Annotated in this window: 52 protein-coding genes (1 of these 52 running past the window's edge); 31 read left to right on the forward strand and 21 right to left on the reverse strand. The window is 75.4% G+C overall.

All coding sequences use genetic code 11. The features are described 5' to 3' along the window. The 4 genes from KOV94_RS17170 to KOV94_RS17185 all read left to right on the forward strand — a co-directional run. The coding region (locus KOV94_RS17170) for a M16 family metallopeptidase (protein ID WP_218052719.1) at positions 1-1,249 on the forward strand (1,249 nt) is incomplete at its 5' end. 91 nt (positions 1,250-1,340) lie between these two features. After that, entirely contained in the window at positions 1,341-2,165 is an 825-nt protein-coding gene (locus KOV94_RS17175) for a hypothetical protein (protein ID WP_218052720.1), read from the forward strand. An 11-nt stretch (positions 2,166-2,176) separates the two neighbouring features. Further along, positions 2,177-2,929: a 4-hydroxy-tetrahydrodipicolinate reductase gene (gene dapB / locus KOV94_RS17180; protein ID WP_218052721.1), complete on the forward strand. Its 753-nt coding sequence runs from the start codon at positions 2,177-2,179 to the stop codon at positions 2,927-2,929. 53 nt (positions 2,930-2,982) lie between these two features. Continuing rightward, positions 2,983-3,396, forward strand: a complete 414-nt coding sequence (locus KOV94_RS17185) for a hypothetical protein (RefSeq protein ID WP_124344068.1) — start codon at positions 2,983-2,985, stop codon at positions 3,394-3,396. A gap of 160 nt (positions 3,397-3,556) precedes the next feature. Here the strand turns inward: KOV94_RS17185 and KOV94_RS17190 are convergent, their stop codons facing one another. The 4 genes from KOV94_RS17190 to KOV94_RS17205 all read right to left on the reverse strand — a co-directional run bounded on the left by KOV94_RS17190 (position 3,557) and on the right by KOV94_RS17205 (position 6,880). After that, entirely contained in the window at positions 3,557-4,108 is a 552-nt protein-coding gene (locus KOV94_RS17190; protein ID WP_124344067.1) for a GNAT family N-acetyltransferase, read from the reverse strand. 206 nt (positions 4,109-4,314) lie between these two features. After that, entirely contained in the window at positions 4,315-4,635 is a 321-nt protein-coding gene (locus tag KOV94_RS17195; RefSeq protein WP_124344063.1) for an AzlD domain-containing protein, read from the reverse strand. After that, positions 4,632-5,354: an AzlC family ABC transporter permease gene (locus tag KOV94_RS17200; protein WP_124344062.1), complete on the reverse strand. Its 723-nt coding sequence runs from the start codon at positions 5,352-5,354 to the stop codon at positions 4,632-4,634. Before KOV94_RS17200 ends, KOV94_RS17195 begins: the two co-directional genes overlap by 4 nt. A 47-nt stretch (positions 5,355-5,401) precedes the next feature. Next, positions 5,402-6,880 (reverse strand): NAD-dependent succinate-semialdehyde dehydrogenase, encoded by a 1,479-nt coding sequence (locus KOV94_RS17205; protein WP_218052722.1) that lies wholly within the window; start codon positions 6,878-6,880, stop codon positions 5,402-5,404. Positions 6,881-7,040: 160 nt separating this feature from the next. Between KOV94_RS17205 and KOV94_RS17210 the strand changes: the two genes are divergently transcribed. Genes KOV94_RS17210 through KOV94_RS17220 form a run of 3 tightly spaced genes read left to right on the forward strand, consistent with a single transcriptional unit; the run spans position 7,041 to position 10,216 of the window. Continuing rightward, entirely contained in the window at positions 7,041-7,538 is a 498-nt protein-coding gene (locus KOV94_RS17210; protein WP_218052723.1) for a dihydrofolate reductase, read from the forward strand. Between the two features lie 60 nt (positions 7,539-7,598). After that, positions 7,599-8,516: a 4-hydroxy-tetrahydrodipicolinate synthase gene (gene dapA, locus KOV94_RS17215; RefSeq protein ID WP_124344059.1), complete on the forward strand. Its 918-nt coding sequence runs from the start codon at positions 7,599-7,601 to the stop codon at positions 8,514-8,516. Between the two features lie 14 nt (positions 8,517-8,530). Beyond that, positions 8,531-10,216 (forward strand): ribonuclease J, encoded by a 1,686-nt coding sequence (locus KOV94_RS17220; protein WP_124344058.1) that lies wholly within the window; start codon positions 8,531-8,533, stop codon positions 10,214-10,216. Here the strand turns inward: KOV94_RS17220 and KOV94_RS17225 are convergent. Next, positions 10,191-11,138 carry a DMT family transporter gene (locus KOV94_RS17225; RefSeq protein WP_124344057.1) on the reverse strand — a complete coding sequence of 316 codons (948 nt, stop codon included), beginning with the start codon at positions 11,136-11,138 and terminating at the stop codon, positions 10,191-10,193. The two genes, KOV94_RS17220 and KOV94_RS17225, sit on opposite strands and share 26 nt — an antisense overlap. A gap of 70 nt (positions 11,139-11,208) precedes the next feature. After that, positions 11,209-12,153, reverse strand: coding sequence for a GlxA family transcriptional regulator (locus KOV94_RS21365; protein WP_218052724.1), 945 nt, complete (start codon positions 12,151-12,153; stop codon positions 11,209-11,211). Positions 12,154-12,238: 85 nt separating this feature from the next. Here KOV94_RS21365 and KOV94_RS17235 point away from each other — a divergent pair, with 85 nt between their 5' ends. Next, positions 12,239-13,105, forward strand: coding sequence for an MBL fold metallo-hydrolase (locus KOV94_RS17235; protein ID WP_218052725.1), 867 nt, complete (start codon positions 12,239-12,241; stop codon positions 13,103-13,105). A 116-nt stretch (positions 13,106-13,221) separates the two neighbouring features. Here KOV94_RS17235 and KOV94_RS17240 read toward each other — a convergent pair whose 3' ends face one another. Both KOV94_RS17240 and KOV94_RS17245 read right to left on the reverse strand, forming a co-directional pair. Then, positions 13,222-14,361, reverse strand: a complete 1,140-nt coding sequence (locus KOV94_RS17240; protein ID WP_218052726.1) for a DNA glycosylase AlkZ-like family protein — start codon at positions 14,359-14,361, stop codon at positions 13,222-13,224. Positions 14,362-14,557: 196 nt separating this feature from the next. Next, complete coding sequence (locus KOV94_RS17245) at positions 14,558-15,169, reverse strand: TetR/AcrR family transcriptional regulator (protein WP_218052727.1); 612 nt, start codon at positions 15,167-15,169, stop codon at positions 14,558-14,560. A gap of 83 nt (positions 15,170-15,252) precedes the next feature. Here KOV94_RS17245 and KOV94_RS17250 point away from each other — a divergent pair, with 83 nt between their 5' ends. From KOV94_RS17250 to KOV94_RS17260, 3 genes are all read left to right on the forward strand, one after another. Next, complete coding sequence (locus KOV94_RS17250; protein ID WP_124344053.1) at positions 15,253-15,663, forward strand: hypothetical protein; 411 nt, start codon at positions 15,253-15,255, stop codon at positions 15,661-15,663. Positions 15,664-15,773: 110 nt separating this feature from the next. After that, positions 15,774-18,419 (forward strand): DNA translocase FtsK, encoded by a 2,646-nt coding sequence (locus KOV94_RS17255; RefSeq protein WP_225916903.1) that lies wholly within the window; start codon positions 15,774-15,776, stop codon positions 18,417-18,419. A gap of 8 nt (positions 18,420-18,427) precedes the next feature. After that, a complete protein-coding gene (locus KOV94_RS17260; protein WP_235843516.1) occupies positions 18,428-20,617 on the forward strand; it encodes a putative bifunctional diguanylate cyclase/phosphodiesterase in 2,190 nt (729 codons plus the stop codon). Positions 20,618-20,755: 138 nt separating this feature from the next. Here the strand turns inward: KOV94_RS17260 and KOV94_RS17265 are convergent, their stop codons facing one another. Further along, positions 20,756-22,111: a CapA family protein gene (locus tag KOV94_RS17265; protein ID WP_124344345.1), complete on the reverse strand. Its 1,356-nt coding sequence runs from the start codon at positions 22,109-22,111 to the stop codon at positions 20,756-20,758. A 94-nt stretch (positions 22,112-22,205) separates the two neighbouring features. Between KOV94_RS17265 and pgsA the strand changes: the two genes are divergently transcribed. The 3 genes from pgsA (at position 22,206) to KOV94_RS17280 (ending at position 23,900) form a co-directional block, all read left to right on the forward strand. After that, positions 22,206-22,799, forward strand: a complete 594-nt coding sequence (gene pgsA, locus KOV94_RS17270; protein ID WP_124344346.1) for a CDP-diacylglycerol--glycerol-3-phosphate 3-phosphatidyltransferase — start codon at positions 22,206-22,208, stop codon at positions 22,797-22,799. A gap of 76 nt (positions 22,800-22,875) precedes the next feature. Next, on the forward strand, positions 22,876-23,394 hold the full coding sequence (locus tag KOV94_RS17275) for a CinA family protein (RefSeq protein WP_218052756.1): 519 nt from the start codon (positions 22,876-22,878) through the stop codon (positions 23,392-23,394). Between the two features lie 164 nt (positions 23,395-23,558). After that, positions 23,559-23,900 (forward strand): helix-turn-helix domain-containing protein, encoded by a 342-nt coding sequence (locus KOV94_RS17280; protein ID WP_124344347.1) that lies wholly within the window; start codon positions 23,559-23,561, stop codon positions 23,898-23,900. Positions 23,901-24,062: 162 nt separating this feature from the next. On the opposite strand, the gene KOV94_RS17285 is transcribed toward KOV94_RS17280, so the two are convergent. Continuing rightward, complete coding sequence (locus tag KOV94_RS17285) at positions 24,063-24,830, reverse strand: DNA-formamidopyrimidine glycosylase family protein (RefSeq protein ID WP_218052728.1); 768 nt, start codon at positions 24,828-24,830, stop codon at positions 24,063-24,065. Positions 24,831-24,839: 9 nt separating this feature from the next. Next, entirely contained in the window at positions 24,840-29,831 is a 4,992-nt protein-coding gene (locus tag KOV94_RS17290; protein ID WP_218052729.1) for an ATP-dependent helicase, read from the reverse strand. A 93-nt stretch (positions 29,832-29,924) separates the two neighbouring features. On the opposite strand from KOV94_RS17290, the gene KOV94_RS17295 reads away from it, so the two are divergent. The 5 genes from KOV94_RS17295 (at position 29,925) to KOV94_RS17315 (ending at position 35,129) form a co-directional block, all read left to right on the forward strand. Continuing rightward, a complete protein-coding gene (locus KOV94_RS17295) occupies positions 29,925-30,158 on the forward strand; it encodes a DUF3046 domain-containing protein (RefSeq protein ID WP_124342845.1) in 234 nt (77 codons plus the stop codon). A gap of 8 nt (positions 30,159-30,166) precedes the next feature. Continuing rightward, positions 30,167-32,257: an alkaline phosphatase family protein gene (locus tag KOV94_RS17300; protein WP_124342844.1), complete on the forward strand. Its 2,091-nt coding sequence runs from the start codon at positions 30,167-30,169 to the stop codon at positions 32,255-32,257. Continuing rightward, positions 32,254-33,204 carry an MBL fold metallo-hydrolase gene (locus KOV94_RS17305; RefSeq protein WP_218052730.1) on the forward strand — a complete coding sequence of 317 codons (951 nt, stop codon included), beginning with the start codon at positions 32,254-32,256 and terminating at the stop codon, positions 33,202-33,204. Before KOV94_RS17300 ends, KOV94_RS17305 begins: the two co-directional genes overlap by 4 nt. 291 nt (positions 33,205-33,495) lie before the next feature. Then, positions 33,496-34,536 (forward strand): recombinase RecA, encoded by a 1,041-nt coding sequence (recA, locus tag KOV94_RS17310; RefSeq protein ID WP_124342842.1) that lies wholly within the window; start codon positions 33,496-33,498, stop codon positions 34,534-34,536. Between the two features lie 104 nt (positions 34,537-34,640). Further along, on the forward strand, positions 34,641-35,129 hold the full coding sequence (locus tag KOV94_RS17315) for a regulatory protein RecX (RefSeq protein WP_235843432.1): 489 nt from the start codon (positions 34,641-34,643) through the stop codon (positions 35,127-35,129). Between the two features lie 236 nt (positions 35,130-35,365). Here the strand turns inward: KOV94_RS17315 and KOV94_RS17320 are convergent, their stop codons facing one another. Further along, positions 35,366-35,812 (reverse strand): Hsp20/alpha crystallin family protein, encoded by a 447-nt coding sequence (locus tag KOV94_RS17320; protein WP_124342840.1) that lies wholly within the window; start codon positions 35,810-35,812, stop codon positions 35,366-35,368. A gap of 297 nt (positions 35,813-36,109) precedes the next feature. On the opposite strand from KOV94_RS17320, the gene rny reads away from it, so the two are divergent. Continuing rightward, positions 36,110-37,675 carry a ribonuclease Y gene (gene rny / locus KOV94_RS17325; RefSeq protein WP_124342839.1) on the forward strand — a complete coding sequence of 522 codons (1,566 nt, stop codon included), beginning with the start codon at positions 36,110-36,112 and terminating at the stop codon, positions 37,673-37,675. A 129-nt stretch (positions 37,676-37,804) separates the two neighbouring features. On the opposite strand, the gene KOV94_RS17330 is transcribed toward rny, so the two are convergent. The 4 genes from KOV94_RS17330 to KOV94_RS17345 form a co-directional block, all read right to left on the reverse strand. Continuing rightward, positions 37,805-38,668, reverse strand: a complete 864-nt coding sequence (locus KOV94_RS17330; protein ID WP_218052731.1) for an amino acid ABC transporter permease — start codon at positions 38,666-38,668, stop codon at positions 37,805-37,807. Then, entirely contained in the window at positions 38,665-39,354 is a 690-nt protein-coding gene (locus KOV94_RS17335; protein WP_124342837.1) for an amino acid ABC transporter permease, read from the reverse strand. Before KOV94_RS17335 ends, KOV94_RS17330 begins: the two co-directional genes overlap by 4 nt. Positions 39,355-39,462: 108 nt before the next feature. Then, positions 39,463-40,329 (reverse strand): glutamate ABC transporter substrate-binding protein, encoded by an 867-nt coding sequence (locus KOV94_RS17340; RefSeq protein WP_124344409.1) that lies wholly within the window; start codon positions 40,327-40,329, stop codon positions 39,463-39,465. 96 nt (positions 40,330-40,425) lie between these two features. After that, positions 40,426-41,214 (reverse strand): amino acid ABC transporter ATP-binding protein, encoded by a 789-nt coding sequence (locus KOV94_RS17345; RefSeq protein ID WP_124344410.1) that lies wholly within the window; start codon positions 41,212-41,214, stop codon positions 40,426-40,428. A 245-nt stretch (positions 41,215-41,459) separates the two neighbouring features. Here KOV94_RS17345 and miaB point away from each other — a divergent pair, with 245 nt between their 5' ends. After that, entirely contained in the window at positions 41,460-43,043 is a 1,584-nt protein-coding gene (gene miaB / locus KOV94_RS17350; RefSeq protein WP_218052732.1) for a tRNA (N6-isopentenyl adenosine(37)-C2)-methylthiotransferase MiaB, read from the forward strand. Positions 43,044-43,105: 62 nt separating this feature from the next. Here miaB and KOV94_RS17355 read toward each other — a convergent pair whose 3' ends face one another. Both KOV94_RS17355 and KOV94_RS17360 read right to left on the reverse strand, forming a co-directional pair. Continuing rightward, positions 43,106-43,627 (reverse strand): type III secretion system chaperone family protein, encoded by a 522-nt coding sequence (locus tag KOV94_RS17355; RefSeq protein ID WP_124344412.1) that lies wholly within the window; start codon positions 43,625-43,627, stop codon positions 43,106-43,108. Between the two features lie 13 nt (positions 43,628-43,640). Further along, complete coding sequence (locus tag KOV94_RS17360) at positions 43,641-44,240, reverse strand: type III secretion system chaperone family protein (RefSeq protein WP_218052733.1); 600 nt, start codon at positions 44,238-44,240, stop codon at positions 43,641-43,643. A gap of 82 nt (positions 44,241-44,322) precedes the next feature. On the opposite strand from KOV94_RS17360, the gene KOV94_RS17365 reads away from it, so the two are divergent. From KOV94_RS17365 to KOV94_RS17380, 4 genes are read left to right on the forward strand one after another with little or no spacing between them, the layout of a single operon-like run. After that, positions 44,323-45,144, forward strand: a complete 822-nt coding sequence (locus tag KOV94_RS17365) for a class III extradiol ring-cleavage dioxygenase family protein (RefSeq protein WP_218052734.1) — start codon at positions 44,323-44,325, stop codon at positions 45,142-45,144. Next, positions 45,141-46,097, forward strand: coding sequence for a tRNA (adenosine(37)-N6)-dimethylallyltransferase MiaA (gene miaA / locus KOV94_RS17370; RefSeq protein WP_124343308.1), 957 nt, complete (start codon positions 45,141-45,143; stop codon positions 46,095-46,097). Before KOV94_RS17365 ends, miaA begins: the two co-directional genes overlap by 4 nt. Beyond that, positions 46,094-47,086, forward strand: coding sequence for a diaminopimelate epimerase (dapF, locus tag KOV94_RS17375; protein WP_124343309.1), 993 nt, complete (start codon positions 46,094-46,096; stop codon positions 47,084-47,086). Before miaA ends, dapF begins: the two co-directional genes overlap by 4 nt. Continuing rightward, positions 47,083-47,562 (forward strand): TlpA family protein disulfide reductase, encoded by a 480-nt coding sequence (locus KOV94_RS17380; protein ID WP_225916905.1) that lies wholly within the window; start codon positions 47,083-47,085, stop codon positions 47,560-47,562. Before dapF ends, KOV94_RS17380 begins: the two co-directional genes overlap by 4 nt. Positions 47,563-47,641: 79 nt before the next feature. Here the strand turns inward: KOV94_RS17380 and KOV94_RS17385 are convergent, their stop codons facing one another. Then, a complete protein-coding gene (locus KOV94_RS17385) occupies positions 47,642-48,253 on the reverse strand; it encodes a class I SAM-dependent methyltransferase (protein WP_124343311.1) in 612 nt (203 codons plus the stop codon). A 110-nt stretch (positions 48,254-48,363) separates the two neighbouring features. Here KOV94_RS17385 and hflX point away from each other — a divergent pair, with 110 nt between their 5' ends. The 3 genes from hflX to KOV94_RS17400 all read left to right on the forward strand — a co-directional run bounded on the left by hflX (position 48,364) and on the right by KOV94_RS17400 (position 53,147). Beyond that, positions 48,364-49,884: a GTPase HflX gene (gene hflX, locus KOV94_RS17390; protein ID WP_124343312.1), complete on the forward strand. Its 1,521-nt coding sequence runs from the start codon at positions 48,364-48,366 to the stop codon at positions 49,882-49,884. A 35-nt stretch (positions 49,885-49,919) separates the two neighbouring features. Then, positions 49,920-52,040, forward strand: a complete 2,121-nt coding sequence (locus tag KOV94_RS17395) for an ATP-dependent DNA helicase (RefSeq protein WP_218052735.1) — start codon at positions 49,920-49,922, stop codon at positions 52,038-52,040. Between the two features lie 105 nt (positions 52,041-52,145). Further along, positions 52,146-53,147, forward strand: coding sequence for an L-lactate dehydrogenase (locus KOV94_RS17400; RefSeq protein WP_124343314.1), 1,002 nt, complete (start codon positions 52,146-52,148; stop codon positions 53,145-53,147). A 120-nt stretch (positions 53,148-53,267) separates the two neighbouring features. On the opposite strand, the gene KOV94_RS17405 is transcribed toward KOV94_RS17400, so the two are convergent. Both KOV94_RS17405 and lexA read right to left on the reverse strand, forming a co-directional pair. Then, a complete protein-coding gene (locus KOV94_RS17405) occupies positions 53,268-53,543 on the reverse strand; it encodes a DUF7218 family protein (protein ID WP_124343317.1) in 276 nt (91 codons plus the stop codon). A 132-nt stretch (positions 53,544-53,675) separates the two neighbouring features. Further along, positions 53,676-54,395: a transcriptional repressor LexA gene (gene lexA, locus KOV94_RS17410; RefSeq protein WP_235843471.1), complete on the reverse strand. Its 720-nt coding sequence runs from the start codon at positions 54,393-54,395 to the stop codon at positions 53,676-53,678. Between the two features lie 308 nt (positions 54,396-54,703). Between lexA and KOV94_RS17415 the strand changes: the two genes are divergently transcribed. From KOV94_RS17415 to KOV94_RS17425, 3 genes are all read left to right on the forward strand, one after another. Beyond that, a complete protein-coding gene (locus KOV94_RS17415) occupies positions 54,704-55,168 on the forward strand; it encodes a LysM peptidoglycan-binding domain-containing protein (protein ID WP_124343316.1) in 465 nt (154 codons plus the stop codon). 408 nt (positions 55,169-55,576) lie between these two features. Further along, entirely contained in the window at positions 55,577-56,107 is a 531-nt protein-coding gene (nrdR, locus tag KOV94_RS17420; protein ID WP_308160627.1) for a transcriptional regulator NrdR, read from the forward strand. Positions 56,108-56,183: 76 nt separating this feature from the next. Continuing rightward, positions 56,184-57,671: the 5' portion of a S9 family peptidase gene (locus tag KOV94_RS17425; RefSeq protein ID WP_218052736.1), read on the forward strand. The gene runs 540 nt beyond the window's last position; 1,488 of the gene's 2,028 nt are visible here — the first part of the coding sequence; its start codon is at positions 56,184-56,186; its stop codon lies off the right edge, out of view.

Here is a 57,671-nt window from a genome sequence, read left to right on the forward strand (position 1 = left end):
CGGCGGGGTCCGCGTGGTCACCGAGCAGATGCCCGGCCTGCGCTCCGCGACCGTCGGGGCGTGGGTCGGCGTCGGCTCGCGCGACGAGGAGTCGGGCCACTTCGGCTCGACGCACTTCCTCGAGCACCTGCTCTTCAAGGGCACGGCCCGCCGGTCCGCGATGGACATCGCCGAGGCGTTCGACGCCGTCGGTGGCGAGGCCAACGCGGCGACCGGCAAGGAGCACACGTGCTACTACGCGCGGGTGCTCGACACCGACCTGCCCATGGCGGTCGACGTCATCGCGGACATGGTGACCTCGGCGCGGATCGACGCCGACGAGCTCGAGACCGAGCGCGGCGTCATCCTCGAAGAGCTCGCCATGAACGACGACGACCCGAGCGACGTCGTGCACGAGCAGTTCGCGACCGCGGTGCTGGGCGCGCACCCGCTGGGCCGTCCCATCGGCGGGACGCCCGACACGATCCGCGCGGTCCCGCGCGACGCGGTCTGGGAGCACTACCGCTGGCACTACACGCCGTCGACGCTCGTCGTCACCGCGGCCGGGGGCGTCGACCACGACGTCATGTGCGCGCAGGTCGCCGACGCGCTCGCGACCGGCGGCTGGACGCTCGGCGACGACGCCGTACCGACGGGCCGTCGCCCGATCACCTCGCGGGCGCTGCTCGCGGGCTCGGCCGGCATCCCCGGCGACGGGGTCGAGCTGACCGTCCGCCGGCACACCGAGCAGGCCAACGTCATCGTCGGGGGGACCTCGCTCACCGCGACCGACGACCGCCGGTTCACGCTCTCGGTGCTCAACGCGGTCCTGGGCGGCGGCATGTCGTCGCGCCTGTTCCAGGAGATCCGCGAGAAGCGCGGCCTCGCGTACTCGACGTACTCGTACGCGTCCGGGCACGCCGACACGGGCGTCTTCGGGCTGTACGCCGGGTGCGCGCCGGGCAAGGTCGACGAGGTCGTCGCGCTCATGCTCGCCGAGTGGGAGCGGCTCGCGCAGGACGGCATCACGTCGGCCGAGCTCGAGCGGTCACGCGGCCAGCTGGCCGGAGGGCTCGTGCTCGGCATGGAGGACACCGGCTCGCGCATGAGCCGCCTCGGCAAGGCCGAGCTCGTCCACGGCGAGCTGCTGAGCATCGACGAGTCGCTCGAGCGCATCCGCGCGGTCACCGCCGCCGACGTGCAGGAGCTCGCGGCCGAGCTCGCGTCGCGGCCCCGCTCCGTGGTGCGCGTCGGACCGTTCGGCGACTGACGCTCCCGGCACCGGGCCCGGCGCGGCGGTCTCACCCGTCCGCCGGGCCGATCGGCCCACCGGGCCGGCCGTCGGCGCGCGATCATGGGGTATGGCCGTCGAGTACCGCAGGTTCACCCCGCCCGCGGCGGCGCGTGACCTCGTCGAGCACCTGTGGGTCGTGCGCCAGCCGGCGGGCGTCGTCACGCGCGAGGTGCTGCTGCCGGACGGGCACGGCCTCGCGCTCGTGACGCTCGGTGCGCGCGGGTCGCACGTCGACGCGCTCACCCGACGCCGGACCGCCGACGGACCGGGTGTGCGCGGCCCGTCGAGCCGGCCCGTCGTCCGCGAGCAGCCCGGTCCGTCGGTCCGGCTCGGCGCCCAGCTCGGTCCGCTCGCGCTCGCGCGGCTGCGCGTGCACGTCGCACCCGACGACGTCGTCCCGCTCGACCGGGCCTTCGCGACGGCCGACGTCGCGGCCTGCCAGGCGGCGCTCGAGGCGGGCGACGACGCGCGCGCCGTGGAGCTGCTCGGCGCCGCGCTGACCGGGGCGCTCGCCACGACCGACGAGCCCCCGGAGCTCACACTGCTCGAGCCTGCGATCCAGGAGGTCCTCGCGTCGCGCGGTCTCGTCACCGTCGCCGACCTCGCGCGCGCGGCGGAGCTGCCCGTCGGCACGCTGCACCGGTGGTCGGTCGAGCACCTCGGGCTCACGCCCGACGCGTTGCTCGCGGCGGTGCGGTTCTCCGCGTTCGTGCGCGACGCCGTCGGTCCCGGTCCGGTCCGCCCGGAGGACGCGCTCGGTGCGATCCGCTGGTACGTGCAGGCGGGCTACCCGCCGCGCGAGGTCGAGCGGTTCACCGGTTCGACGCCGCTCGAGCTGCGGCGCATCGAGCAGGGGATCGCGGCGGCGCTGGGGGCACCGGTCGCCGGATAGGGTTGCACCCCGTGAGCGAACCGATCAGGGTGGCCGTCCTCGGCGCGGCCGGACGCATGGGCTCGACCGTCGTGCAGGCCGTCGACGACGCCCCCGACCTCGAGCTGGCCGTCGCGCTCGACGCGGGCGGCGACCTGTCCGCGGTCGTGGACGCGGGCGCCCACGTGGCCGTCGACTTCACCGTCCCCTCGGTCACCGAGGGCAACGTGCACGCGCTCGTCGACGCGGGTGTGCACGCCGTCGTCGGCACGACCGGCTGGGACGACGAGTCGCTGGCCCGGGTCCGCGACCACCTCGCCGACCGTCCGGGCGTGGGCGTGCTCGTCGCGCCGAACTTCGCGATCGGCGCCGTGCTGGCCATGGTGTTCGCGGCGCGCGCCGCGCGCTGGTTCGAGTCCGCCGAGGTCGTCGAGCTGCACCACCCGAACAAGGTCGACGCGCCCTCCGGCACCGCGCGCCACACGGCGGCGGGGATCGCCGCGGCCCGGGCCGCCGCAGGACTGGGCCCCATGCCCGACGCGACCGAGCAGACCCTCGACGGCGCGCGGGGCGCGGACGTCGACGGCGTGCGCGTCCATGCGGTCCGGCTGCGCGGCCTCGTCGCGCACGAGGAGATCCTGCTCGGCAACGCGGGGGAGCAGCTGACGATCCGGCACGACTCGTTCGACCGCGTGAGCTTCATGCCCGGCGTGCTGCTGGGCGTGCGCGAGGTCGGCCGACGCCCCGGCCTGACGGTCGGCCTCGAGCACCTGCTCGACCTCTGACCGTGGCTGAGCCCTCCCGCCGCCGGCGGACCGGTATCGCGGCCGCGGTCGCCATGACCGGCCTGCTCGCGCTGTACGTCTGGCTGGTCGCCGTGCGCGCGACGGCGCTCGTCACGAGCGGCGAGCCCGTCGGGGTCGTCCTCGGGATCGCGTTCTGGGTGCTGCCGCTGCTCGTGGTCGGGCTCGTCGCGCGCGAGTGGCGGCTCGCCGTCGACGTGCAGCGGATGGCCGACGAGCTCGCCGACGCCGACGAGCTGCCCGTCGACACGCTCCCGCGGTCGCCGGGCGGGCGGATCGACCGTGCCGCGGCGCGCGAGGCGTTCGAGGACGCGCGCGCCGTCGTCGACGGTGCGCCCGAGGACTGGCGCTCCTGGTACCACCTCGCGTTCGCGTACGACGCGGCGGGGGACCGGCGACGCGCCCGCGAGTCGCTGCGGACCGCGAGCCGGCTGCACCGCGCGGCCTGACGAGCCCGTCGGCCGGTCGTGCCGGGCGGAGCCGCCGGGAGACGGCGCGCCGCGCTCCGGCGTGCCAGTGCTCGGACGTGCCTGGGCGCGGACGTGCGTGGCGCCGACGGGCGTGTCGCCGACGTGCGTGGCGCCGACGCGGGCAGTCGTCCGGCGGTGGTCAGATGGAGGCGGACCAGCGGCGCTCGACGACGATGCGCTCGGCGCCCTGCGCGTCCCGTGCGGGAGCGAGCTCACGCACCGCACCGTCCGCCCCCAGCCCGCACGACGCGAGGAACTGCTCGCGAGCGCTGTCGCCGTCGAGCACCCACGTGAGGACCTGGTCGGCCCCGTCCGCGCGGAGCAGGTCGACGGCCGCGGCGAGCAGCCGCGACCCGTGACCCTGGCGCTGCCGCAGCGGCTCGACCTCGAGCGCGAGGACCACGCCGCCCGGTGCGGCGGTCGGGTCGTCGGCCGGCGCGGGCACGGGGGCGACGGACGCGACGCCGACGACCGCAGGCCCGTCGCACGCCACGAGCACGTGGAAGCCGGTCGACGGCGGGGACGTGATCGCGGTGGACCAGCGGTCCCGCACGGCGTCCTCGTCGACGAGCGCGAGCGCCTCGCTGCCGAGCGCGTCGGCGTGCGCGAGCCGCCACGCGGCGACCTGCACGCGTGCGATGCGGCTCTCGTCACCGGGGACGGCGGGCCGGACGGAGACGTCGGCGTTCACGCGGCACCGCCCGGGACGGCCGGGCCGCGTCGCACGGTCGCGGTCGCCCGCGAGGTCGAGGCGCCGGACGGGCACCACCGGTCGTTCAGCACGGGGTCCTCCGGAGGATCAGGCCGCCGGTGCGCGGCGACCGGCGGGTCGGGCGAGGCTATCAAGCGGGGGCGGCGTTCCCGTCGCCCGGGACGGACGCCGGAGCCGTCCGTGCGTCAGGGCATGCCGAGCGCGCGCAGCACCGCGGCGGTGACGGCCGCGAGGAGCACGACCACGACGAACGGCGCGCGCAGCGCGAGCGCGATGGCCGCGACGGCGAGCGCGGGGAGGCGGGCGTCGAGGACGATCGCGCGTCCGGTGGTGGCCGCCTGGACGGCGACGAGCGCGGACAGCAGCGCGACCGTCACGAGCGCGGCGGCGCGCGCGACGCGCGGCTCGGCGAGCCAGTGCTCGGGGACCAGGTGGCCGACGAGCTTGAGGCCGAGGCAGACCAGGCCCGCGACGACGATCGCGACCCACAGGACGACGTCGCTCACGAGGCCGCCCCTTCACGTGCGGGGGCGGCGTCGGTGGGGTCGGGCGGCGCCGCGACGACGCCGACGACGATCGCGACGGCAGCGGCGAGCAGGACGGGGACACCGGCGGGCACGAACGGCGTGGCGGCGAGCGCGACGAGGACCGCACCGACGGCGACCAGACGCGCGAGGTGGGCCGACGGGCCTGTGAGCCGGGGCCACACGAGCGCGAGGAACGCGGCGGCCGCAGCGGCGTCGAGGCCGTACCGGCGCGGGTCGCCGAGCGCGTCGCCGAGCACGGCGCCGGCGAGAGTGAACGCGTTCCAGAGCACGAACACGCCGACCCCGGTCCACCAGAACCCCGCCCGGGCCGCGGGCCGCCCGTGCTGCGCGGTGCCCACCGCCGTCGACTCGTCGATCGTGAGGTGCGCGGCGAGCAGGCGGCGCCACCCGTGCACGCCGAGCAGCGGCGCGACCTGCGGACCGTAGAGCCCGTTCCGGACGCCGAGCAGGCCGGCGGTCGCGATCGCGGCACCGGCCGCGCCGCCCGCGCCGATGACGCCGATGAACGCGAACTGCGAGCCGCCGGAGAACATGAGGATGCTGAGCGCCGCCGTCTGGGGGAGGTCCAGCCCGGCCGCGACCGCGAGCGCGCCGAAGGACACGCCGTACAGGCCCGTCGCGACCGACACCGACACCGCCTGGCGGACGGCCGCCCGCGTCTCGTCGTCCCGTGCCACGCGCGCCACTGTCGCACACGGAGGGCCGGTGCCCGCGACGCGCCCGGTCAGAGCGCGACGTACACCGGCTCGAGGTACTCCTCGAGGCCCGCCTCGCCGCCCTCGCGCCCGAGCCCGGACGACTTCACGCCGCCGAACGGTGCGCTCGCGTCGGAGACCATGCCGCGGTTCACACCGAGCATCCCGGTCTCCAGGGCCTCCGCGAGCCGCATGACGCGTCCGACGTCGCGCGTGTACGCGTACGCGACCAGCCCGAACGGCGTGCCGTTGGCCAGGCGGACGCCGTCCTCCTCGGACCCGAACGTCACGACGGGCGCGACGGGGCCGAAGATCTCCTCGCGGACGAGCCGCGCGTCGGGGTCGACCCGGTCGACGACCGTCGGAGCGTAGAAGTACCCGGGCCGGTCGGGCCGCGCGCCGCCCACGTGCACGCGCGCGCCGCCGTCCACGGCCTGGGCCACGACCTCCTCGACGCGGTCGACCGCCGACGCCTCGATGAGCGGCCCGACGGTCGTGCCGGGCTCGGCGCCGTGCCCGACCACGAGGTCGCCGAACGCCGCCGTGAGCCGGCGCGTGAACTCCTCCGCGACGCCCTCCTGCACGAGGAACCGGTTGGCCGCGACGCACGTCTGGCCCGCGTTGCGCATCTTCGCCTGCACGGCGCCCTCGACCGCGGCGTCCAGGTCGGCGTCGTCGAACACGAGGAACGGCGCGTTGCCGCCGAGCTCCATCGACGTGCGCAGGATGCGGTCCGCGGACGCCTTGAGCAGCGTCGCCCCGACCTCGGTCGAGCCCGTGAACGACAGCTTGCGCAGCCGCGGGTCGGCGAGCAGCGGGCCCGACACGGTCCGCGCCGACGACGTGGGCACGACGTTGAGCACGCCCGTCGGCAGGTCGCGCGCGTCGAGCTCCTCCCGGACGATCTCCGCGACGAACGCCGTGGTGAGCGGGGTGAGCTGCGCGGGCTTGACGACGGCGGTGCAGCCCGCGGCGAGGGCGGGCGCGACCTTGCGCGCGATCATCGCGATCGGGAAGTTCCACGGCGCGATGAGCAGCGCCGGACCCACGGGGCGTCGCAGCACGAGCTGGTGGTGCGTCCCCGCGGGTGCGCGCCGGGCCAGGCCGTCGACGCGCACCGCCTGCTCGGAGTACCAGCGCACGTACTCGGCGGCGTAGGCGACCTCGGCGCGCGACTCCGCGAGCGGCTTGCCGCCCTCCGCGGTGACGAGCGCCGCGACGTCCTCGGTGCGGCGCGTCAGGGTGTCGAACACGGCGCGCAGCAGCTCGGCGCGGACGCGCGGCGGTGCGGCGCGCCACTCCTCGAAGCAGTCGTCGGCGGCCGTGAGCGCGTCGAGCGCGTCCTGCTCGTCGCCGTCGGCCACGTCGAACAGGACCTCGGTCGTGGCGGGGTCGGACACCTCGAACGTGCGCCCCGAGCTCGCGGGGCGCCACGCGCCGCCGACGAGGACGCCCGTGGGGACGTGCGCGGCGACCGTGGGGGGCAGGTGCGGGGACGTCGTCGTCATCGGTCCAGTGTCGCCCGACCGCTGCGCGGGCACACCAGGAACGCGTGTCGGACGTCGTCCGACCGACCGGCCGGTCGGCCCGTCGGGTGCAGGCGGGGACGACGGGCACCGCGCCGACGGGTCGGTCCCACGGCAGGTCGCGTCGACCTAGCATGCGGCCGTGAGCCTGAACCTGGTGTGGGCGCAGACCCCCGCGGGAGTCATCGGCGCGGACGGGCGCATCCCGTGGCACGTGCCCGAGGACCAGGCGCGGTTCCGCCGGCTCACGACCGGGCACGCGGTCGTCATGGGCCGGGCGACGTGGCAGTCGCTGCCCCCGCGCGTCCGCCCGCTGCCGGGGCGCCGCAACGTCGTCCTCTCGCGGGACCCGGCGTTCACGGCGCCCGGGGCCGAGGTCGCCCGCTCGTTCGCGGACGCGCTCGCGCTCGTCGGCGACGACGAGACGTGGGTGATCGGCGGTCGGGCGGTGCTCGACGCCGCCCTCCCGGTCGCCGACCGGGCGGAGGTCACGCTCGTCGACCTCGACGTCCCCGGGGACACGGACGCGCCGCGGCTCGACCCGGGGGAGTGGCGCGAGCAGGACCCCGACGACACCACCGGCCGGTGGCAGACGTCGGGCGACGTCCGGTTCCGCTACCGCACCTGGGTGCGGCGCTGAGCGAGGTCCGGCGCGTGGTCCGGGCACCTGGGCAGGTCCGCCGGGCGGTACCGTGAGCGCATGACCCGCGCCGCCACGCCCGCCCGTCCGTTCGGGGCCGTGCTCACCGCGATGGTGACGCCGATGACCCCCGACGGTGCCGTCGACCTCGGTGCGGCGGTCACCCTCGCGAAGCGTCTGGTCGAGCAGGGCAACGACGGCCTCGTGCTCAACGGCACGACGGGCGAGGCACCGACCACGCACGCGCCTGAGAAGGCCGAGCTCGTGCAGGCCGTCGTCGAGGCCGTCGGCGACGACGCGTTCGTGCTCGCGGGCGCCGGGTCCAACGACACCGCGCACGCCGTCCGGATGGCCGAGCAGGCCGCCGAGGCGGGCGCGCACGGGCTGCTCGTGGTCTCCCCGTACTACTCGCGCCCGTCGCAGGCCGGCCTCGTCGCGCACGTCACGGCGATCGCCGACGCGACCGACGTGCCCGTCATGCTCTACGACGTCCCCGGCCGCACCGGCGTGCGCTTCGCACCCGAGAGCATCGCCACGCTCGCCGCGCACGACCGCGTCGTCGCGATGAAGGACGCGTCCGGCGACGCGTTCACCGCCACGAAGGTGATCGCGCGCACGGGCCTCGCCTGGTACTCGGGCGACGACGGTGCGCTCCTCACGCTCCTCGCCGCGGGTGCCGTCGGCATCGTCAGCGTCTCCGGCCACGTCGCCGGACCCCAGCTCGCGGCCGTCGTGCGCGCCTGGGACGCGGGCGACCACGCCGAGGCGCTGCGCCGGTTCCGTGCCGTGGTGCCCGCGATCGACGCCCTCAACGGCGCCGGCTTCCAGGGCGTCGCCGCCAAGGCCGCGTGCGAGATCCTCGGCCTCATCCCCACCCGTGCCACGCGGCTGCCGCTCGTGCCCGCGACCGACGACGAGGTCGACGCGATCCGGGACGGCCTGCGCGCCGCCGGACTGCTCGACGTCGCGCTCCGCTGACCCAGGAGAGATCTTTGAGCCACCCCCACCCCGAGCTCACCCTGCCCCCCGCGCTGCCCGACGGCGGCCTGCGCGTCGTCGCCCTCGGCGGCCTCGGCGAGGTGGGCCGCAACATGGCGGTCCTCGAGTACGCCGGCCGGCTGCTCGTCATCGACTGCGGCGTCCTGTTCCCCGAGGACCACCAGCCCGGAGTCGACCTGATCCTCCCGGACTTCGACTACATCCGGGACCGGCTCGACGACATCGAGGCGATCGTGCTCACGCACGGGCACGAGGACCACATCGGCGCCGTCCCGTACCTGCTGCGGCTGCGGCGCGACATCCCGCTGGTCGGCTCGCAGCTGACGCTCGCGTTCGTCGAGGCGAAGCTCAAGGAGCACCGGATCCAGCCGTTCACGCTGGCGGTGCGCGAGGGCCAGACGGAGACGCTCGGCGTGTTCGAGTGCGAGTTCGTCGCGGTGAACCACTCGATCCCCGACGCGCTCGCGGTCGCGGTGCGCACCGGTGCGGGCACCGTGCTGCACACCGGCGACTTCAAGATGGACCAGCTCCCGCTCGACGGGCGCATCACCGACCTGCGGGCGTTCGCGCGGCTCGGCGAGCAGGGCGTCGACCTGTTCATGGTCGACTCGACCAACGCCGAGGTGCCCGGGTTCGTCGCGCAGGAACGCGGCATCGGCCCGGTGCTCGACTCGGTGTTCGCGGACTCGACCAAGCGGATCATCGTCGCGTCGTTCGCGTCGCACGTGCACCGCGTCCAGCAGGTCCTCGACGCGGCCGTCGCGCACGGCCGGCGCGTCGCGCTGGTCGGCCGCTCGATGGTCCGCAACATGGCCATCGCGTCCGAGCTCGGCTACCTCACCGTCCCCGACGGCGTGCTCATCGACCTCAAGGGCGTCGACAGCCTGCCCGACGACGAGGTCGTCCTCATGTGCACGGGCTCGCAGGGCGAGCCGATGGCGGCCCTGTCGCGCATCGCGAACAACGACCACAAGGTGTCCGTCGGCCCCGGCGACACCGTGATCCTCGCGTCGTCGCTCATCCCCGGGAACGAGAACGCGGTGTTCCGCGTCATCAACGGGCTGACCCGCCTCGGCGCGCGCGTCGTGCACTCGGGCAACGCGAAGGTCCACGTGTCCGGCCACGCGAGCGCCGGCGAGCTCCTGTACTGCTACAACATCCTCAAGCCCCGCAACGTCATGCCGGTGCACGGCGAGGTGCGGCACCTCGTCGCGAACGCGGCGCTCGCGGTCCAGACCGGTGTGCCGGCCGACCGGGTCGTGCTCGCCGAGGACGGCGTCGTGGTCGACCTGGTGGACGGCAAGGCGTCGGTCGTCGGTGCGGTCCCGTGCGGCTACGTCTACGTCGACGGGTCGAGCGTGGGCGGCATCACCGAGGCGGAGCTCAAGGACCGCCGGATCCTCGGCGACGAGGGATTCATCTCGATCTTCGCGGTGGTCAGCTCGGCCGACGGCAAGGTGCTCGCCGGTCCGCAGATCCACGCGCGCGGGTTCGCCGAGCAGGACGAGGTCTTCGAGGACATCCTCCCGGACCTCACCCGAGCGCTCGAGGAGGCCGCGGCGCAGGGTGCGGTCGACACGCACCAGCTGCAGCAGGTGATGCGTCGCGTCGTCGGGCGCTGGGTGTCGAACCGGCTGCGTCGCCGGCCGATGATCATCCCGGTGGTCGTGGAGGCGTAGCCGCGCCGACGGCCACGTTGGCCTCGCCGGCGGGCACCGCCTCGACGGGCTCGTCGGCGCGCGGTGCCCGACCCGAGGTGCGCCGCGACGCAGCCGCGGAGCCGACGAGGATCAGCGCGGTCGCGACGGCGACGGTCACGGTGAGCGGCTCGTCGAGGACCAGCGCCCCCAGAAGCACCGCGACGACCGGGTTGAGGTACGCGACCAGCGTCGAGCGGGCCGCACCGACCTCCGAGATCAGGCCGAAGAAGAGCACGAACGCGACGGCCGTGCAGACCGCGCCGAGCGCCGCGAGCGACAGCACGGCCGGGGTCGAGGGCCACGGGTGCGGGCCCGTGAGGGCGACGACGGGCGCGTACGCGAGCGCGGAGAGCGCGAGGCACGCGGTCGTCAGGGGGATCGGGGGCACGTCGCGCAGGTGGCGGTCCGCGATCATCGGGGCGACCGCGTAGCCCAGCGCCGCGAGCAGCACCTGCGCGACGGCCCACGGGTCGTCCGCTCCGGCGCCCGGGCCGAGCAGGAGGGCGACGCCGCCGAGGGCGACCAGCAGACCGGCCCAGCGCACGAGCGCCACGTGCTCCTTGGCGACGACGCGGGCGACCACGACGGCCAGGATCGGGACGGTCGCGACGAGCAGGCCGGTGAGCGAGCTCGACAGCGTGCGCTCGGCGTTGGAGAGCAGGATCCACGGCCCGACGATCTCGAGGACCGCGAACGCGACGACCGGCCGCCAGTGCCCGCGCAGGACGCGCAGCCCGCCGCCGCGCAGCGCGAACGGGACCAGCAGCAGCGCACCGAGCCCGGTCCGCACGAACACGACCATCGGCGGGGTCACCTCGCCCACCGCGACCTTGATGAGCAGGTACGGCACGCCCCAGATCACGCCCATGGCGACGAGCAGGAGCCAGCCCCGGCGGCTCACGAGCGGCTGCCGAGGGGGTGCGTGGACGTCATGGCGCCACGCTAGGGCCGGCCACCGACAGCGGGCCCCGTCATTCCTGCCGGAAAGCGGCGCGATGCTGCCGCGGGCTCGTCCGGAAGCGGCGGGTGAAGTGCGCGCGGAGCGACGCGGAGGAGCCGAACCCGGCCCGGCGGGCGACGACCTCGACGGGCTCGTCGCCCTGCTCGAGGAGCGCCCGCGCTCGGGCCAGCCGCTGCTCGAGCAGCCACGCGGACGGGCTCGTGCCGGTGCGCGCACGGAACTGGCGCGTGAGGGTGCGCCGCGAGACGTGCGCGTGCGTGGCCCACGTGTCGAGGTCGAGCGGCTCGTCGAGCCGCTGCGCGGCCCAGGCCATCGCGCGCGCGACGGGGTCCGTCCCGTCCGCGGGCGCGACGGGGACCGGCACGAACTGCGCCTGCGACCCGTCGCGGTGCGGCGCGAGGACGAGCGAGCGCGCGACCTCGGCGGCGACGTGCGCGCCCAGGTCCGTGCGGACCACGTGCAGGCAGCAGTCGAGCGCGGCGGCGACGCCGGCCGACGTCACGACGTCCCCGAGGTCCGACCACAGCACGTCCGACCGGACGTGGACCGACGGGTGCCGACGGGCGAGCGTCTCCGCGGCGTGCCAGTGGGTCGCCGCCTCGCGCCCGTCGACGAGGCCGGCGGCGGCCACGACGAACGCGCCGAGGCAGAGGCCGACGACCCGCGCACCGCGCGCGTGCGCGGCCCGGACCGCGTCGAGCAGGTCGGCGGGCGGCTCGCGCGTGAGGTCCCAGCTCGGCAGGACGACGAGGTCGGCGCGCTCGAGCAGGTCGAGCCCGTGCGGGACCCTGATCTCGTACCCGGCCTCGGTCGGCAGCGAGCCGGGGGAGGATGCGCAGACCTGGACGTCGTACGCCGTGCCGCGCAGCGGCCGGGCGCCGAGCACGGCCTGCGGCACGGCGAGGAGGAACGGGCTGATGCCGTCGAACGCGACGACCGCGACGAGCCGGGGCACGTCCCGAGCCTAGTGGCCCGATCCTGGCGACAGGTGTCCTGCGGGCCACTTCCGTCCCGGCAGCCCGCGCGCGACGCTCGTCGTCATGACGACCTCGACTCCCGGTGACCGCCACGACCCCGCCGACACCGTCACGTCCGCCCCGGGGACCTCCACGGGCGCCGACCACGCGCCCGGGAGGCCGACCGGCGACCTGGTGGGCCGCGTCCGGGCGACGTTCGTGGGCGGGCCGACGCTCCTCCTGCACTACGCCGGGCTCGCGTTCCTCACGGACCCCACGTTCGACGCCGCCCCCGCCGAGTACCCGGGCGCGGTGACGCTGCACAAGCTCGTCGGACCCGCCGCCACGCCCGCCGACCTGGGACCCGTCGACGCGGTCCTGCTCTCGCACGACCAGCACGCCGACAACCTCGACGTCAGCGGCCGCGCGCTGCTCGCCGACGTGCCGCTCGTGCTGTCCACGCCCGACGCCGCCGCGCGCGTGCCCGGGGTCCGCGGCCTCGCCCCGTGGGAGGAGACCCGCGTCGGCGACCGCGTGCGCGTGACCGCGGTGCCCGCGGTGCACGGCCCGCCCGGGGCCGAGGCGCTCAGCGGGCAGGTCACCGGGTTCGTGCTGCGCGCGGCGGGGGAGCCGACCGTCTACGTGTCGGGCGACAACGCGCAGGTCGACGTCGTCGCGCAGGTCGCCGAGCGGTTCCCCGACGTCGCGGTCGCGGTGCTGTTCGTCGGGGGTGCGAACGTCGGGCGGTTCGGTGCCGAGCCGCTCACGCTCGACGCCGGGCGTGCGGTCGCCGCGACCGCGCTGCTGGCCGGTGCTCGCGTCGTCCCGGTGCACCACACCGACTGGGCGCACTTCGTCGACCCGCTCGACGCGTTCGTGGAGGCCGCGCGCGCCGCGGATCTGGAGGACCGGCTCGTCGTCCTGGAGCGCGGCGTGCCGACCACGGTCTGACGCCGGCCACCGACGTACGTGCGGGGGTGCGGCCAGGCGGCCGCCGGCCGCCCGACGCGCTGATCGCGGACGAGCCGGCCAGCCCCCGGCGTGACCGTCGTTCGTGGCCGGTCGGCTCACGCCCGCTCGAGGCCGCGGAACTCGGCCAGGCGCTCGTGCTCGACGTCCACGGCGCGCTCGACGTCGCGCGACCACGGCAGCCAGGGGTCGAGCTCGAGGCCGAGCCGCCGGCCCTTGGCGCGCGGTCGCCAGGTGCCCACGACGTCCCCGTCCACGAGCACGGCACCGGGCCGGCCGAGCACCGGCCACAGCGTCCGGCGCCTGGAGGCGTCGGGCACGAGCGTCTCCCGGTCCCGCGACTGGAGGAACAGGTCGTAGGGGCCGAGCAGCCGGACGACGGGTGGCTCGTCGCGTGCCCCCGCGTCCGCGAGCGCGTCGACGTCCGCGGCGAGCACCGAGCGGGGCGCGCCGTCCACCTCGACGTCGACCGCGTCGGACGGCCAGCGCTCGCGGACGTCCGCGACGGGTGCGTCGAGGAACACGGCGACGTGCTTCGGGTCGAGCGGGCCGAGCAGGTGCAGCAGCAGCCGCACGGGGTCGAGCACGTCGGGACGCGCCGATCGGCGGCGCTCGACGCTGCCGACGCGCGACGCGGGCCAGCCCGGGATGCGGCGCACCACGGGCGGGGACGTGCCCGGCTCGAGCTCGAGTCCGCCGTGCAGCGCGGCGAGCCGGAAGGTCATCTCCCACATGTGGGTCGCGCGGCACGCCCGGCACCACCGCACGTAGGGCTCGGGGAGCTCCTGCGTCATGCGCGTGGAGAGCGCGCCCTTGACCGTGGGCTCCGTGACGACCGTGCGCATGGTGCGCGCGGCGTGCGTGAGGCCGTCGACCGGGCGGATCCCCGCGGCACGCAGCGGCTTCGCGGCGTCGTAGACGCGCGCGCCGGCGTCGGCGTCGGAGAAGGGCCGCAGCGCCGCCTGCACGTCGCGCAGCGCGTCGCGCCGGTACGCGTGCGGCGCTCCGCGGAGCGACCAGACGAGCGCGAGGTCGTCCTGCGGCCATGCGCGCGCCTGCACGGGAACGCCCCGGACGGCGAGCGCCCACAGCGCGCCGTCGGGTCCCGTGTCCTGCGCACCGAGGTCGAGGACGGCGGCGTCGGTCACGGCGCGTGCCGGGTCGACGGGCCGGTCGAGCTGCTGGACGTGCAGGCGGTACCGCAGCACCTGGTCGCGGCTCACGGACAGGACTCCCACGGACCCACCGTCCCACGGCGGTCCGACAGGACCCCGGCGGACCGGTCGGCGGGCGCGCGTCGCCCGGACGGCCCGGCGCGGGTCATGACACCCCGCGGCGCCTACGGCTGCCCGTCGTGGCGACCCGCGCCGCCCCGGTGCGAGCATCGTGAAGACCCCCGCCGGCCGCGCACGTTCCGCCGTGCGCCGTCGTCGCCTACGCGTCGCGGAGGATTCCCGGCCCGGCCGCGCGCAGCACGGACTCGTACCGCGCGGTCGCGGCCTCGGCGTCTCCGGGCAGGAGGCCGCCCAGCTCGAGGTCGACGAGCCCGTGCACGAGCGCCCACAGGCCCTCCGCGGCACGGTCGGCACGCTCGTCGGCGACGGGTGCACCCCCGGCGCGCAGGACGGCGTGCGCGGCGTCGCGCAGCACGCGGAACGTGGCGTCCTGCGTCGCAGGTGCGTCGGCGGGCTCGTCGGCGGGCTCGTCGAGGGGCCGGGGCCCGAACATGACGCGGTAGAAGTGCGGCTCGTCGACGGCCCAGCGGCGGTAGGCGAGCCCGAGCGCGAGGAGGTCCTCGCCGGGGTCGTCGGTGCGCGGTGCCGCGGCGAGCGACGCGGCGAAACGTGCGGCGGCCTCGGCGCCGACGGCGTGCAGGAGCGCGTCGCGGCCGCCGAACAGCGAGTAGACGGCCGACGCGGACGTGCCCGCGGCGCGGGCGACGTCGCGCACGGTGACCGCGTCGGGCCCGCCGCGCGAGATCGCGCGCGACGTCGCGTCGAGGAGGCGGGCGCGCAAGGCGTCGTCGTGCAGCCGGGGGCGTGCCATGCGGGGAGTCTACGGGCTTGACGGACGTTTGCGAACGATGTTCCATAACAACGTTCGTAAACTAGAGCCCCTGAGGAGGACCCGTGATCGAGCTCAGCGAGGCCGCACGCATCACCGCCGGGATCGTGGCGCTGACCGTCGTCGGCATCGAGTCCGGCGGGTGGTTCCTCCTGCGCGTCGGCGGCGGCGCCGTGCCCGCCACGGACTTCCAGCGCTCCTTCTTCCGCGCCGGTCACGCACACGCGGGCGTGCTCGTCACCCTCGGGCTCGTGTGCCTGCTGCTCGGCGAGGCGACCGCGCTCGACGGGTTCTGGCGCTGGCTGGCCCAGACGGGCGTCCTGGTCGCCGCGATCCTGCTGCCGGCCGGGTTCTTCCTGTCCGCCGTGGGAGCGGGGCGGACGCGCCCCGGCCGGCTCGTCGTGCTCCTGCCCGCCGGGGCGGTGGTGCTCGCGGCCGGCGTGGCGACCCTCGGGGTGGGCCTGCTGACGGCGTGACGTCGGGAGCCGTGGCGTCGGCCGCGGCCGACCACGGACCGGCGGCCGTCCGTGCGACACGCGGCCCCACCACCCGGAGGGCGTCGGTGCGGGCCACTACCGTGAGGACCATGGCGACCCGTACCTCTTCCTCCCGGGCGCGCTCCGGCGCGTCGGGCGGAGCCTCGCGCCAGGGCCGCCCCGCGACACCGCGCGGCGGCTCGTCGCGACCCACCGGCAAGGGGCCCGCTCCGGCGCCCCGGCGGCCCGCGCTCCCGCTGCGCATGCTGCGCGGCGTCTGGATGGGGTCGGCGCACCTCGTCGGCGGCGCCGCGCGCAAGGTCGGCCACGGCGCGCGCGACCTCGACCCGGCGCACCGCCGCGACGGTCTCGCGTTCACGTTGCTCGGGCTCGCGATCGTCATCGCGGCCCGCGAGTGGTGGAGCCTGTCCGGGACCGCGGGGGACGTCGTGCACGCGGTGGTCGCCGGGACGTTCGGCACCGTCGGCGTCGTCGTGCCCGTCGTGCTCCTCGGGCTGTCGGTGCGCCTCATGCGGCACCCCGACCGCGTGCAGGCCAACTCGCGCATCAGCATCGGGCTCACCGCGATCACGCTCGCGGTCTGCGGGCTCGTGCACATCGGGGCCGGGCTGCCGACCACCGACGACTTCGCCGCGCTGCGCGGCGCGGGCGGCGTCGTCGGCTTCCTCGTCGGGACCCCGCTCGCGAGCCTGCTCACGTCGGGCGTCGCCGTCGCGCTGCTGCTGCTCCTCGCGTTCTTCGGCGTGCTCGTCGTCACCGCGACGCCCGTGCACCAGATCGTGCCGCGCCTGCGCGACCTCTACCACCGGCTCACCGGCGGCCACCGCGACGGCGAGGTCGAGGAGGACGAGGACGCGCCGCTCGTCATCAACGCGGGTCACTCCGCGCTGCCCGAGGTCGAGCCTCCGAAGAAGAAGACCCGCCTGCTCGGGCGTCGCAAGCGTGCCGACCAGCTCGACGACGCCGACCCCGACCGCCTCGACGCGTACGTGGGCGACGAGGCCTTCGAGCGCGCGGCCGTCGTCGAGGCGCTCGCCGGGGAGGCCGAGCCGTCGCCCGTCACCGAGCCCACCGCCGTCGTCCCGGCACCGCGCCCGCCCGCCGAGCTGCGCGCCCCCGAGCCCCGCGGCGTCCCGCGCGGCGAGCAGCCGATGCTCGAGGGTGACGTCCTCTACACGCTCCCGAACGAGGACGCGCTCGCCAAGGGTGCGCCGCACAAGGTGCGCTCGGCCGCGAACGACCGCGTCGTCGAGTCGCTCACGACCGTCCTGGACCAGTTCGAGATCGACGCCAAGGTCACCGGCTTCACGCGCGGCCCCACGGTCACGCGCTACGAGGTCGAGCTCGGCCCCGCGGTCAAGGTCGAGCGGGTCACCGCGCTCAGCAAGAACATCGCCTACGCGGTCGCGAGCGCCGACGTCCGGATCCTGTCGCCGATCCCCGGCAAGTCCGCCATCGGCATCGAGATCCCCAACACCGACCGCGAGACGGTCTCGCTCGGCGACGTGCTGCGGTCCAGCGCCGCCAAGCGGTCCGAGCACCCGATGGTCATCGGCGTCGGCAAGGACGTCGAGGGCGGCTACGTCACCGCGAATCTCGCGAAGATGCCGCACCTCCTGGTCGCGGGCGCGACCGGCGCGGGCAAGTCGAGCTTCGTCAACTCGATGATCGTGTCGATCCTCATGCGCGCCACGCCCGACGAGGTCCGCATGGTGCTCGTCGACCCCAAGCGCGTCGAGCTCACGATCTACGAGGGCATCCCGCACCTCATCACGCCCATCATCACCAACCCCAAGAAGGCCGCCGAGGCGCTCGAGTGGGTCGTGCGGGAGATGGAGGCGCGGTACGACGACCTCGCGCTGTTCGGGTTCAAGCACGTCGACGACTTCAACGTCGCCGTGCGGGCCGGCAAGGTCAAGCCGCTGCCCGGCTCCGAGCGCAAGATCGCGCCGTACCCGTACCTGCTGGTGATCGTCGACGAGCTCGCCGACCTCATGATGGTCGCGCCCCGCGACGTCGAGGCGTCGATCCAGCGCATCACGCAGCTCGCGCGCGCCGCCGGCATCCACCTCGTGCTCGCCACGCAGCGGCCGTCGGTCGACGTCGTCACCGGCCTGATCAAGGCGAACGTGCCGTCGCGGCTCGCGTTCGCGACGAGCTCGCTCACCGACTCGCGCGTCGTGCTCGACCAGCCGGGAGCCGAGAAGCTCATCGGCCAGGGTGACGCGCTGTTCCTCCCCATGGGTGCCGCCAAGCCGATGCGCACGCAGGGCGCCTGGGTCTCCGAGTCGGAGATCCACGCGGTCGTCGAGCACGTCAAGAAGCAGCTCAAGCCCGTGTACCGCGAGGACGTCGCCGTCACGGCGGCCAAGAAGCAGGTCGACGAGGACATCGGCGACGACCTCGACCTGCTGCTGCAGGCCGCCGAGCTCGTCGTCACGTCGCAGTTCGGCTCGACGTCGATGCTGCAGCGCAAGCTGCGCGTCGGGTTCGCCAAGGCCGGGCGCCTCATGGACCTGCTCGAGTCGCGGGAGATCGTCGGGCCGTCCGAGGGGTCGAAGGCGCGCGAGGTGCTCGTGCAGCCCGACGACCTGCCGGGCACGCTCGCGATGCTGCGCGGCGAGCCCGGGGCCGAGGACGACGGTGCGCTGCCCGGCGACCCGCCCGTGGCGACCGACTACTTCGACGACGCCGAGGAGGACGACGCAGGACCCTGGTCCGGCGGCGGCCGATGAACCTGCCGGTGACCGACCCCCGGAGCCTCGTCTCCACGGTCATCGCCGTCGTCGCGATCGTCGCGCTCGTCGCCGTCCTCGTCCTGCTCGCGCGCCAGCGCCGGCAGGTCCGCACCGCGAACCAGCTCCTCGAGCTGTCCCGCGAGCTGCGGCAGCGCTACGACGCGCTGCAGTCCGTCACCAAGGAGGGCGTGCTCGTCCAGTCGCTGGGCGGGCGCGTCCTCGACATCTCGGAGCGTGCCGCCGCGATCCTCGGCGTCGACCCGGCGTCCGCGCTCGGCCGGCCCGTCAGCGACCTGCCGCTCGTGCTCGTCAACGAGCAGGGGCTCTCGATGAACCCGGCGGCGGTGCTGGGGCACCGCACGGTGCCTGGTCCCGACACCGCGGAGTCGGGGCCCGAGCTCGTGGGCGTCGCCCTGCCCGACAGCGCCGGCATGCACGTGCGCATGGTGCAGGTCGCGAGCCAGCTCGTCCCGGCGGGCGACGGCGAGAACCCCGCGGTCCTCACGACGCTCGTCGACGTGACGGGGCGGCGCGAGGTCGAGGCCGCGCTGTCCCGCAGCGAGACGCAGTTCCGCGTGGCGATGGAGAACGCGCCGATCGGCATGGCGCTCGTCGACCTGGACTGGTGCGTCGTCGAGGCGAACTCGGCGCTCGCCGAGCTGCTCGGTACCCGCGTCGACGCGCTGCGCGGCTACCCGATGTCCGAGCTCGGCGAGCCCGAGGGGCGGGCCGCCGAACGGGCCGAGGTCGACAAGCTGCTCGCGGGCGGGGCGCCGCGCTTCTCGCTCGAGCAGAAGTACGTGCGCGCGGACGGGCACGCCGTGTGGGTCGTGCTCGACGCGGCGCTCGTGCGGTCGGCGAGCGGCACGCCCGACCACTTCGTCGTGCAGGTCCGCGACTCCACGGAGTCCCGCCTCCAGGCCGAGATGCTCACGCACCGCGCCATGCACGACCCCCTGACGGGTCTCGCGAACCGCACGCTGATGCAGGAGGTGCTCCAGTCCGTGCTGGAGCAGCCCGGCGTCGTGGACCGCGTCGCGGTGATCGCGTGCGACCTCGACGGCTTCAAGCAGGTCAACGACCGCTACGGGCACGCCGCGGGGGACGAGCTCCTCGTGCACGTCGCGGGCGTGCTGCGGGCCGCGACCGCGCGGCGCGGGACCGTCGCTCGGCTCGGCGGCGACGAGTTCGTCGTCGTCGTGCAGGACGCCGACGGGCCGCGTGCGGTGTTCGAGATCGCCGCCGCGATCCACGCGGGCCTGGTCGAGCCCGCGCGCATCGCGCGCCGGCGCGTGCAGGTCGCCGCGAGCATCGGCATCGCCCTCGCGGACCCGGAGACCGTCGAGGGCGGTGCGCCCGCGCTCGTCGCCGCCGCCGACGCCGCGCTCTACCGGGCCAAGGCCGCCGGGCGGGGCCGGACCGAGGTGTACGACGCGTCGATGAGCGCGACCTCGACGACCGGCGTGCACCGCGAGCTCGCCGACGCGATCGCCGGGCGCGAGCTCGTCGTGCACTACCAGCCGATCGTCGACCTGGCCGACATGCGCGTCGTCGGCTACGAGGCGCTCGTGCGCTGGCAGCACCCGCACCGCGGACTGCTGCTGCCCGGGTCGTTCCTGGCGCTCGTGCAGGAGGCCGGGCTGTCGGTGCCGCTCGCGCAGTACGTCGCGACGTCGGTCGTCGACTTCGTCGCGCGCACGCGCGACAAGACGCGCTGGGTGTCCGTCAACGTGTCAGCCGACCAGCTGGGCGACGGCGAGTTCGCGACGACGCTCCTCGGCGAGATCTCGCGTCGTCGCGTGACGCCCGGGCGGATCGTCGTCGAGCTCACCGAGTCGTCGCTCGTCGCGTCGAGCACGCGCATCCGGCACGAGCTCACGCAGCTCTCGGCCGCGGGCGTCCCGATCCTGCTCGACGACTTCGGCACGGGCGTGTCGCCCTTGTCCTACCTGCGCGACCTGCCCGTCGCGGGCGTGAAGCTCGACATGTCGTTCACGTCGGGCATCCCCGACGACCCGACCGCCGGCAAGGTCGCGCGGGCGCTCGGCGCGCTCGCCCGGGAGCTCGCGATGGTGACGATCGCCGAGGGGATCGAGCACGAGGAGCAGGCGCGCTACCTGCACCGCAACGGCTGGCGGTACGGCCAGGGGTGGCTGTTCGGCGGCGCGCAGCCCGCCGAGGCGACCCGGACCTGACGCGGGCTCCGGTCGAGCACAGCCGCGGGACGGGCGTGGTGACGCGTCGCGGGTCGGTGCGGAGAGGGTCGCGTGCCGGTGGGCAGGCAGCGATCAGCATGCGGCCTCGCTCAGCGGGCGAGCGGCCGCGTCCGACGGTCAGCCGGCGGTGCGCGGCACGACGACCGGCGCGGGGCCGGTCGGGACGACGGGCGTCGTCCGCTCGGGCGCCTGCGCGCCCGCGGCCGCCCGGACGCGCGCCACGCGGTCGGCGACCTGGGCGGCGGACAGCGTGCCGGTGCCCTGCGGGACGTCGACGAGCGCGTGCAGCCGGTGCCCACCCGTGCGGTCGACGGTGATCGGCGTCCACTCGACGCCCGTGACCTCGACGGGCCCCGCGGCGACGCCGCGCGCGGGGAACGCGCCGGTCGCCCGGAGGTGCGCGGTGAGCAGCAGCCCGGAGCTCGTCCCGGGCGCGCAGCACGCCTCGTCCTGGTTCGACAGGTAGTTGCCGAGGCCGTACGCGACCCACATGCCCGCACCCCGGGGACCGCCCGCCAGGCGCTCGACGGGCTGCGGCACGTGCGCGTGGTGACCGATGACGAGGTCGACGACGCCCGAGTCGGCGAGCTGCTGGTCGATCGCGACCTGCTCCGCGGTCGGCTCCGTGCGGTACTCGACGCAGCAGTGCACGCTCGCGACGACGACGTCCGCACCCGCCGCCCGGGCAGCCGTCGCGGCCGCGACCAGGGCGGGCACGTCGATGCGGTCGACCGACCATGGCTTGTCCGCGTCGACGGGCATGCCGTTCGTGCTGTAGGTGGCTGCGAGGTGCGCGACCGTGACGACGCGACCGTCGCGCTCGAGCCGGTAGAGCTGCGGCTGCGCCTGCTCGGCCTCGGAGCGGGCGGTGCCGACGTGCCCGAGGCCGGCCGCGTCGAGCGCGTCGAGCGTCGCGGTCACGCCGGCGAAGCCCCGGTCGACCGAGTGGTTCGACGCCGTCGAGCAGCCGTCCCAGCCCTGTGCGCGCAGCCCCTGCGCGATCGCGGCGGGCGAGCCGAACATCGGGTAGCCGCTCGGCCGCGTGCCCGCGGGCGCGACGGGGACCTCGAGGTGGCACAGCGCGAGGTCGGCGGGCTGCACCCACCGGTCCAGGCCGGCGAGCAGCGGGGACAGGTCGTACCCGTCGGTGGTCCGCGCCGACGCGAGCACGGGCAGGTGGGGGAGGACGTCGCCGGCGGCGACGAGCGTGAGGTCGAGGTCGGGGTCGGCGGTCGGTGCCGGCGTCGGGACGGTCGACGCGGTCGGCGGGGCGTCGACACCGTCCGGTCCGGCGGCGGGTGTCGCGGTCTCGCCTGGCGGCAGGTCGAGCCGCGCGCCGGCCACGATCCCGCCGTCCGACGGTGCGGGGGTCAGCGCCGCCGCGGCACCCACGCCGACGAGGACGCACGCGAGCGCGACCAGCGCGCCCACCAGGGGCGACCGGCGTCGCCGGGCGCGGGCGTGGCGGGTCACACGCGGACAGTAGTGGCGGCGTCAGGGCCGGATGACACGCGTCACCCGAACGGCCGTGCGCGGCGCTGCCCGCTCGCCCAACTAGGCTGAGCGGGTGGTCGACGCCGTCCCCTCCGCCTGGAACCTGGCGAACGTGCTCACGGTGGCCCGCATCGTGCTCGTCCCGTTCTTCGCGTGGGCGCTCCTCGCCGACGGCGGCCACACCGTCACGGGTCGCCTGGTCGCGACCGGCATCTTCGTCGTCGCCGCGCTGACCGACCGGCTCGACGGCTGGCTGGCCCGGCGCTCGGGCACCATCACCGACCTCGGCAAGCTGCTCGACCCGATCGCGGACAAGCTGCTCGTCGGCACCGCGCTGGTCCTGCTGTCGTGGCTCGGTGACCTGCCGTGGTGGGTCACCGTCGTGATCCTCGTCCGCGAGCTCGGCATCACCGCGATGCGGTTCTTCCTGCTGCGGTACGTCGTCCTGCCCGCGTCGCGCGGCGGCAAGCTCAAGACCGTGCTCCAGTCGGTCGCGATCGGCCTCTACCTCCTGCCGCTCGACCAGCTCCCGGCCGCCGTCGAGGTGGTCGCCGCCGTCGCGATGGGCGCCGCCGTGCTGGTGACGGTCGTGACCGGCCTCGACTACGTGCGGACCGCCGTGCGCATCCGCCGGGCCGCCGCGGTGCCGCCCGCGGCGGGCGTCTAGGCGCGGCACCGTGGCAGAGGGCCGCGAGTCCGCGCCGGACACGCCTGACGAGGCGCCGGGCGAGTCGCACGGCGCCGTGGGGCGGGCGGCCGCGCTGCTCGACGTCCTCGGCCGACGCGGCTGGACGCTCGCCGTCGCCGAGTCTCTGACGGGCGGCCTCGTCTGCGCGACGCTCGTCGAGGTCGCCGGTGCCTCGGCGGTGCTGCGCGGCGGCGTCGTCGCGTACGCGACCGACCTCAAGGGCACGCTGCTCGACGTCGACCGCGCACTGCTCGCGGCGCGGGGCGCGGTCGACCCGGACGTCGCGACCGCCATGGCCGCCGGGGTCCGTGCCCGTCTCGGCGCCGACGTCGGCCTCGCCACCACCGGTGTCGCCGGCCCGACCGCGCAGGACGGTCACCCGCCCGGCACGGTGCACGTCGCGGTCGTCACGCCGTCGGGTGCCGCCGTGGGCTCGCTGCACCTCGCCGGCGACCGGCCCGCGGTGCGGGCCGCAGCGGTGCGCGCAGTGCTCGACCTCGCGGTCGACGAGCTCGCCGGACGCGTGCCCGGCTCGGGAACACCCGGCGCCCCAGGACCGTTGCACACCACGTGATGAGCACTCGACCCCCGGCCCGACGCACGCCCGCGCGCGCGGGAGGTGCGCGGTACGGTGGGAGTCTCCCGGCGCAGACGAAGCCGGGTGCAGTGGTGACGGGTCCCTCGCGGGTCCCGGCGCCGAGCGATGGGCCGGCACGCGACGCGAGAGGGGGAGCCCGGATGGTTGTGCTACGTCGAGAGATCGGCGACGTCCTGCGGGACGCTCGTCAGCGCCAGGGGCGCACCCTGCGTGAGGTGTCGTCCGCGGCCCGTGTCTCGCTGGGCTACCTCAGCGAGGTCGAGCGAGGGCAGAAGGAGGCGTCGTCGGAGCTGCTGAACAGCATCTGCGAGGCGCTGGACGTCCCGATGTCGCTCGTGCTGCGCGAGGTCAGCGACCGTGTCGCGGTGGCCGAGGGTCTGCTGATCCCCGACACCGTCCCGGCCGACCTCGCCGCGTCCGTCGGCGGCAGCGCCGACAACGGCTGGCAGCGCGGTCGCGCGGAGCTCGCCCCGATCGGGTAGGCCCCGACGTCCCGGTGCTGCCGGGCTCACGGTCCGTGGACCTCAGGTCCGCGGACCGTGCCATGTCGTTGCACCGCTGGCCCCCGCGTGAACGGCGCCTCGCTGCGCCGAGCGGGTGACGCTCGCGTCCGGAGTGTGGTCACACCCGGGTGAAAACCGCCGCTACGACGACGTCGGCGGTGCCTGGCAGCGCGGGCACCAGAAGACCGGCCGTTCCATCGGCGGCTTGCGGGCCGTGCCACGAGCGATCGGTGTCCCGCACCGCACGCACGGCCGCTGCCGTCGACCGTGCACGCGCTCGTCCGGACGCCCCGTCGCCACCGACCGCTGCATGAGCCGACGAGCGACCCCGAGGATGCGTGCGGGGTCCGTGACCTCGTCCGCGGGCGTCCACGGCCAGACGCGCTCCGCGAAGAGCGACTCCGCCATGAAGATCGTGCCGATCCCCGCGACGGCCGTCTGGTCGAGCAGCACCTCCGCCACGGGCGTCGCGCCGCGGTCGGCCCAGCGGCGCAGCACCTCGTCGACGTCGAAGTCGTCGTCGAGGACGTCCGGGCCGAGGTGCCCCACGAGGGTGTGCTCGTCCCGCGTGGCGACGACGTCGAGCATGCCGAGCAGGCGTCCGAGCGCGGTCCACCGCTCGGTGGCGAGCACCGCGCGGATCTGGGGTGCGCGCGCCTGCGCCTGCGGTGAGCCGGTCGCTGCGACGCGCCACGTCCCGTCCATGCGCAGGTGCGTGTGCAGCGTGCGCCCGTCGTCGAAGCGCGTGAGCAGGTGCTTGCCGTACGCCGTGGTGCCCAGCACCGTCTGCCGGACGAGGTGGACGCCCGCCGCGGTCGGCCACCGGAGCTCGGCGCGCACGAGCGGTTCCCCGACGAGCGCGGCGTTCAGGCGGGCCGCCGTGCGACGCAGGACGTCACCCTCGGGCATCGGGGGTCCTCACGACTGCCCGCGGAGCCGCAGCCCTCGCGGCGTCGGCGCGAACCCGGCCGCGACGAGCGCCTGGCCCACCGGGCCGTGCAGCGCGCCCCCCGCGAGGACCTCGGCACCGTCGAGACGCGTCACGGTGAGGCGTCCGGAGTGGCGCGTGCGCACGGCCTCGGCGAGCCCGTGGGCCGCGGCCTCGAGGACGGCGACGTCGGACGTGAACGACAGCGCGGTGCGGCCGCCCCGTTCGAGGTAGAGGACGAGTGCGCCGTCGACCAGGACGACGAGCGCACCGGCCTTGCGGCCCGGCCGGTGGCGTCCGGGCGCGGGAGCCGGGCGTGCCGCGTCCGCCGACCCGGGGGTGTCCCGCTCGACGTCGCCGCTCGGCCACGCGAGCGCGGCTCCGTACGGGTTCGCGGGGTCGGTCGCGGCCAGCACCACGACGACGGGCCCCTCGCCCTCCGTGCGACCGGCCGCGCCGTGCGGGTCGTCGGCGGCGTCCGCGGCACGTTCGGTGGCCCGGTCGACGACCTGCGCGTCGACGCGCAGGCGGTCCACCGCGCCGGGCAGCGCGAACTGCGACCCGCCGAGCCGTTCGACGAAGTACCCGCGCCGGACCTGGCCGCCGTTCTCGAGCGCCGTGAGGACGCGGTAGACGTCGGCGAACCGCCCGCCGAGCCCTTCGGACGGCGCGACGGCGCGCGTGAGGACGCCGTGCCGGTCGAGCAGCTGCGCCGCGGCCGCGTGCGCACGCAGGGTCGGGTCGGCCTCGCGGCCCGGCAGCAGCGACCACCGACCGCCGGCCGCCGCGGCCGACGCGGCGCCTCCGCCGGGTAGCGCACCCGTCCCCGCACCCACGGCCGTCCCGGTCCCGTCGGTCGCGTACGCCCGGAGCCCCGCGCGCAGTCCCAGCCTCGGGCGCAGCGCCCGGCCCCGCGGCGACGGTGCGCGCGTGCGGTGCGCGGTCGAGCCCGTGCCGAGCCACGCGCGCAGCGGCGCGAGGCCGTCGTTCGTCACGAGGCCCGCCCACACGAGGTCCCACAGCGCGGTCGCGACCTCGGTCGACGTCGGCGGCGTCTCCTCGGGCGACGTCGCGCGCACGCGCTCGACGAGCTGGTGCAGGAACCAGGCACCGCCACCGGCGAGCGCCTCGAGCACGCCGTCGTGCAGCACGGTCGACGTCGGGTCGTCGGCGTCGCGGTCGCGCGGCGGCGGCAGCGTGAGGTCGGCGACCGACGCGGGGTGCAGCGACACGAGCCCGTCGTGCCCGGCGAGCGCACCGTGCCCGGCCCACACGACCTCGCCCGCGGCGGTGAGCTCGTCGAGCATCGACGGCGCGTAGTCGGGGACGCGCGCGGGCAGGACGTGCGTCTCCCACGCCGACGCCGGCAGCACGGCCCCGGCGAGCTGCTCGACGACGCGCGCGACGCCGTCCACGCCGCGCAGCGACGCGTTGCCCGCCGCCCGCCCCGGCAGCCGCACCGGCTGCACCCCCTGCCAGCGCGGCAGGAAGACGCCGAGGGCCTGCGGGTCGACGGGCTCGACCTGCGCGCGCAGCGCGGCGAGCGACCGGCGGCGCAGCGTGCGCAGCACCTGGGCGTCGCAGAACTCGTCACCCGTGCCGCCGAGCTCGTCGGGACGCAGCCGGCCGTGGACCAGGACGCCCGCCGACTCCATCCGCTGCAGCGCGTCCGACACGACGGCGACGCCGAAGCCGAACCGCGCCGCGGCCGACGCGGCCGTGAACGGTCCGCGCGTGCGCGCGTGCCGGCGCAGGAGGTCCCCGACGGGGTCGGGCACGAGCTCCGTGAAGACCTCGGGCACCCCGACGGGGAGCGCGACACCGAGCGCGTCGCGCAGCCGCCCGGCGTCCTCGACCGCGGCCCACTGCTCGGCGCGCTCGGGCGGGAGCCCGCCGAGCCGCACGCGGATCGCGCGGCGTGCGCGCGCGAGCTCGTCGAGCCACGCGGACACCTCACCGCGGTGGTCCCCGACGACGCGCTGCGCGGCCTCGTCGACGGTCAGCGGGCCGTGCCGGCGCAGGACGTCGGCGAGACCCTCGAGCGACGACACCTGCCGGTCCGGCGCCGTGCCCGCGAGCTCGGCCTCCGTCCGGACGACCGCCTCGGGGTCCAGGAGGTCCGCGAGCTGCGACTCGCCGCCCTGGCCCAGCAGCTCCGCGAGCAGCGTCGGGTCGAGCGTGAGCGCGGCCGCGCGCCGCTCGGCGAGCGGCGCGTCGCCCTCGTACAGGAACTGCGCGGTGTACCCGAACAGGAGCGCCTGCGCGAAGGGCGACGGCTGCGGCGTCGTCACCTCGACGACGCGGACGCGCCCGTCGGCGACGTCGCGCATGAGCGACTGGAGCGCCTCGGTGTCGAAGTCGTCCTGCAGGCACTCACGGGCGGCCTCGAGCAGGATCGGGAAGTCGGGGTACTGCGCGGCGACGGACAGCAGCTGCGCGGACCGCTGGCGCTGCTGCCACAGCGGCTGACGCCGGTCGGGTCGGCGGCGGGGGAGCAGCAGCGCGCGGCTCGCGGCCTCGCGGAACCGGGCGCCGAACATCGCCGAGGAGCCGAGCTCTGAGCGCACCGTGTCGAGCACCTCGTCGGCGTCGACCAGCAGGTCGTCGAGCCCGATCGCGGGGCCCGCGTCGACGTCGCTCCCGTCGGCCCACGCGTCCTCGCCGAGCACGTCGGGCAGCCGCAGGACGATCCCGTCGTCGGCGTGCATCGCGGCGGCGTCGACCCCGTACCGTTCGCGCAGCCGCGCCCCCACGACGATCGCCCAGGGCGCGTGCACCCGCGCGCCGTAGGGGGAGTGCAGCACGACGCGCCAGTCGCCGATCTCGTCGCGGAACCGCTCGACGACGAGGACGGTGTCGGTCGGCAGGTCGCCCGTCGCGGCGCGCTGCTCGGCCAGGTACGTGAGCAGGTTGTCGGCCGCCCACGGGTCGAGCCCGGCCGCCTCGACGCGCGCCCGCGCGGCCGGCTCGGGGAGCGTGCCGAGCTCGCGCACCCAGGCGCCCATCGCGCGGCCGAGCTCGGCGGGGCGTCCCTGCGAGTCGCCCTTCCAGAACGGCAGCCGCCCGGGGACGCCCGGCGCGGGCGTGACGAGCACGCGGTCGGGCGTGATGTCGTCGATGCGCCACGTGCTCGACCCGAGCGTGAACGTGTCGCCCACACGCGACTCGTACACCATCTCCTCGTCGAGCTCGCCGACGCGCCGCCCGCCGCGCACGCGGCCGCCGGTGCGCTCGGCGTCGACGGGCACGTCGCTCGTCGTCGCGCCGCTCGCGAGGAACACGCCGAACAGGCCGCGGTCGGGGATCGTGCCGCCGCTCGTGACCGCGAGCCGCAGCGCGCCCGGCCGCGCGGACAGCGTGTCGGTCACGCGGTCCCACACGATCCGCGGGCGCAGCTCGGCGAACTCCTCGCTCGGGTAGCGGCCCGCGAGCATGTCGAGCACCGCGCGCAGCGTCGCGTCGCCGAGCGTCGAGAACGGTCCGGCGCGGCGGACCACGGCCGCGAGGTCGTCGACCGACCAGTCGTCGGTCGCGACCATCGCCACGACCTGCTGGGCGAGCACGTCGAGCGCGTTGCGCGGCACCGACAGCGGCTCGAGCGTGCCGGCCCGCATGCGCTCGGCGGTGACCGCGGCCGGCACGAGCTCACCGCGGAACGTCGGGAACACGACGCCGCGCGAGACCGCGCCGACCTGGTGACCCGCCCGTCCGACGCGCTGCAGCCCGCTCGCGACCGACGGCGGGGAGCCGACCTGCACGACGAGGTCGACCGCACCCATGTCGATGCCGAGCTCGAGCGAGCTCGTCGCGACCACCGCGGGCAGGCGGCCCGCCTTGAGCTCGGACTCCGTGCGGGTCCGTTCCGCGCGGCTCATCGACCCGTGGTGCGCGCGCGCGAGGATCGCCTCCGCGGTGCGGGTGTCGATCCCGACGGCCGTCCCCGACTGCGCGGGTGCCGCCGCAGGCCGCAGCGTGCCGGGGTCGGGCACGTCCTCGCCCTGGCGGCCGGCCCACACCTCGTTGATGCGCGCGGTCAGGCGTTCCGCGCCGCGGCGCGAGTTGGTGAAGACGAGCGTCGAGCGGTGGTCCGCGACGAGGTCGACGACGCGCTCCTCGACGTGCGGCCAGATCGACGGGCGGGTCAGCGGGCGGTCCGCGGTCCCGCTCAGGTCGAGGTCGGGCAGCGGGGTGTCCGTCCCGGCGGCGGTCCCGAGCTCCGTGAGGTCCGGGACGGGCACGACGACGTCGACCTCGATGCGCTTGGTCGACGGCGGCTGCACGACGGTCACCGTCCGGCCGCCCTGCGCCGCCGGACGCGCACCCCCGAGGAACTCCGCGACCGTCTCGACGGGCCGGACGGTCGCCGACAGCCCGATCCGCTGCACCGGCCCGGGCCCGTCCGGGCGGTCCAGCAGCGCGTCGAGCCGCTCGAGCGACAGCGCGAGGTGCGCGCCGCGCTTGGTCCCGGCGACCGCGTGGATCTCGTCGACGATGACCGTCCGGACGCCCGACAGGCCCGACCGCGCCGCCGACGTCAGCACGAGGTACAGCGACTCGGGCGTCGTGATGAGGATGTCCGGCGGCTTCGTCGCGAACGCGCGCCGCTCGGCCGGCGGGGTGTCGCCCGTGCGGATCCCGACCGACACGTCGGGCAGCGTGCGACCGAGCCGCGCTGCGGCCTGCCGGATGCCGACCAGCGGGGACTGCAGGTTGCGCTCGACGTCCGTCGCGAGCGCCTTGAGCGGCGACACGTAGACGACGCGGCAGCGCGCGGCGGGGTCCTCCGGCTGGTCCTGCGTGAGCAGGCCGTCGAGCGCCCACAGGAAGGCCGCGAGCGTCTTGCCGGACCCGGTCGGCGCGACGACGAGCGCGTGCTCCCCGCCCGACACCGCGGTCCACGCACCCGTCTGCGCGGCCGTGGGCTGCTCGAACGCGCCGGAGAACCACGCCTGCGTCGCGTCGGAGAACCGGTTGAGCACCACCGCGTCATCGTGCCAGGCACCGCCCACACCCGCCCTTCGCGGATCCGCACGTCGGTGTGGGCGCAGCGCGCGCGGGGTGGCAGGCTGTGGGCCGTGAGGTACCGGGAGTTCTGGGATCTGGTCGACGACGTCCTGGGCAGCGCCCAGGGCCGCGGGCTCGTGCGCGAGCTCGTCATCGGGGAGCTCGGCAACCGGACCGCGCAGCAGGCGCTCGACGACGGCGACGAGCCGCGCACCGTCTGGCACGCGCTGTGCGACGCGCTCGGCGTCCCGGACGCCGCCCGCTGGGGCACCGACCCGCACCGCGCGGCACCGCCGAGGCGCTGACCCCGCCGATGCCCGCCGACGAGCGCCCCGACCGCCCGCCCCGCCGGTGGGTGCCGACGCTCGCCGACGTGGGCGACGTCCTGCTCGGCCTCGCGACGACCGCGCTCGGCCTCGGCGTCGCGATCGCGCTCGTCGACGGGGTGACCGCGCAGTCCCCGCTCGGGGTCGTCGTCGTCGCGCTCGCGGTCGCGGTCGGCGACCTCCTCCTGCGCGCGCCGCTGCGCTGGTTCGCAGCCGTGGCGGGGGCGATGGGCGCGCTGGTCGCCGGGCTTGTCGTGCAGGTCGCCGTCGCCTGGGTCGCGCTCGCGTACGCCCCCGGGATCGAGCTCGACTCGGCGTGGGACACCGCGGCCGTCCTCGTCGTGACGGCGGTCGTCATGGCCGCAGCCCGCTGGGTGTGGGGCGCGAACGACAGCGACTACGTGATCGCCGACGTGCTCCGACGCGCCCGACGGCACGCCCGCCGGTCGGGCGCGGTGCCCGACGGCACGCGCCAGGCCGGTCTGCTCGTCGTGCAGCTCGACGGCGTCGCCGAGCCCGTGCTCCAGCAGGCGATCGAGGCGGGCCTCGCGCCGACGATGCAGCGCTGGCTGACCGACGGCACGCACCGGCTCGAGCAGTGGTGGGCGCGCGTCCCGTCCACGACGCCCGCGAGCCAGGCAGGGCTCCTGCACGGCGACTCGACGCAGATCCCGGCGTTCCGCTGGTGGGACCGGGGGCTCGGCCGGCTGGTCGTCACGAACCACCCGGTCGACGCGGCGCTCGTCGAGACCCGGCTCACGACGGGCAAGGGCCTGCTCGCGGGCGGCGGCACCGCCGTGTCGACCATGTTCTCCGGCGACGCCGCGTCGGCGTACGTCGTGATGAGCCGCACGCGCAGCCGCGGGCCCGACGGAGAGCGCGCCGGGCTCGGGCCGGGACCGTCGTTCCTGCGCTTCTTCGCGAGCCCGTTCGTGCTCGCGCGCGCGGTCAGCCTGTCGCTCGGCGAGATGGTCAAGGAGCTCTACCAGGCCCGCCGCCAGCGCGTGCGCGACGTGCGCCCGCGGATCTCGCGCGGCGGCTGGTACGTCGTGCTGCGCGGCGTCACGAACGTGCTCATGCGCGACCTGTCGACGTCGCTGGTCGCCGAGGCGCTCATGCGCGGCGACCCGACGATCTACGTCGACCTCGTCGACTACGACGAGATCGCGCACCACGCCGGCCCGACGCGACCCGAGTCGATGCGCTCGCTCGAAGGGCTCGACCGGGTGCTGCGCACGCTCGAGGCGGTGTGCGCCGTCGCGCCGCGCTCCTACCGGGTCGTCGTGCTCTCCGACCACGGACAGGCGCTCGGCCCGACGTTCGAGGACGTCGAGGGTCGCAGCCTGCTCGACACGGTGCGTGCGCTCATGGCGACACCCGCCGCACCGGGTGTGCAGAGCGGCACGGGCGAGGACTGGGGGCCGCTCAACGCGCTCCTGACGTCCGCGTTCGGCGGCGGCCGCACCGCGACCGTGGTCGGTCCCGACGCCCGTGCGCGCGACGCCGGCGAGGCGACCGCGGGCGGCGAGGCGCCCGAGGTCGTGGTCGTCGGGTCGGGCAACCTCGGCCTCGTGTGGTTCCCGCACGCGTCGCACCGCCTCGTGCTCGAGGACCTGCAGGAGCGCTGGCCGGGGCTCGTCGTCGGGCTCGCGGCGGTGCCGACCGTCGGCGTCGTCGTGGCGGACACGCGCGACCGCGGGCTCGTGGCCGTCGGTGCGCGCGGCCTCGTGCTGCTCGAGCAGGACGACGCCGAGCCGGAGGGCGAGGACCCGCTCGCGCCCTACGGCCCGCGCGGGCGCGCCGACCTCGTCCGGGCCGCCCGGCTCGCGCACTCCGGCGACCTGCTGCTGGTGTCGACCGTGTCGGACCGCGGCCACGTCCACGCGTTCGAGGGGCAGGTCGGCTCGCACGGCGGGATCGGCGGCGACCAGAACCGCGCGCTGCTGCTGCACCCGACGGACTGGCCGGTGGACGACGACCTGCGGGAGGACGTCGGGTCGCTGCGGATGCTCGTCGGCGCCGAGGCCGTGCACGCGCAGCTCGTGCGCTGGGCGACCGCGGCGGGGCTCCGCCCGTGACCGCACCGGGCGCCGACCGGGCCGACCGCGGCGGGACCTCGCCCGCGACCCCACCGTCCGCATCGTCGGCGCCGTCCGCACCGTCCGCACCGTCCGCACCGTCCGCGCCCGGCGCGGTCCGGGTCCGCTGGCTCGGGCACGCCACCGTCGCGCTCGACGTCGACGGCGTCCGCCTGCTCACCGACCCGCTGCTGCGCGGCAACGCCGGCCTGCTGCGGCGCCGCGGCGAGGCGCCCGACGCGACGCACTGGCAGGGGGCCGACGCCGTCCTCGTCTCGCACCTGCACCACGACCACGCCGAGCTCGGCTCGCTGCGGCTGCTGCCCGGCGCCCCGGTGCTGTCCTCGCCCGCCAACGCGCGCTGGCTGCGCGCGCACGGCGTGGACGGCGCGCTCGGCCTCCCCGACCACGTGTGGTGGTCCGTGCCCGGCAGCGACGTCCGCGTGCGGCTCGCGCCCGCGGTGCACGCCGACCGCCCGATGCCGCACCGGCCGAACAGCGCGCACGGGTTCCTCGTCGACGCGCCGTCCGGCCGGGTGTGGTTCGCCGGCGACACCGCGCCGTTCGCCGCGATGGCCGACCTGCCCGCGCTCCTCGGCGGGCCCGTCGACCTGGCGCTCGTGCCCGTCGGCGGGTGGGGGCCGCGGCTGTCGGGCGGGCACATGGACCCGTCGCAGGCCGCACGGGCGTGCGCGGTGGTCGGCGCGCGGGCGGCCGTCCCGGTGCACTGGGGGACGCTGCACGCGCCCGTGTCACGACGGCTCCCGCCGGGGTGGATGGACCGTGCTGGCCCCGCGTTCGCCCACGCCGCCGCGCGGTTCGCGCCGCGGTGCCGCGTGCACGTGCTGACGCCGGGGGACCAGGTGGAGCTCACGGGCGAGGACGCACCACCGTCGGACGGCGAGCACCGGCGGACGCCCCGCCGGCCGGGGCACGGGCGCACCTGACCAGCGAGGTCGTCGCCGGACGCGGCGCCCACACCCTCCCAGGGCGCGCCCGAGCCCGGGGGACAGGGCGGTCGCGACACGCGCGGCGTGTCGCACGTCGTCGAACACGTGTTCGGGTATCGTCGTCGGCAGGTGACACGGCCGAGCCGTCCACAGCCCCCGTCCGGCGGTGCCGGTCCACGGGTTGTCGGGGGAGCGGTCGGGATGTCGGTGGTCGGGCATAGCGTCACCTGCGACGAAGACCAGCCCCCGCAGGCGCAGCCGGACGCTGCTCGAACGACGAGGTGGAACATGCCCGCACCCCAGGACCGCGAGAAGGCCCTCGAGGCCGCTCTCAGCCAGATCGACCGCCAGTTCGGCAAGGGCTCGATCATGCGCCTCGGCGACGAGGGGCGTCCCCCCGTCGAGGTCATCCCGACCGGTTCCATCGCGCTCGACGTGGCGCTCGGCATCGGCGGGCTCCCGCGTGGCCGGATCATCGAGGTCTACGGCCCCGAGTCCTCCGGCAAGACGACCGTCGCGCTGCACGCGGTCGCGAACGCGCAGAAGGCCGGCGGCATCGCGGCGTTCATCGACGCCGAGCACGCGCTGGACCCGGAGTACGCGAAGAAGCTCGGCGTCGACACCGACGCGCTGCTGGTCTCGCAGCCGGACACCGGCGAGCAGGCGCTCGAGATCATGGACATGCTGATCCGCTCGGGCGCGATCGACATCATCGTCATCGACTCGGTCGCGGCGCTCGTCCCCAAGGCCGAGATCGAGGGCGAGATGGGCGACAGCCACGTCGGCCTGCAGGCCCGCCTCATGTCGCAGGCCCTGCGCAAGATCACCGGTGCGCTCAACGCGTCCGGCACGACCGCGATCTTCATCAACCAGCTGCGCGAGAAGATCGGCGTGTTCTTCGGCTCGCCCGAGACGACGACCGGTGGCAAGGCGCTCAAGTTCTACGCGTCGGTCCGCATGGACATCCGCCGCATCGAGACCCTCAAGGAGGGCACCGACGCGGTCGGCAACCGCACGCGCGTGAAGATCGTCAAGAACAAGATGGCGCCGCCGTTCAAGCAGGCCGAGTTCGACATCCTCTACGGCGTCGGCATCTCCCGCGAGGGCAGCCTCATCGACCTCGGTGTCGAGCACGGCTTCGTCCGCAAGTCGGGCGCCTGGTACACGTACGAGGGCGACCAGCTGGGGCAGGGCAAGGAGAACGCCCGCAAGTTCCTCAAGGACAACCCCGACCTCGCGGACGAGATCGACAAGAAGATCAAGGAGAAGCTGGGCGTCGGCGCACGGGTCGACGCGCCCGCCGACGCACCGGCCCCGGTCGACTTCTGAGGCCCGGCTTGTCTCGCACGAGCACCGGATCCCGTCGTGGGCGCGCCTCCGAGCCGCCCGCGACGGGATCCGCCGCGCACGACGCGGAGCCGGACCCGGAGTCCGTGGCCCGCGCGATCGCGCTGCGGATGCTCACCGGCGCCCCGCGCAGCCGGGCACAGCTCGCCGAGGGGATGGCGCGACGGGACGTCCCGGAGGAGGTCGCCGCGCGCGTCCTCGACCGCTTCACCGAGGTCGGGCTCGTCGACGACGTCGCCTACGCGGAGAGCCTGGTCCGGACGCGGCACGCCGAACGCGGCCTCTCACGTCGGGCGCTCGCGGTCGAGCTGCGGCGCAAGGGCGTCGCGGACGAGGACGCGCAGCGCGCGCTCGAGCAGGTCGACGCCGACGACGAGGAGGAGGCGGCTCGCCACCTCGTGCGTCGTCGGCTCGCGTCGACGGTGGGGCTCGACCCCCAGACCCGGACGCGGCGGACCTTCGCGGCCCTCGGTCGCAAGGGGTACGCCCCCGGGCTCGTGTCGCGGCTCGTTCGTGAGGAGCTCGCGGCGGAGGGCGTCGACCCGTCGGGTCTCGCCGAGCCGGAGCTGGACTGAGCCGACCCTCGTCGAGACGCGCGACGCGAGCGGCCTCGTCGCGCTCCGCACGACGTGCGACGGCCCCCGCGACGCAGGTCGTCGCGGGGGCCGTCGTCGCCGACCGGTCGCCGTGCGCCGGTCTCCTGTGGTGCCTGCCGCCGACTCGGCCGTCGTGAGCCACCTGGCGTGTCGTGTCGTGTGCCACCTGGCGTGTCGTTCAGGGGCCGGCGAGCGGCGCGAGGGGCAGACGGTCGTCAGGCGGAGGCCTGCGCGTCGGCGGTCGTGCCGATCTGCGCGGTCGACGCACCGTGCTGCACCTCGATGCGGCGCGGCTTCGCGTCCTCGGCGACCGGGATGGTCAGCGTGAGGACACCGTCGGTGTAGGTCGCGCTGATCGCGTCGAGCGCGAGGCCGCGTCCCACCGTCAGCTGGCGGGCGTACGTGCCGACGGGGCGCTCCTTGGCGAGCCACTGCACGTCCTGCTCGGTGCGCGACGAGCGCTGCGCGCGGATGGTCAGCGTGCGGTCCTCGACGTTGACGTCGATCGTGCCCGGGTCTGCACCCGGCAGGTCGACGTGCAGCACGTAGTGGTCGCCCGAGCGGTACAGGTCCATCGGCATGGTCGCCGACGCGCGGTCGGCGGCGAACATCTGGCCGAGCATCCGGTCCATCTCCTGGAACGGGTCGAAACGGGTAGCCACGCCCCTCACCTCCTCGTCGTCGGGTCGCGGACCTCCCGCGACCCGGGTGCTTCCCGGCGTCCTTCGCCGGGTTCGGCTACACCTCATGTGTTAGCACTCTCGGCGCGCGAGTGCCAGTCGCTCGTCGCCGGTGTTCGCGCTCGGAGAACACGGCGGCCGAGACGGCACCCAGGTGGGGGGTCATCGGACCAGTCGGGCGCCACCGCGGCGAACCTGCACCGCGCCCGGCGCCGGTTGGGTGAGAATGTCGCCAGAGCCGGGAGCGCGCGCCGCGGGCCCCGCACGACGGGAGGACACGTGGAGCCAGGTCCCATCGCCACGGTGATCGGGCTGCTCGGTGCCTGCCTGGTGGCCCTGATCCTGGTGCTCGTCGCCCGACGCGAGGCAGCCGCCCAGCGCGCACGTGCCGAGCAGGACGTCGCGAGCATCAAGGACGAGGCGCGCGCGCTCCTCGCCGACGCGGACCGTCGCGAGCGGCGGCTCGCGGAGCGCGAGCGTGCGCTCGCGTCGGACCGGGCGCAGGTCGAGGAGCTCGACCGCAAGGCGCGCACCCGCGCCGAGGAGGCCGCCGACGCCCGGCAGGAGGCGACGCGTCGGCTCGACGACGCGCAGCGGGAGGCGGACCGCCGCCTCGCCGCGGCCGAGCGTGACGCGCAGGCGCGCCTCGCGGAGGCGGACGCGCTCGCCGGTCGACGGATCCTCGACGCGGAGCGCGACGCGGTCGCGGAGCTCGAGTCGACGAGCGGTCTGACGCGCGAGGACGCGCTGGAGGAGCTCCGCCGGCGGCTCGTGGACCGGGCTGCGAACGACGCGGCCGCGCACGTCCGCCGTGCGGAGGCGCAGGCCCGCCGGACGGCCGAGGCGCGCGCCCGACGGATCGTCGCGACCGCGGTGCAGCGCACGGCCGTCGCCACGAGCGCGCAGGCGTCCACGACGTCGCTCCCGCTGCCGTCCGACGACATGAAGGGCCGCATCATCGGCAAGGAGGGGCGCAACATCCGCGCCTTCGAGGCGCTCACGGGCGTCAACGTGCTGGTCGACGAGCAGCCGGGCGCGGTCGTGCTGTCGTGCTTCGACGCGGAGCGGCGCGAGGTCGCCCAGGTCGCGCTCGAGGCGCTCATGGCCGACGGGCGCATCCACCCGCAGCGCATCGAGGCCGCGTACGCGGACGCGCTCGCGTCGGCGGACGAGCGCACGGACGCCGCGGGTCACGACGCGGCGGAGCGTGCGGGGGTCGCGGGCCTGCACCCGGACCTGGTGCGGACGCTCGGGCGGCTGCGGCTGCGCACGTCCTACGGCCAGAACGTCCTCGAGCACCTGGTCGAGAGCGCGCTCATCGCGGCGCAGCTCGCGGCGGAGACCGGCACGGACGTCGACATGGCGCGCCGCGGTGCGTTCCTGCACGACGTCGGCAAGGCGCTGACCGCCGAGGTCCCGGGCACGCACGCGACGGTCGGCGCCGACCTCGCGCGGCGGCTGGGGGAGTCCGATGACGTCGTCAACGCCATCGCGGCGCACCACGAGGAGGTCCCGGCGCAGACCGTCGAGGCCGTCCTCGTGCAGGTGGCCGACGCGATCTCCGCGGCTCGTCCGGGCGCGCGACGCGAGGAGCTCGACCAGTACGTCGAGCGCATGGACAAGCTCGAGCAGCTCGTGAGCGAGCACGACGGGGTGCGTCGCGCGCTGGTCATGTCGGCCGGCCACGAGGTGCGCGTCGTGGTCGAGCCTTCGGCGGTGGTCGACTCGGACCTGCCGCAGCTGGCGGTCCGGATCGCGCGGCACATCGAGCGCGACCTCGCGTACCCGGGCGAGATCAAGGTGACCGTCGTCCGCGAGACACGGGCGAGCGCGACCGCGGGCTGAGCCCACGGGATCCTGGTCGGCGTCGTCGGCACGCCGACCACCGCCCGCTGTCGGCACGCCGACCACCGCGCGCCGTCGGGGTGCGTCGACCGACCCGGGCCTGCGGGCCCGCGGCGGGTCGGCGCCCGGTCAGCGTCCGGTCGAGACGACGAGGCTCGGGGCCTCGGCACGCGCGCGCCCGGCGGTGCGCCGCCCGACCCGCCCGGCGAGCATGCCGGCAAGGCGCGTGAGGGCGTAGTTGATGACGATGAAGATCAGCGCGGCGACGACGAGCGACTGCAGGATGTTGCCCTCGCTGGAGCCGAGCCGGCGGGCGGCGTCGAGCAGCTCGGGGTACGTGATGATGTAGCCGAGCGCGGTGTCCTTGAGGATGACGACGAGCTGGCTCGCGATCGCGGGGAGCATCGCGAGCAGCGCCTGCGGGACCTCGACGAGGCGCAGCGACTGCGCGCGGCGCAGCCCCACGGCGAGCGCCGCCTCGCGCTGGCCGCGCGGCAGGTTGTGCACGCCGGACCGCACGAGCTCCGCGAACACCGAGCCGTTGTAGAACGTGAGGCCGAGGACGACGGCGACGAGCGGCAGGTCGTCAGGCGCGAGGATCTGCAGCCGGCCGAGCCCGAGCCAGAAGAAGATCATCATGAGCAGCACGGGGACGGCGCGGAAGAACTCGACGACCGCACCGGAGACGATGCGCACCCACCGGGCGGCGGACAGGCGCCCGAGGCCGAACACCACGCCGAAGACGGCGGACGTGACGATCGCGATGGCGGCGGCCCGCAGCGTCCCGACGAGGCCCGGCAGGAGGTAGTCGACCCACGGGTCGGGCGTGAGGAACACGGTCCAGAGGCTGGGCTCGAGCTGACCGTTGGCGCCGAGCCGGGCGAGCACCCAGACGCCGATCGCGACGACGACGACGGTCGCGCCGATGTTGACCCACACCATGCGTCGGCGGGTGCGCGGCCCCGCCGCGTCGAACAGGACGGTCTCGTTCACCGTGCCACCGCCCATCGGCGCGAGAGGGAGGTCGTGGCGAGCCCGAGCGGCACGACGATGATCACGAAGCCGAGCGCGAACGTGAAGAAGATCAGCAGGATGACGTCGGGCCGGAACTCGATCATGGTCTTCATGAGCCCGGAGGCCTCGGCGACGGAGCCCGCGGCCGCCACCGTGGAGTTCTTGGTGAGGGCGATGAGGACGTTGCCGAGGGGCGCGACCGCGCCGCGGAACGCCTGCGGGAGGATCACGAGCCGCGCCGCGGACCCGAAGCCCAGCCCGATCGCACGCGCGGCCTCCGCCTGGCCGATCGGCACGGTGTTGACGCCGGACCGCAGCGCCTCGCACACGAACGCGGCGTGGTAGACGGCGAGCCCGAGCACCGCGAGGCGGAAGAAGTTCGTCTGGAAGTCCTGCGAGAGCTGGATGCCGAGCTGCCCCCACAGCCCGAGGACGCAGAACACGATGATGATCGTGAGCGGCGTGTTCCGCACGAGCGTCACGTACGTCGAGCCGGCCCACCGCAGGCTCGGGACCGGTGAGATGCGCATGACCGCGAGCGCGGTGCCGAGCACGAGGGCGAGCACACCGGCGAAGAAGGTCAGCTGGATGTTCACCCAGAAGGCGCCGACCACGTCGAACTCGGCGAAGAGCGACGTGAACTGCGCCCAGGTGCCGTCGTCCACCGGCACTCCTCTCGTCCAGGGACTGTCCGGGGCGCGTGCCTCACGCCCCGGAACGGTGCGGCCGGGTGGTCCGCGCGACCTCGCCGCGCGGACCACCCGGTGTCACGGTCAGGCGCAGGCGGCCTGCGCGGGCGGGTTGAGGTCGGCGTTGAACTGGAATCCGGACGCGCCGACGTTCTTGTCGAGGAGCTCCTCCCACGTGCCGTCGTCGATCATCGCGCCGATGGCCTCGTTGATCGCCTCGCACTGGTCGGAGTCCTTCGGCAGCCCGACGCCGTAGTTCTCCTCGGAGAAGGGGTTGCCGACGACCTTGACCTTCCCCTCGTTGGCGGGGACGGCGGCGAGGCCCGCGAGGATGATGTCGTCGGTCGTGACGGCGTCGACCTGGCCCGCGGTGAGCGCGGTGACGCACTCGGCGTAGCCGGGCTGCTCGAGCAGGTTGGTGCCGGCCGCGTACTCGTCCTTGATGCGCTGGGCGCTCGTGGACCCGGTGACGGAGCAGAGGTTCTTGCCCTCGAGGTCCTCGGGGCCCGAGATGGAGTCGTCGTCGGCGGCGACCAGCAGGTCCTGCCCGGCGACGAAGTACGGACCGGCGAAGGAGACGACCTCCTTGCGCTTGTCGGTGATCGAGTACGTCGCGAAGATCATGTCGACCTGGCCGTTCTGCAGCAGGTTCTCGCGCTGCGCGGACGGGGCCTGGACCCACTCGATCTGGTCCTCGGAGTAGCCGAGGGCGTCGGCGACGTACCGGGCGACGTCGACGTCGAAGCCGGTGTAGTCCGAGCCGTCCTTGAAGCCCAGGCCCGGCTGGTCGAACTTGATGCCGATGCGGATCGAGCCCTCGGCGCCGCCGGAGGTCTCGGTGGAGTCGCCGGTGGCGCCGGCGTCGGTGTCGTCGTCACCACCGCCGCTGGAACAGGCGGCGAGCGTGAGCGTGGCGGCGGCCGCGAGTGCGACCAGTCCTCGTACGCGCATGGTGGTCCCCTTCTTCTGCGTGGACGTGCGGTGTGTCGGTCAGAGGGTCGGATCGTGTCCGGGTGGGGTCGGCGGCGGGGGTCGGCTGGGTCCGGGTCAGTGCGTGAGGATCTTCGACAGGAAGTCGCGGGCGCGGGCGCTCGTGGGTGCGGTGAAGAACGTCTCGGGGTCGGCCTGCTCGACGATCTGGCCGCCGTCCATGAAGACGACGCGGTGCGCGGCGCGGCGGGCGAACCCCATCTCGTGCGTGACGACGAGCATCGTCATCCCCTCGCGCGCGAGGCCGACCATGACGTCGAGGACCTCGTTGATCATCTCGGGGTCGAGCGCGGACGTGGGCTCGTCGAACAGCATGACCTTGGGGTCCATGGCGAGCGCGCGGGCGATCGCGACGCGCTGCTGCTGGCCGCCTGACAGCTGCGCGGGCAGCTTGTGCGCCTGGTTCGCGACGCCGACGCGCTCGAGCAGCTCCATGGCGCGCTGGGTCGCGACGGACTTCTTCACGCCCTTGGCCCGCGTCGGGCCGAGCGTCACGTTCTCGAGCACGGTCTTGTGGGCGAACAGGTTGAACGACTGGAACACCATGCCGACGTCGGCGCGCAGCCGGGCGAGCTCGCGCCCCTCGGCGGGGAGCTCCTTGCCGTCGATGGTGATCGTGCCGGAGTCGATGGTCTCGAGCCGGTTGATCGTGCGGCACAGCGTCGACTTGCCGCTGCCCGACGGACCGATGACGACGACGACCTCCCCGCGGCGCACGGTCAGGTCGACGGACTGCAGCACGTGCAGGGGACCGAAGTGCTTGTCGACGCCGGAGAGGACGACGAGCGGGTCCCCGACGGGGCGGTCGGCGGCGGTGGGGTGCGGGTCCGTCGCGAGGTCAGCCATCCGACGACGCTAGAGGGCACATGTCCGATCTGGCCACCCGTGGGGGTCACGGTTGTGCAACACCGCAGTCAAGTGGCCTGGCCGAACGCTGCTGGACGACGGTCCGCGACGGGGCGGACCGGGCGGTCCGCGCCGCGGTCGGGCAGGCGGCGTCGGACCTGGCCGTGCGGTGAGGGTGGGGCTGCGCGGACCGGGTGCCGCCGCGGTGCCGGGCGCCCGTCCGGCGGGTCGTACCCTTGTCGGTGATGTCCACGACCCTGCCCGCCCCGACGCCGCTCGACCCCGAGGTCACCGGCGCGTCGCCGCGCACCTACCTCGTCAAGACGCTCGGCTGCCAGATGAACGTGCACGACTCCGAGCACATGGCGGGCATGCTCGAGCAGGCCGGCTACGTCCCGGCGGCGCCTGAGGACGCGGCGTCGGAGGACGCCGACGTCATCGTCATCAACACGTGCGCGGTGCGAGAGAACGCGGCGGACAAGCTGTACGGCAACCTCGGTCGGCTCGCGGGGACGAAGCGCGCGCGGCCCGGCATGCAGATCGCCGTGGGCGGCTGCCTCGCGCAGAAGGACCGCGCGGGGATCGTCGAGCGTGCGCCGTGGGTCGACGTCGTGTTCGGCACGCACAACCTCGACGTGCTGCCCGTCCTGCTCGAGCGCGCGCGCCACAACGAGCGGGCCGAGGTCGAGATCGCGGAGTCGCTGCAGGTCTTCCCCTCGACGCTGCCGACGCGGCGCGAGTCGGCCTACGCGGGCTGGGTGTCGATCAGCGTCGGGTGCAACAACACGTGCACGTTCTGCATCGTCCCGCACCTGCGCGGCAAGGAGCGTGACCGTCGGCCGGGCGAGATCCTGGCCGAGGTCGAGGCGCTCATGCAGCAGGGCGCGATCGAGGTGACGCTGCTCGGGCAGAACGTCAACTCCTACGGGGTCGAGTTCGGCGACCGCGGCGCGTTCGCGAAGCTGCTGCGCGCGGCCGGCGCCGTCGAGGGCCTCGAGCGCCTGCGCTTCACGTCGCCGCACCCGGCCGCGTTCACCGACGACGTCATCGACGCGATGGCCGCGACGCCCACCGTGATGCCGCAGCTCCACATGCCGCTGCAGTCCGGGTCCGACCGGGTCCTGCGCGCGATGCGCCGGTCGTACCGCTCGGAGAAGTTCCTCGGCATCCTCGACCGCGTGCGCGCCGCGATGCCGCACGCCGCGATCACGACCGACATCATCGTGGGCTTCCCGGGTGAGACCGAGGAGGACTTCGCGGAGACCCTGCGCGTCGTCGAGGCCTCGCGCTTCGCGTCCGCGTTCACGTTCCAGTACTCGCCGCGTCCCGGCACGCCCGCCGCCGACCTGCCCGACCAGCTGCCCAAGGCCGTCGTCCAGGAGCGCTACGAGCGGCTCGTCGCGCTGCAGGAACGCATCTCCCTGGAGGAGAACCAGGCGCAGGTCGGCCGCACGCTGGACGTGCTCATGGCCGAGGGCGAGGGGCGCAAGGACGGGACGACCGAGCGTCGTTCCGGCCGCGCCGAGGACAACCGGCTCGTCCACCTCGCGCTGCCCGCCGACCTCGCGCCGCAGGACGCCCCGCGCCCCGGCGACGTCGTGACGGTGACCGTGACCCACGGTGCGCCGCACCACCTCGTCGCCGACTCCGCCGCGACGGGTGGCACGTTCGCGGTGCGCCGGACGCGCGCAGGCGACGCGTGGGAGGTGCGGCAGGCGGGCGACGACGCGCACGACCACGGCGGCGCGGGTGCGGCGTGCGGGACGGGTGCTCCGGCGCCGAGGGGTCCCGTCGTGCTCGGGCTGCCGACGATCGGCCTGCGCGCCTGACCGCTGCGGTGCTCGACGGCGTGCGCTGCTGACAGCCTGCGCCCCGACGGCCCGCGAGGCGCTCAGTTGTCCGGCAGGTCCGGCGGGGGAGCGTCGTCGCGCGGCAGCAGCCCCTCGAGCGCGGCGAACATCTGCACGCCCGTGCCGAGCCCGCACGCGACGAGCTGCGCGAGCTGCAGGTCGGTGACGCCCGGCTCGAAGTCGGCGGACACCTCGCTGTAGAGCGCGATGACGCCGTCCTCCTCGCGCAGGTACGCCTTGGGCCAGATGCGCTCGCGGTTCCAGTCGTTGACCGCGAGGCCGACGGCCGCGCGCTGCTCGAGCGCGAACGTGCGATGCCAACGGCCCCGCACCTGGAGGATCTCCTGGTGCTCGCCGAGCATGAGGAACCAGAACCGGCTGCCGTCCCACGTCCCGGTGAGGTCGCCGTCCTCGTCGACGACGAACCGGTAGCCGCGCCCGAGCAGGTAGTCGCCGATCCGGTCCCGGGCGAGCGGGCGCGGCGGCTCGTCGTCGGCCGACGGTCGCTTGGTGGGCTTGGGCAGCCCGCCGAGGACCCGCAGCAGCCAGCCGGGTCCGCTCATCGTGCCTCCCGCCTCACGGTGCGACCCCCGCGGGGTCGGGATAGCGCTCGTCGAGCGCGTCGAAGAACATGCTGCCGGTCGACAGCCCGCAGAACAGCATCTGGCTGAGCTGGGCGTCGGTCGCGCCGTGCTCGAGGTCCGTCGCGACCTCGGACACGACGTGCACGCGCCCGTTGTCGCGCACGCGCACGTACGCCTTGGGCCAGATGCGGTCGGCGTTCCACTCGTTGCACAGGTCGAGCACCTCCTCGAGGCGCTCGATCGCGATCTCCCGGTGCCACTGGCCGCGGACCTGCAGGATCTCGGCCCGCTCGCCGAAGAGGAAGAAGTAGAAGAGCCGGCCCCGCCACAGCCCGCCGAGGTCGCCGTCGTTGTCGACGAAGTAGCTGAACTGGTTCTCGGTCATCCACGCGGCGATCCGGGCGGGGGTGACGGCCGTCGGCACGTCCTCGGCCGGCTCCGCGACGCCGAGCTCGCGCGCCAGCAGGGCCGCGACGCGCTCGTGCAGCTCGTCGTCGGTGGGCTCCGGCGCGACGACGTCGCGCGAGGCGTGACGCACCGGCCGCGGGCGGCGCGCGAGCCAGCGGCGGGCACGGTCGGCGAACGGTGCCATGCGGACGACCCTACCCGCGCCCGCCGACGCCGCGCGGTCACCCGCCGCGGTCATCCGTCCGCCACCCGATACGGTCGGGGGCATGCTCGTCGCCGCGGCCCTGGTGCCCGACACCGCCCTCCTCGTCCCGGGGGTCTCCGGCCGTCACGACGCCCTCCCCGCGCTGCGCGACGCGGCGCTGGCGGCGGTCGCGCAGGCGGTCGACGGGGCCGCGTCGGTCGTGGTCGTCGCGCCCGCAGCACGTGCGGCCGAGCCCGTCGGGACGCTGCGGGGCTCGCTCGCGGCCGTCGGCGTCCCCGACGCGCTGCTCGACTGGCCGGTCCCCGAGACCGTCGTCGGTGCGTCCGGGACGGCCGTCGTCCCTGCGGTCGCCTCGGCCGTCGCGCTGCACCTGCTCGCGCGTGCCGGCTGGGACGGGCCGCTGCGCGTCGTCGAGGTCGAGCGTGCCGCCGCCGCCGCCGGGCCCGCCGCGGCGCTGGCTGCACGCGGTGCCGAGCTCGTGGCCGACGCCGAGGGACCGCTCGCGCTGGTCGTCGTGGGGTCGGGCAGCGGTCGCCACGGGCCTGACGCCCCGCTGGCCGACGACGAGCGCGCCCCCGCGCTCGACGCGTCGCTCGCCGCCGACCTCGGGTCGGGCGACACCGGGGCGCGCACGCGGCTCGGGTCCCTCGACGCCGGCCTCGCCTCGGCCCTCGCGGTGTCCGGCTGGGCGCCCTGGCAGGTGCTCCTCGGCGCCGTCGGGCCGCGACCGGTCGACGCGACCCTGCTCGCCGAGGACGTGTCGCTCGGCGCGCACCACGCGGTCGCGCTGTGGCAGGTGCCGTCCGACAGGCCCGTCGCCGGCGCACCGGTCGGGACGTCCGCCGTCGACGGCACCACGACGCACCCGGGGGCGTCCGCGTGAGCCTCGTCGTCGCGGTGGTCGGCCCCACCGCCACGGGCAAGTCCGACCTCGGCATCGCGCTCGCGCTCGCGCTCGGCGGTGAGGTCGTCAACACCGACGCGATGCAGCTCTACCGCGGCATGGACATCGGCACCGCCAAGGTGCCCGTCGACGAGCGTCGGGGCGTGCGGCACCATCTGCTCGACGTGCTCGAGCCGTCGCAGGACGCGACCGTCGCCGACTACCAGCAGCGGGCGCGCGCGACGCTCACGGACCTCGACGCGCGGGGTGCCCGCGCGGTCGCGGTCGGCGGGTCCGGGCTCTACGTCCGCGCGCTGCTGGACCACATGGAGTTCCCGGGCACGGACCCGGACCTGCGCGCCCGGCTCGAGGAGCGCGTCGAGCAGGAGGGGTCGCGCTCGCTGCACGCCGAGCTCGCGGCCGCGGACCCGGTCGCCGCCGACGGCATCGGGCCGCGCAACGCCCGCCGCGTCGTGCGCGCCCTCGAGGTCATCGCGCTCACCGGCCGTCCGTACTCGGCGTCGCTCCCGCAGCACGTCTACGAGGTCCCGGCCGTCCAGATCGGGCTCGACTGCAACCGTCCGACGCTCGACGCCCGCGTCGAGGGCCGCGTGGACCGCATGTGGGCCGCGGGTCTCGTGGCCGAGGTCGAGGGCCTGCTCGCGCGCGGTCTCGGCCGGACGGCGTCGCGCGCGGTCGGGTACGCGGAGGTCGCCGCGCTGCTCCGCGGCGAGCTCACGGAGCAGGAGGCGCGCGCCGCGACGACCGCCGGGACGCGACGCCTCGCCCGCAAGCAGATGGGCTGGTTCGGTCGCGACCCGCGCGTGCACTGGCTCGACGCGCAGGACCCGGACCTCGTCGACCGCGCGCTGGACCTCGTCGCGCGCGCCGACGCCGGAACGCTCGGGCCGGCCACCGACGACCCCGCGCCCCGCCGTAGTCTGGGGTCATGACGACCGTCCCCGTGTCCGCCGACGCGCCCGCCGACCTGCCCCTCGCGGTCGGCCTGCCGGTGACCAAGGGCCACGGCACCCAGAACGACTTCGTGCTCGTCGACGACCGCGACGGCCTGCTCGACCTCACCGCACCGCTCGTGCGCGAGCTCGCCGACCGCCGCGCGGGCCTCGGCGGCGACGGCGTCATCCGCCTCGTCGCGAGCCGCCTGCTCCCCGAGGGCAGCGCGGTGCTCGCGGAGGACCCGTCCGCGACGTGGTTCATGGACTACCGCAACGCCGACGGCTCGGTCGCCGAGATGTGCGGCAACGGCGTGCGCGTCTTCGCGGCGTTCGCGCAGCGCCTCGGCCTGTGGGACGCGGACGACGAGCTCGTGCTCGGCACCCGCGCGGGCGTGCGCCGGGTGCGCCGCGTGCCGGTCCCGGCCGGTCTCGACGACGACGTCTGGTACGCGGTCGACATGGGCCGCTGGTCCGTCCCCGGCGGCGACGAGGCCGTGCAGGCGGGCTTCGACGCGCAGGTGCACGTCCCGGGCCTCGACGACGTCCGCCCCGCGCTGTCGCTCGACGTCGGCAACCCGCACACGGTCCTCGCGCTCGCCGGCCCCGACGAGCTCGCCGCCGCGGACCTGACCCGCGCGCCCGAGGTCCGTCCCGTCCCGCCGCACGGCACCAACGTCGAGCTCGTCGTGCCGCTCGCCGAGGACCACGCCGCCGACGGCACCCTCGTCGGGCACGTCGCGATGCGCGTGCACGAGCGCGGCGTCGGCGAGACGAGGTCGTGCGGGACCGGTGCGTGCGCGGCCGCCATGGCGGTGCGGACGTGGGCCGGGGCGGGAGCCCCGGACGTCTGGCTCGTCGACGTCCCCGGCGGCACCGTGCGTGTGACCGCGCTGCCCGACGGGCACGTCGAGCTCGCGGGTCCGGCGGTCCTCGTCGCGACCGCGACCGTCGACCTCACGGCAGTCGCGGGGTCCGCGGGCCGATGACCGACGCCGCGCGGACCGCCCACGCCGTGGGGCTCGGGCCGACGGTGGACGCCGTCCCGACGGTCCAGGGTGGCTCGGCCGTGCCGTCGGCGGACGCCGCTCCGACGGTCGACGGTCGCCCGGCCGTGCCGCCGCCTGACGTCGGGCTGACCTCGGGCGACCTGGGCACGCCCCTCGGTGCGCGCGCGACCGTCGTGCAGTTCTCCAGCACGTTCTGCGTGCCGTGCCGCCGGACCCGCCAGATCGCGGAGCACGCGCTGCGCACCGCGGACGGCGTGACGCACGTCGACCTCGACGTCGCCGACCACCTGGACCTCGGCGAGCGGCTCGCGATCCTGTCGACGCCCACCGTCCTGGTCCTCGACGCGGCCGGTCGGGTCCGACGACGTGCGACCGGCGTGCCGTCGCTCGCGCAGCTGCGCGCCGCGATCGCGGAGGCATCGGTGGTGGCGGCTCCCGAGACCGCCCGGTCCTGACGGGCGAGACGGCCGGGACGCCGGGGCGCCTCGGCGACGCCGGATCACGGGTCCCGTCAGCGGCGCGCGGGTGACCGGCTCAGGCGTCCCGCACGACCAGGACCCGGAACCCCTTGGCGCTCGCGGACCGCTCGACCACGACGCCACCGCCGAGGGTCGCGGCGAGCCAGCGCTGCAGCGAGTCCGCACCGAGGTTCTTCCCGACGACGAGGTGCGCGTCGCCGCCCGCCGCACGTCGCGGCAGCCAGCGCAGCAGGAGCGCGTGCAGCGCGTCCTTGCCGACGCGGATCGGCGGGTTGGACCGGATCGTCGCGAACCGCACGTCGTCGGGGACCTCGTCGGGCAGGGCCGCCACGACGTTGCCCAGGCCGAGCGCCGCGGCGTTGCGCCGGACCAGGTCGAGCGCGCGCTCGTTCACGTCGACGGCCCACACGCGCGCGTCGGGGGACTCGAGCGCGAGCGACAGCGCGACGGGCCCCCAGCCGCACCCGAGGTCGAGCAGGTCGCCCGTCGACGGCGGCGGAGGAGCGGTCCGCAGCAGGACCTGCGTGCCGTGGTCGACGTGGTCGGGGGAGAAGACACCGCCCGCCGTCTGCACCTGCACCGGTCGCCCGGCGAGCTCGACGGTCAGCGTGCGCAGCTCGACCGGGGACGCGGGCTGCGCGGTGAAGTAGTGGTCCTGGCCGCTCACGCGCCGACCCTACCCGCGCACGCTCGGCCCGCAGCGAAATGGATCGCACCCCGGGGGAGCGCGTGCGACCCTGGAAGCGCAGCCGACGAAGCCGATCCGAGAGGCACCGCGTGAACGACCCGCAGCACACCACCCACGAGACCGAGGCGTACGAGCCTCGCTCCGTGCAGGACGTCGCCGACGACGTCGTCGCGCGTGTGCTCGCCCGGGCCGGCACCGCGCTGCAGGACGGCGGCACCGTCCACTCCACCTACGACGGGGACCAGCTCGACCTCGAGGAGCGGACGTCGCTCCGCCGGGTCGCGGGCCTGTCGACCGAGCTCGAGGACGTCACCGAGGTCGAGTACCGGCAGCTCCGTCTGGAGAAGGTCGTGCTGGTCGGCGTCTGGGGCACCGGCACCGCCGAGGACGCCGAGGTCTCGCTGCGCGAGCTCGCGGCGCTCGCCGAGACCGCCGGCTCCGAGGTCCTCGACGGCGTCATCCAGCGTCGCCGCACCCCCGACCCGGGGACCTACCTCGGGTCGGGCAAGGCCGCCGAGCTCGCGCTGCTCGTCGCGTCGGTCGGCGCGGACACCGTCGTGGTCGACGGCGAGCTCGCCCCCTCGCAGCGTCGTGCGCTCGAGGACATCGTGCGGGTCAAGGTCGTCGACCGGACCGCGCTGATCCTCGACATCTTCGCCCAGCACGCCAAGTCCCGGGAGGGCAAGGCGCAGGTCGAGCTCGCGCAGCTCGAGTACCTGCTCCCGCGCCTGCGCGGCTGGGGCGAGTCGATGTCCCGGCAGGCCGGTGGCCAGGTCGGCGGCGCCGGCGCCGGTATGGGTTCGCGCGGTCCCGGTGAGACGAAGATCGAGCTCGACCGTCGCCGGATCCGCAACCGCATGGCCAAGCTGCGCCGCGAGATCGCGGCGATGGAGCCGGCCCGGCTCACCAAGCGCGCGTCCCGTCGCAAGAACGCGATCCCGTCGGTCGCGATCGCGGGCTACACCAACGCCGGCAAGTCGTCGTTGCTCAACCGGCTGACCAACGCCGGGGTGCTCGTCGAGAACGCGCTGTTCGCGACGCTGGACCCGACGGTCCGCCGCGCCGAGACGACCGACGGGCGCGTCTACACGCTCGCCGACACCGTCGGGTTCGTGCGGGCGCTCCCGCACCAGCTCGTCGAGGCGTTCCGGTCGACGCTCGAGGAGGTCGCCGACGCCGACCTCATCCTGCACGTGGTCGACGCGTCCCACCCCGACCCGGAGGGGCAGATCGCGGCCGTGCGGCACGTGTTCGCCGACATCCCGGGCGCGATGGACGTGCCCGAGATCATCGTGCTGAACAAGGCCGACCGGGCGTCCGACGAGGCGATCACGCGGCTCCGGTCGCGCGAGGTGCACTCGGTCGTCGTGTCCGCCCACACGGGCGAGGGCGTCGAGGAGCTCCAGGCCCTCATCGCGGACCAGCTGCCGCGTCCCGGCGTGGCCGTCGACGTCGTCGTCCCGTACGACCGCGGTGACCTGGTCAGCCGGGTGCACGAGCACGGTGACATCGACCACGAGGAGCACACGGCCCACGGCACCGCGCTGCGCGCGCGCGTCGACCAGCAGCTCGCGGCCGAGCTCACCGCGGCGGCAGTCCGGACCGCCTGACCGGCGGCGTGGGTGACCGCGACTACGCTGTCGCGGTGCCCGATGCGGAACCGACGGTCGACGACCTCCTGGACCTCGCCGTCGGCGCCCTCGGCGGCGCCCGCCGCGACGGTCAGCACGCGATGGCGCAGGCCGTCTCGCGGTCCCTCGAGACCGGCGAGCACCTGCTCGTCCAGGCGGGGACCGGCACCGGGAAGTCGCTCGGCTACCTCGTCCCCGCGGTCCGGCACGCGGTGCTCGCGGACGAGCACGTCGTCGTCTCGACCGCGACGCTCGCACTCCAGCGGCAGGTCGTCACGCGCGACCTGCCGCTCGTCGCGGACGCGCTCGCACCCCGGCTGCCCCGCCGACCGCACATCGCGCTCCTCAAGGGCTGGCACAACTACCTGTGCGTGCACAAGGTCGCGGGCGGGTACCCCGAGGACGAGCCCGGCACGCTGTTCGACCTCGGCGACCACGCGGGCGCGGCGGACCACCCCGCACCCGCCGGGGCCGGACGACGCGACGGCAGCGAGTCGCTCGGCGAGCAGATCCTGCGGCTCCGCGAGTGGGCCGAGGAGACCGACACGGGCGACCGCGACGACCTCGTCCCCGGCGTGACCGACCGCGCGTGGCGGCAGGTGTCGGTGACCTCGCTCGAGTGCCTCGGCACGCGCTGCCCGATGATCGAGGAGTGCTTCCCCGAACGTGCGCGGGCGTCGGCGCGCGAGGCGGACGTCGTCGTGACGAACCACGCGATGCTCGGCATCGCCGCCTCCGGCTCCCCGGGCGTGCTGCCCGAGCACGACGTGCTCATCGTCGACGAGGCGCACGAGCTCACCGACCGCGTCACCGCGCAGGCGACGTCCGATCTCTCGTTCGCGACCGTCGACCACGCCGCACGCCTCGCGCGCCGGCACGGGGGAGTGCCGACGACCGACCTCGACGCGGCCGCGCAGGCGCTTGCGGCGGTGCTCGTCGAGCTGCCCGAGGGCCGGTTCCCCGACGGGCTGCCCGACGCCGCGCGCGATGCCGTCGCCGCGGTCCGCGACGCGTCGCGCACCCTGCTGAGCGCGCTCAAGCCCGACTCGACCGCGGGGCGTCCGGCCGCCCCCGACGGCGGGCTGAAGATGGCCGCGTCCGCGATGCTCGCGCTCTTCGAGGTCGCCGACCGCATGGCCGCCGACCCCGAGGACAACCGCCACACGGTCCTGTGGTGCGCGCGCGGCGAGGACCGGCGCGGTGGCGTCCTCACGCGCCTGCACGCCGCACCGCTCGCGGTGAACGGCCTCATCCGCACGCACCTGCTCGGCGGGCGGACGGGCGTCCTCACGTCGGCGACGCTGTCGCTCGGCGGCTCGTTCGACCCGGTCGCCCGGTCCGTCGGGCTCGAGGTCCGGCCGGACGCCGAACCCGTCGGCCCGTCGCGTCTGCCGGGTGCGCAGGACGACGCCGACGCGCTCGACGTCGCGGCCGGCACCGACGCGGCCGACGACCCCGGGTCGCTCACCTGGCACGGCCTCGACGTCGGCAGCCCTTTCGACTACGCCCGGCAGGGGATCCTCTACGTCGCGCGCCGGCTGCCCCCGCCCGGGCGTGAACCCGCGACGGACGCGCAGCTGGACGAGATCGAGGCGCTCGTCCGTGCGGCGGGCGGGCGCACGCTCGGGCTCTTCTCGTCGCGCCGCGCCGCCACGGCGGCCGCGCTCGCGATGCGGGAACGGCTCGACGTGCCGGTGCTGCTGCAGGGCGACGACCAGCTCCCGACGCTCGTCGCGCAGTTCGCCGCCGACGAGCCGACGTGCCTGTTCGGCACGCTGTCGCTGTGGCAGGGCGTCGACGTGCCCGGACCCGCGTGCCGCCTCGTCCTCATCGACCGCATCCCGTTCCCGCGCCCGGACGACCCCGTGCGCTCGGCCCGGACCGAGGCGGTCGCCGCGGCGGGCGGCAACGGCTTCATGTCCGTGTCCGCGACGCACGCCGCGCTGCTGCTCGCGCAGGGCGCGGGACGTCTGGTCCGCACGACCGAGGACCGCGGCGTCGTCGCCGTCCTGGACCCGCGGCTCGTCACCGCGCGCTACGGCGAGTTCCTCGCCCGGTCGCTGCCGGGCTTCTGGCGGACCACCGAGCGCGACGTCGCCGTGTCCGCCCTGCGCCGCCTCACCGGGGACGACTAGCCTCAGAGCTGCGCCGACGTGCGGCGCCGGTGCTCGTGGCCGGCGCCGACGCGCACCCCGACCGACCCGGACCCGGGCGGTCGCACGACGACGCGGGAGACCCCCATGACCGAGACCCCTGACCTCGACGACGCCGTGACGCCGCACGTCCCGCGCCGCCGGACGTCCAAGCTCGCGATCGTCGGGGCGGGCGCCGTCGGGTCGACGATGGCCTATGCCGCCCTCATGCGCGGTGCGGCCCGCACGGTCGCGCTCTACGACATCAACAAGGCCAAGGTGCAGGCGGAGGCGCTCGACCTCGGGCACGGCATCCAGTTCATGCCGATGGCCCAGGTCGTCGGGTCGGACGACATCGCGGTGTGCGCCGACGCCGACATCGTCATGTTCACCGCCGGAGCGAAGCAGAAGCCCGGCCAGACGCGCCTCGACCTCGCCGAGGCCACCATCTCGCTCGTCCGGAAGGTCCTCCCGGCCGTCGTCGAGGTCGCGCCCGACGCGACGTACGTCATGGTCACCAACCCGGTCGACGTCGTGACGTACGCCGCGCTGCGCATCTCGGGGCTGCCTCCGTCGCGGCTGTTCGGCTCCGGGACCGTCCTCGACTCGTCGCGGCTGCGCTACCTCATCGCGCGCGAGACGGGCGTCGCGGTGCAGAACGTCCACGCGTACGTCGCGGGCGAGCACGGCGACAGCGAGCTGCCGCTCTGGAGCTCTGCGAGCATCGGCGCGGTGCCGCTGCTCGAGTGGAACGGCCTCGGCGGGCGCGGCGGCGCGCTGACCTCCGAGGTGCGCGAGCGGATCGCGCGCGAGGTCGTCGACTCCGCCTACCAGATCATCGAGGGCAAGGGCGCCACCAACTACGCGGTCGCGCTCGCCGGGTCGCGCATCATCGAGGCGGTCCTCAACGACGAGTCCCGCATCCTGCCCGTGTCGTCGCTGCTCGACGACTACTACGGGATCTCCGACGTGTGCCTCTCCGTCCCCGCCGTCGTCGGCGCCAAGGGGGTCGAGGACCGGCTCGCGGTGCCGATGTCGGCCGACGAGCTCGCCGGCCTGCGACGCTCCGCCGAGGCCGTCAAGGACGTCGCGCGCCAGTTCGGGTTCTGACCTCGTCGCCTGCTCGCCGGTCGATCTCGCGGCGCCGGGGCGCGCTGTCGCGCGTGGCGGCGCCGCGGGTCGTGGCGAGCGGGTGTGCGGCGATCGCCGCACACCCGGTTCCGATGGGCGTCAGTGCGACCGCAGCGCGTCGATGAGCTCCGACTTGCGCATGCGCGACCGCCCCTCGATGCCGACGTCCGCCGCCTTCTTGCGCAGGTCGTCGACCGTCCAGTCGTCGTAGTCGCCCGAGCGGCCGCCCTTGCGGCTGACGGCCGACCGTGACGAGCCGGCGGCGGCGTTGGCGATGCGCGCCGACTTCTCCTTGCTGTTCCCCTCGTCGCGCAGCCGCTCGTAGAGCTGCGCGTCCTTCACGCTGGGGCCGGGGTCTCGCATCCGTCCGGGCATCGTGGCTCCTCGGTCGAGGTCCGGGGCGTCGTCCTCACCCCGGACCAGCGTCGCGCCGACCTCGCCGAGCCGCACGCGCGCGACATCGGCGTCCACCGGTCTCGTGTCCGCGCGGACGAGCGCGGCCGGACGTCAGAGGCTGCGCAGGACGGAGACGACCCGGCCGAGGATCGTCGCCTCGTCGCCGACGATCGGCGCGTAGGCCGCGTTGTGCGGCATCAGCCAGACGTGACCGTCGGCCCGGCGCAGCGTCTTGACGGTCGCCTCGCCGTCGATCATGGCCGCGACGATCTCGCCGTTCTCCGCGACCGGCTGGCGGCGCACGACGACCCAGTCGCCGTCGCAGATGGCGGCGTCGATCATCGAGTCGCCCGCGACGCGGAGCAGGAACAGCTCGCCGTCACCGACGAGCTGGCGCGGGAGCGGGAACACGTCCTCGACGACCTGGTCGGCCAGGATCGGGCCGCCCGCGGCGATCCGGCCGACGACCGGGACGTAGGACGGGCTGGGCACCTGCTCGTCGTCCCCGGTGACGGGTGCGGAGAAGGGCGTGCGGGTGCCGTCGGGCGCGGTCCAGGTGGACACGCCGCGCGAGTCGTCGGGGTGGACGACCTCGATCGCGCGCGGTCGGTTCGGGTCGCGGCGCAGGTAGCCCTTGCGCTCGAGGGCCGTGAGCTGGTGCTTGACGCTCGACGGGCTCGTGAGGCCGACGGCCTCGCCGATCTCGCGCATGCTCGGCGGGTAGCCGCGCGACTCGACCGACGCCCGGATGGTGTCGAGCACGAGGCGCTGGCGCGCGGTGAGACCGTCGGCCCCGTCCGGGCCGTCGGGGAGCGCGTGGACGGTCGCCACCCGGTCCTGTGTGCCGGTCGTGGTGTCCCCGCTGGTGCTCACTGCAGCCCTCCTGACGTCGTCGGCCGGTCGCCGCCTGCTCGGTGCCGGACCGTGCGCACCGCTGCTGACCTGCGTCCGGACCGGGCGGACCCGGGCGGTGTCAGTGGTCGGTGGTGCGCTTGTCCTGCGCGGCCAGCCTAGGCAGTGCGAGCAGCCAGATCAAACATCTGTTCGATCTCGTCTGGACGCGTGTCGGAGCCGGGTGGTAGACATCGTACAGACGTTCGACGAACAGACGTTCGAACCAGAAGGAGCGGAGAGTCGACATGAGCGCTGCGGTGCTGTCGCCGGCGGGGCCGGGAACGGTGCGTCCGAACCTGCGGGTCGTCCGGTTGTCGACGCCGCCTGCACCCCGCTCCGTCGCGCCGGCGGGTCGGACACCGGTCGCGACCGGTGCCGGGCGTGACGACGCGCGTGTCCGGGCGACCGCGGAGCAGGCGCCGCTGCAGCTGACCGCACGCGGTCGTCTCGTGGTCGTCGTCCTCGGCCTGCTGCTCGCGATCGGTGTCTCGACGATCGCCGCGCGGGCGTCGGCGGACGGTCCGGTGAGCTCCGCGGTCGAGGTCACGCGTCACGTCGTCCTCGAGGGGGAGACGATGTGGGGCCTCGCGCAGCAGGTCGCCGCGCCGGGGGAGGACGTGCGCGACGTCGTCCTCGAGCTGGTGCGTCTCAACGACCTCCCCAACGCCGGTCTGATGGCGGGCCAGGAGATCCTCCTGCCGCGCTCCTGAGTCTCGGCGGCGCCCCTGCGGGGAAGGCGGGGGCGCCGCTGGGAGGAGCGTTGACGAGGGGGCTGTGGCTCAGTAGGTTAGGCTTACCTCATCGAACGGGCTGGGGGGCTCGTCGAGGTGTGGCCGAGGTGGTGCTCGCATCGCCCCGCGCCGCAGCACCGCGCCGGACCGAGGCGAGTCGGTCCGTGATCTGGGACGCGAGTCCCCAGGGAGGCGGCCGCGACGAGCGGCCGCCTCCCTGCACGCGGGTGCCCGACTCCGCGACCTCGCCCCCGCGCGACCGGGCGGTCGATCGAGTGGTCAGGTCTGCGCGCCTTGCGACGCCGTAGGACGGTGTCCTAGCGTCGCCGGGACGAGGACGAGCGGGGTCAGGGGACTCGCTGTCCGTGACAGCGAGGAGACATCGCGGTGCACTGCCCGTTCTGCCGACACCCGGACTCCCGTGTCGTCGACTCCCGCACGTCGGACGACGGCTCGTCCATCCGCCGTCGCCGCCAGTGCCCGCAGTGCAACCGGCGGTTCACGACCGTCGAGACCGCGAGCCTCTCGGTCGTCAAGCGCTCGGGGGTCACCGAGCCCTTCAGCCGCGAGAAGATCGCCAACGGCGTCCGCAAGGCGTGCCAGGGACGTCCGGTGAGCGAGGACGACCTCGCGCTGCTCGCGCAGCGCGTCGAGGAGACGCTCCGCGCGTCGGGCTCGGCCGAGATCGACGCGTACGAGATCGGGCTGGCCATCCTGGGGCCGTTGCGCGAGCTCGACGAGGTCGCGTACCTCCGGTTCGCGAGCGTCTACCAGGCGTTCGACTCGCTCGAGGACTTCGAGGCCGCGATCACCGTCCTCCGCGCGGACCGCGAGAGCCGCATCGAGGCAGCGGACCCGGACTCCGCCGACGAGGTGGGTTCGGTCGCCGGCCCGACGGGCCCCGGCCCGACTGCCTGAGGCCACCCAGCCCCGGCCGGGCGGCGGAGAGGCGTCCACAGCGGGAGCACCGCGTGACGTCACGTAGGTTCGTCCGGTGACACCTGACGACCTCCCGCTCCTGTCCGTCCCGTCCGGCCCCGCCCTGCTGCCCGACGGCTCCGCGGCCGTCGTGGCCGTCACGCACCCCGACCTCGTGACCGACGAGTACACCGGGCAGCTCTGGCTCGTCCCGCTCGCGGGAGACGCCGCGCCGCACCGGATCACGCGCGGGCACCGTGACACCGCCCCGGACGTGTCGCCCGACGGCCGCTGGGTCGCGTTCTGCCGTGCGGAGCCGAAGGGCAAGCCGCAGCTCTACGTCGTCGAGGCGTCGGGTGGCGAGCCGGTGCGGCTCACGGACGCGCCGCTCGGGGTGTCGGCACCTCGGTTCTCGCCCGACGGGCGGCGGATCGCCTACCTCGCCCGCGTGCCGGAGGAGGGGCGCTACGTGGCCGGCGCCGACCCGGCCGGCGAGCCCGCGCGGCACATCACGTCGTTCCGATACCGCGGCGACGGCATCGGGTTCGAGCGGGACAAGCGCCAGCACGTCTTCGTCGTCGAGGTGCCGACGACCGACGCGTCGCCCGCACAGCTGGCCCGGGTGACCGAGATCCCGGAGTCGACGGCGCTGACCCGCGGCGACGCCGAGGTGCGCGGCGCGCGCTGGCTGCCGTCGGGCGACGCGCTGGTCGCGGTCGTCCCGCGGCACGCCGCCCGGGAGGAGGACCTGCGTCGGGATGCGGTCGTCGTCCCCGCCGGGTCGGACGCGGTCGACGTGCTCGACCTGGTGCCGGTCACCGACGCGGACCGGGGGAGCACGCTGGGCGTGGAGGCGGTGCTGCCGTCGGCCGACGGTACGGCCGTGTGGCTGCTCGCGACCGACCTCGGCCCGTCGGGCCACGACTTCGTGGCGGCGCAGGTCGGCCTGTTCCGTGCGGCGCTGCCGGTCGCGGGTCAGGAACCCGCTGTCCCGGTGCGGCTGACGGACGCCGACGCGGTGGACCTCGACGCGGGCGTGCTCGTGGAGTCGGCCGACGGGCCGCTCGTGGCGGTCCAGCACCGGGGTGCGGTGCACCTGGCGCGTGTGGCCGACGACGGCGCGTTCGTCACGCTGCTCGGGGGACGGCACGTCGTGTCGGGCGCTGCGGTCGCGCAGGGTGCGGTGCCGTTCGCCGTGGTCACCGCCGCGCACCCGACGTCCGCGGGCGACGTGCTCGCGGTGCCGCTCGACGGGTCGGGCGTCGCGACGCCGCGCACCGATCTCTCGGCTCCGCTGCGGGCGGCGGGCGTCCGTGAGCCCCGCGAGCTCGACGCGACCGCACCGGACGGCTACCCGGTCCACGGCTGGGTGGTGACGCCCGACCCGGAGCGGCACGGCCCGGGCCCGTACCCGACGATCCTCATGATCCACGGCGGGCCGCACGCGCAGTACACCCACGCGGTGTTCGACGAGGTGCAGGTCCTCGCCGCGGCCGGCTGGGCGGTCGTGCTGGGCAACCCCCGCGGCTCGTCGGGGTACGGCCGCGCGCACGGCCGGGCGATC

The organism is Cellulomonas algicola, from assembly GCF_019024305.1.
GTDB classification, from domain to species: domain Bacteria; phylum Actinomycetota; class Actinomycetes; order Actinomycetales; family Cellulomonadaceae; genus Cellulomonas; species Cellulomonas algicola.

Coding starts and splice junctions, on each gene's coding strand:
- KOV94_RS17360 (WP_218052733.1), bottom strand. CDS start 44,240: ATGGCACCGTTCGCCGACCGTGCCCGCCGCTGGCTCGCGCGCCGCCCG.
- KOV94_RS17175 (WP_218052720.1), top strand. CDS start 1,341: ATGGCCGTCGAGTACCGCAGGTTCACCCCGCCCGCGGCGGCGCGTGAC.
- miaB (WP_218052732.1), top strand. CDS start 41,460: ATGTCCACGACCCTGCCCGCCCCGACGCCGCTCGACCCCGAGGTCACC.
- KOV94_RS17185 (WP_124344068.1), top strand. CDS start 2,983: ATGACCGGCCTGCTCGCGCTGTACGTCTGGCTGGTCGCCGTGCGCGCG.
- KOV94_RS17300 (WP_124342844.1), top strand. CDS start 30,167: ATGCCCGCCGACGAGCGCCCCGACCGCCCGCCCCGCCGGTGGGTGCCG.
- KOV94_RS17380 (WP_225916905.1), top strand. CDS start 47,083: ATGACCGACGCCGCGCGGACCGCCCACGCCGTGGGGCTCGGGCCGACG.
- dapF (WP_124343309.1), top strand. CDS start 46,094: ATGACGACCGTCCCCGTGTCCGCCGACGCGCCCGCCGACCTGCCCCTC.
- KOV94_RS17245 (WP_218052727.1), bottom strand. CDS start 15,169: ATGGCACGCCCCCGGCTGCACGACGACGCCTTGCGCGCCCGCCTCCTC.
- KOV94_RS17405 (WP_124343317.1), bottom strand. CDS start 53,543: ATGCCCGGACGGATGCGAGACCCCGGCCCCAGCGTGAAGGACGCGCAG.
- KOV94_RS17285 (WP_218052728.1), bottom strand. CDS start 24,830: ATGCCCGAGGGTGACGTCCTGCGTCGCACGGCGGCCCGCCTGAACGCC.
- KOV94_RS17355 (WP_124344412.1), bottom strand. CDS start 43,627: ATGAGCGGACCCGGCTGGCTGCTGCGGGTCCTCGGCGGGCTGCCCAAG.
- KOV94_RS17365 (WP_218052734.1), top strand. CDS start 44,323: ATGCTCGTCGCCGCGGCCCTGGTGCCCGACACCGCCCTCCTCGTCCCG.
- dapA (WP_124344059.1), top strand. CDS start 7,599: ATGACCCGCGCCGCCACGCCCGCCCGTCCGTTCGGGGCCGTGCTCACC.
- KOV94_RS17280 (WP_124344347.1), top strand. CDS start 23,559: ATGGTTGTGCTACGTCGAGAGATCGGCGACGTCCTGCGGGACGCTCGT.
- KOV94_RS17345 (WP_124344410.1), bottom strand. CDS start 41,214: ATGGCTGACCTCGCGACGGACCCGCACCCCACCGCCGCCGACCGCCCC.
- KOV94_RS17235 (WP_218052725.1), top strand. CDS start 12,239: ATGACGACCTCGACTCCCGGTGACCGCCACGACCCCGCCGACACCGTC.
- KOV94_RS17400 (WP_124343314.1), top strand. CDS start 52,146: ATGACCGAGACCCCTGACCTCGACGACGCCGTGACGCCGCACGTCCCG.
- KOV94_RS17340 (WP_124344409.1), bottom strand. CDS start 40,329: ATGCGCGTACGAGGACTGGTCGCACTCGCGGCCGCCGCCACGCTCACG.
- KOV94_RS17415 (WP_124343316.1), top strand. CDS start 54,704: ATGAGCGCTGCGGTGCTGTCGCCGGCGGGGCCGGGAACGGTGCGTCCG.
- KOV94_RS17205 (WP_218052722.1), bottom strand. CDS start 6,880: ATGACGACGACGTCCCCGCACCTGCCCCCCACGGTCGCCGCGCACGTC.
- recA (WP_124342842.1), top strand. CDS start 33,496: ATGCCCGCACCCCAGGACCGCGAGAAGGCCCTCGAGGCCGCTCTCAGC.
- KOV94_RS17255 (WP_225916903.1), top strand. CDS start 15,774: ATGGCGACCCGTACCTCTTCCTCCCGGGCGCGCTCCGGCGCGTCGGGC.